The following is a 57,671-nucleotide window of genomic DNA, read 5'->3' on the forward strand; positions in this document are numbered from 1 at the left end:
TTCAAGAACTAATTTCACTGCAGCAATTTTAAACTGTTTATCATAACTTCTTCTCATAAGTAGACCACCTTTCACTATTTTATCTTAACTTTGTGTCTACTTTATCATACCATGCCCAAACGCTACTACGCTATAAAGTCTAACTTATTGGGGTCACATCACTTCATTAATATGAGGGTTGCCATTTTTTTCAATACACGATGTTATTTAAGGTTGCATTTTGATGGTTTGCGTTGGGAACGCCATCTCTACATGAAGTTGGCTTGCTAAATCCATAATTTTTAAGTTAATAACTTCTTTAAGAGCTGTATAATCTTTTAAACCAGTTTGGAAAGTATAGTACATAATTTCAATGTTTAATGAATAATCGCCGAAATCTTTAAAGTAAACGAGATAAGTATTTTTTTCGATTTCCTCCATTTGCTCTAGAGTTTCTTTGATTTGAGTAATAAAGTTTTCAAGTTGTTCTTTGGAAGTATCATAGGTAACACCTAGTGTAAATTTTGCACGTCTTTTAGGCATAGTGGACCAGTTGAGAATGTTGTCATTAGATAAAGTCGCATTAGGTACGATGACAAGTCCTTGCTCAAAAGTACGAATACGTGTACTTCTAAAACTCACATCTTCTATAATCCCCTCAATAGAACCACATTCAATCCAATCACCGATTGTAAAAGGCCTATCAATCATAAGTACGACGCCACTCATAATATTGGTAAGAGTATCTTTGGCTACAAAAGTGAAGGCAACCCCTCCTAAACCTACACCGGTGAAAATACCCGCAATATTAATATCAAATTGGACAATGATTAAAGCACTGCCAATGATAATAATCATAAGCTTAATAATACGTGAGGTAAAACGAATCAGAAGGCTATGATCCAATAAGGTAAATTTGGAGCCAATATTAACAAGAATTTGTTCATAAATATCTACACAATTATAAGCACCCCATGTAAGAAGTAGGATAAAGCATACTGTATAGCCTAGATTTACAAAGGAGTAAGGAATAAGAGCAAGGTTGATCACGAGATTTTCATTAATAATGAGTTCACTTTGTTTAAAGTGTGGATAGTATACAAAAGGAGAAATTAAAAGTCCCACGTATAATCCTGTTAAAATCCACCAATAATCTAAAGGTTTAGAAAGTGCAGTGGTAAGTTCATCTAAAAAGTTAGGAATTTTATTACTAAAGTGTCCAAAAAACTTTAGTGTAGCCTTACGTAATGTTTTGCTGAGGATAATAAAAAAGATAAAAGTAAAAAGTGCAAGTCCCAGTTGGATATAGAAACGATAGCCGGCTGAAACTTTAAGTAAATCTGATAAGTTCATAAAATATGTCCTTTCTGGGATAATTATATTGATTTTGGATACAACTTATAGAAGTAAGCCTATAATGTGAGGACTAGGATGTAGTCAAAAGATAAGTGAGTATGCTATAATATTTTCTATAATATGCTAAAAAGTATACGTAAACCCATTAGCTACCTTTTAAAATTAAGGAGAATAGAAATGAAAACCTCTAAATATTTAAAAATAGATCAGAATTTACATCATAGCAAATGGCACTATGTACGTATTCGAAAAAATAGAGGTCCCAAAGATCTTTATGTACTTTGTACATGTCCTCATTCTCAAAATCTATTTGAAATTATAACGTGTGATCAGCTGACATGCAAGCATGAAGAAAGTTATGCATTAGGGTTGAGTAAGGATAAAACCTGGCTAATTGACTATGTTGTAGAACTTATTGACGGGATTTATAATACTAAAACCTTAACTTATGAAATGCTTGAAGCCAAATAAAGAGGTGTATAATGACTATATTATGGCTGATACTAAAGATAATATTAATACTGCTAGGCATTCTCATTGGAGTAGCTTTTTGCCTATTGTTAGTACTTCTTTTTGTACCTCTTGAATATAGACTAAGAGCCGAGAAGTATGAGATAATAGCTTACTCTATGCAGTTTAAAATATTTCATCTTATAAGTATTGTATATGATTGTAAAACAAATAATAGTATTAAGATTCGGTTTTGTAGAAGAACTATTAAAGAAATATCTTTTGAAGAAGCTAAAGAGCAGGTAGAAGAAAAATTAGAGAAGACACAAAAAGTTGTTACGAAGGAAACACAGGAAGAAGTAGAAGCTATTACTAAAAATAAAAGAGGACAGCAACAGCCTAAATCCACTCGGGCAACTCATACAGATGAAAGTAAAAAGATTCAAGTGAGTTCTTCTGTGGAAAAATTAGAGAGCAGAACTCAAGGTAAAAGTGAACAGGTTAGAAGGCATGAAGAAAAACACACAGCTTCTAAAAAGCAGAATAAAGCATCAAATCATTCACGTACTGAAATAAACTGGATAGAGACCATTAAATTTATCTGGGAAGATGAAAATCGTGGTCCTTTTATTCGTTTTTGCAAAGCCTTACTCAAAGACTTATGGCATGCTATACGTCCTAAAGGAATAAGTTTTAATCTTATTTTTGGGTTGGATGATCCTGCTGAAACAGGCATGTGGCTTGCAAAACTTATGGCATTATATCCTTTTTATGCACCGTATGGTAATGTTGTAGGAGATTTTGAAAAAGCTACATTTAAAGGTGATATAAAGTTATTTGGTAAAACGAACCTCTATAAATTTATTAAACCTCTTATTATATTTGTGACACATAAAGAAGTAAGAAATTATATTAAATTACTAATGAAAATAGGAAAGGATGAGTAATATGGAATCAAAACTCAACAATAATTTAGAAGTTCTATTAGGTCAGCTTGAAAATTTTATTAATACGAAAACAGTAGTAGGAGAGCCTATACATATAGGTGATACAATCTTAGTCCCTCTTGTAGATGTGAGTTTTGGAGTGGCTGCTGGATCTGCTGCGGCTTCTAAGTTGCAAGAACGTAATAAAGATAAAGAAAAGAATATAGATGGCAATTCAGATAAGGGAGCAGGTGGTTTAGGCGCTAGAATCACACCAAGTGCTATGCTTGTTATTCAAAATGGGACAACACAGCTTATTAGTACAAAAGGTCAAGATAGCTTAAATAAATTAATTGATATGGTACCAGGTCTTATCTCTAATTTACCAGATGTAATTGCTAAGTTTACTCATAAAGAAGAGACAGTAGGAGCAGAAGAAGATTATCATCAGATGAGAAATAAGAACTCATAAAGTTAATAAATGAATAAAAGCACCCTATTATTTAAGGGTGCTTTTATTTTGTGGAGTAAAGTTGTTATACGTTAAATCTGAATAAAATAATATCGCCGTCTTTGACAACGTATTCTTTACCTTCAAGGCGTACAAGACCTTTTTCACGTGCAGCATTGTATGAACCACATGCTACTAGATCATTAAAGTTAACGATTTCAGCACGAATAAATCCGCGTTCAAAGTCAGAGTGAATTTTACCAGCGGCACCAGGTGCTTTTGTGCCTTCTGTAATTGTCCAAGCACGTACTTCTTTAGGTCCTGCAGTTAAGTAACTGATTAAACCAAGAAGTTTGTAGCTTGCTGCGATAAGTAAGTCGAAACCTGTATTATGGATACCTAAGTCTTCTAAGAAAACTGCTTTTTCTTCTTCATCAAGATCAGCAAGTTCTTGCTCGATTTGAGCACAGATAACGAATGTTTCAGAACCTTCTTCGGCTGAGAAAGCTCTTACACGTTTTACGTAGTCATTGTCTTCACCAGATACAAGATCATCTTCAGATACGTTTGCTGCGTAGAGAACTGGTTTAGCACTAATAAGACCAAGTGTTTGGATTAAAGCATCTTGTTCTTCGCTTTCACCAAGAAGCATACGTGCTGGTTTACCAGACTCAAGTGTTTCGTAAATTTTTTCTAAAACAACAACTTCAGCTGCAAGTGCTTTATCATTTTTAGCTGTTTTTTTAGTTTTGGCAATACGACGCTCAAGAACTTCCATATCAGAAAAAATAAGCTCTAAGTTAATTGTTTCGATATCACGAAGTGGATCAACGGTTTTGTCAACGTGAATAATATTGTCATTTTCAAAGCATCTTACAACTTGAACGATAGCATCTACTTCACGAATATGAGATAAGAATTGATTACCAAGCCCTTCTCCTTTACTTGCACCTTTAATAAGACCTGCAATATCTACAAACTCAACAGCAGCAGGTAAGATTTTTTCTGATTGATACATTTCCTTTAAAACGTCTAATCTTTTATCAGGCACAGCAACAACCCCAACGTTTGGTTCAATTGTACAGAATGGGTAGTTTGCAGATTCAGCTCCAGCTTTGGTTAAGGCATTAAATAACGTACTTTTACCTACGTTTGGTAATCCTACAATCCCTAGTTTCATTTATTTCATCCTTTCTATTATGACACATATGTGCGTTACACTAATTTTAAATTATATAGGATATGTAGGATGGTTGCAATGGCGATTATAAGAAAAAAACTGCAAGAATCTGCAGTTTTTGGCGAAATTAATGATTTTTTCCTATTAAATAGCCTAAGCTTATGCTAATTATAAGAGAAAGAATATATACACATAGCCCTAAAAAGGTGAGTTGCTGGAAGCTTGATTGAGTAAGTACGCATTCTTCTTGTTCAAGTTCTTTATTACGTTCTGCAACACGATAATGGCGTTTAGATGTACTCATGTAGATCCCTCCTAATAAAATGAAAATACATTCTTTATATAGTATAGGGTAAAATACGAAAAATATGCAGCTCATCTGTTTACACCACCTGGATTAAGGAATATAATTTAAAATAAAACAAAGGAGGAATTTTATGCCAAACATTTATTTTCCACATTTGAATTTATCTTTCCATATAGAACCTATTGCTTTTGAAATTTTTGGTATTCCTATTTACTGGTATGGTATTATTCTAACTAGTGGTATTCTACTAGGTTTACTTATTGCTATGTATATTGGTAAAAAGGAAGGCATGTCTACAGATGATATCTTCGACTTTTTACTTTATGACATTGTTTTTGCTATCCTTGGTGCTAGAGCCTATTTTGTTGCTTTTAACTGGGATTATTATAGTGAAAATCTTTCACAAATTTTTAATCTAAGGCAAGGTGGTATTGCTATTTATGGTGCTATTATTGCATCGCTCATTGTAGCTATTTTCTATACACGTAGACGTAAAATTAATTTATGGCAGTTTGGAGATGTTGCAGCCTATGGACTTTTAGTAGGGCAAGCTATAGGACGTTATGGCAATTTTGTGAACAAAGAAGCCTTCGGAGATTATACAAATAATCTATTTGCTATGCAAATTGTAAGAGCAGAAGCTTCTACACCTGTTACACAAAATATGTTAGATCATAGTATTATGCGTAATGGTATTGAGTTCATACAGGTACATCCAACTTTCTTTTATGAATCTTGTTGGAACATTGTACTACTTGTCTTACTTCTTATTTATAGGAAGTATAAAAAATATTCAGGAGAGATTTTTTTCCTTTATATAGCTGGATATGGTATAGGGAGATTTTGGATAGAAGGACTTAGAACAGATCAACTTGTTGTACCAGGAATTAATATTGCAGCTTCACAGATTGTAGCAGTATTTTCAATTATTGCTGGAATTATTGGTTTTATATGGTGTCGAAAATCTAATCCAAAGGCTATTAAATTCAAAAAAATGTAAATTTGTGTTGATTTCTTCCAAATATTATACTATAATAAAAATATAGAGAGAAAAGTAGTATATATAGTGGAGGGATTGATATGAATACAACAACCAAGAGGCGTATTGTAGATTTACAAATACGTCTAAATAGTCTTGTAGAAAACAGCAACGACTACACGGATCATATGCGAGAATTATACACTATAAGCACAGAACTAGATGAATTAATTGTACAATATTATAAAGAATATAGCGCTTAAAACTAGTACAGCAATGTACTAGTTTTTTTTCTTTTACTCAATTTTTACTTGAAAAGTCTGCCATAAAGCAATAGAATAGAAGAAAGTGGTTAAAAGTGGTTTGAAGTGGGGTAAAAAGGGGGAGAAGTGGAGCATGTTCATTGGTGAATACCAGCATAGCCTAGATGAAAAAAGCCGGGTTATTGTACCAGCTAAGTATCGTGAGCAACTTGGAGCATGCTTTGTTCTGACAAAGGGTTTAGATGGCTGTTTGTTTATTTACCCACAAGATGAATGGATAAGCTTTGAACAAAAACTTAAAGAGCTACCTTTAACCAATATAAATGCCCGTAAATTTGTACGTTTTTTCTTAGCGGGGGCTGTAGAATGTACACCTGATAAGCAGGGAAGAATTCTTATTCCAAGTCATTTGAAAGTATATTCCAGTATAGAAAAAGACATAGTATTTATAGGGATGGGTAACAGAGTAGAAGTATGGAGCAGCAATAAGTGGGATGCCTATAATGAAGATGCTTTTGATGCAAATGCTTTAGCGGAACAAATGGAATCATTAGGAATATAGAGGTGAATGATTATGGAATTTAAACACGTATCAGTATTATTAGAAGAATGTATAGAAGGTTTAGCCATTAAGCCAGATGGAACTTATGCAGATGGCACATTAGGTGGAGCTGGACATGCAAAGGAAGTATGTAAAAGGCTTTCTAAAAAAGGACACTTTATAGGCATTGATCAAGATACAAATGCACTTAAAGTATCTAAAGAAAGGCTAGCAGAAGTTGCACCTGAAGTAACACTTGTGCATAATAACTTTTCTAATGTAGGAGAAATTTTAAAGGAATATGCAGCAGAAGGTGTAGATGGTATGCTCATTGACCTTGGGGTGTCTTCGCATCAGTTAGATGAACCTTCTAGAGGATTTTCTTATATGCATGATGCACCACTGGATATGCGTATGAATCAGGAAGCAACTTTTTCTGCTTATGATGTAGTCAATGAGTATAGCGAAGAAGAACTTTTTAGGGTAATTAAATCTTATGGGGAAGAAAAGTGGGCAAAACGTATTGCAACTTTTATTGTGGAATCTCGTGCTACAAAGCCTGTTGAAACAACATATGAACTTGTAGAAATTATTAAAAGCGCCATTCCTTATAAAGCAAGAAAAGAAGGTCCACATCCAGCTAAAAGAACTTTCCAGGCTATTCGCATAGAAGTAAATAAGGAACTTGATATTATTAGACCTACTATTTTAGATGCGGTGCCTTATCTTAAAAAAGGTGGAAGACTTTGCATTATTACATTCCATTCTATAGAGGACCGTATTGTTAAACACACATTTAGAGAGTTAGAAGATCCATGTACATGTCCAAAAAATATTCCAGTATGTGTATGTGGGAATAGTCCACAGGTAAAAGTAGTAACAAGAAAACCTATATTACCATCTAAAGAAGAACTAGAATTTAACCCTCGCGCAAGAAGTGCAAAATTAAGAATTATAGAAAAGATATAAAAATAACGTAAATGTTGTTCAGGAGGGAAAGAGATGGCCGACCATTCATACAAAAGATATGATTATCAATACGGCAGTGAAGCACCTAAATATCCATATATGCCATATGGTGTTCCAAATGAAAAGCCTGATTTTACACCACTTAAGAGACCTAAACCAAAGAAACGATCAAAAGAAGATATTATCTTTGGTTTAAAAATGACAACTTGTGGCTTACTTTTATTTGCGGGTGCTTTTTCATTTGTACATGTTACATCTAACTTAGCAATTAAACAAAGAGAATTAAAGCTTATTAATGCAGAAATTAGGGAAACACAAAGTACGATCAATAGCGTCAGGGCAACCATTGCAACCAACCTGAACTTAGAACATATTCAAACTGTCGCTGAAGAAAAACTTAATATGTCAGAACCATTGCCACATCAGGTTGTGTATATTACAACAGCGCAGGAGAGTTATACACGTTATAATGAATAAGAGGTATGGTTATGGCGACGAAAAAGAAGAAAAAAGTCAAATCAATAGAACCTATGAAACGTTTAAACAATCGTATTCAGGTAGTAAAGTTTTTAATGTTCATTTGTATTGTTACCTTAGTGGGACGTATAGGATATTTCAAATTCGTTAAAGGTGAAGAATTTGAAAAAGAAGTACGTACGCGTATGATGAGTACAGAGCGTGAAGTAGAAGCTTTAAGAGGGACGATTGTAGATCGTAATAACAAAACAGTTGCAGCAAGCACCCTTTCTTATCATATTATTCTAGATCCTAAAATTCTTTTAGAAGAGGTAAAGGAAGGGCCTAGACAAAAAACTTATCAGGTTTTAGCTGAGTATTCAGGTAAAACTGTAGAAGAAATTGCAGCTTTAGTAAATAATCATAAAGACTCTCATTATAAAATCTTCATGAAAGATATTAGTGCAGAGGATATGACTAAGCTAAAAGAGCAAAAGATCCAAGGGGTATACTTTGAGGAAAGCTTTATACGGAATTATCCCAAAGGAAGTTTGGCAGCTCAAGCTATTGGGTTTTATAATAAAACAGAGGGGCAGTATGGGGTAGAGCAGGCTTATAACAAGTATTTACTTGGTAAGACAGGCCGTATTTTCTCAAGAATGCAACAATCTAGTATTGTGACTACAGAAGTAGCAGCTGCTCAAAATGGTCATACAGTTGTATTGACGATAGATGAAGTCATTCAACAGTATGTAGAACAGACAATGAACAAATATGTCAAGGAACTAAGTCCACTTAATGCAGCTGCACTTGTTATGAATCCTAAAACTGGTGAAATTTATGCCATGTATTCTTATCCTTATTATGATCCGAATCACTATACAGATTTATCTGAACAAATGGGAAAAGAAAAATGGGATAGTTTAAAGAGTGAGGATCAGGCTCTAGCGCTTAATAGAGCATGGAAAAACTTTAACACACAGAATCCTTATGAACCTGGGTCTACCTTTAAACCGTTATTAGTAGCAGCAGGCCTTGAAGAAGGTTATATTAACCCAGATACACTCTATAATTGTACAGGTTCTAATAAAGTAGGACCAGAGACGATTAAGTGCTGGAAACGAGGTGGACATGGTATACAGACATTAGAACAGGCTTTAGCGAATTCTTGTAACTCTGCTATGATTGAGATCAGTAAAAATATTCCAGATGAAGTTTTCTATGATTACTTTATTAGATTTGGATTCAATGATATTACACAGATTGACTTACCTGGAGAAGCAACAGGTATGATTCATGAACTTAATAAGTTAGGGCCTGTCCAAAAGGCAACAAGTTCAATGGGACAGTCTTTTACTATTACACCTATTCAACTTATTACTGCTTTTTCTTCTTTAATTAATGGAGGAAATCTTATGCAGCCTTACATAGTATCCAGTGTAGTTAACTATCAGAATAACATTATCATGCAAAATACACCTCAGATTAAGAGACAGATCTTCTCAGAAGAAGTGGCTTCACAGGTTTCTGAATATATGGAAGCTGTAGTGAGTTATGGTACAGGTGCACCGGCAGCTGTAGCAGGTTATACAGTGGGAGGGAAAACAGGTACAGCTGAAAAACTTCCACGTGGGCAAGATAAACATATTCTTTCTTTTATGGGGTATGCGCCATTAGAAGACCCACAAGTTATAGCACTTATTCTCTTTGATGAGATTCCAGAAGATACGAAGGCGCAAAGTTTGGCTTTTAAAGAAATTATGGAAAATGTACTTCCTTATTTAGGAATTGAGCCAACAGGAGATAATGACGCCCCTGTTGTTAATATGGCAGTTGTACCAAGTGTTACTGGACTAGATGTAACAGATGGTATAACAAGACTAGAAACAGAACACCTTAACTATGAAGTAATTGGTGTAGGAAATAAAATTGTAAATCAATATCCTACAGCGGGTACTAAACTTCCTTATGAAAATACAGTTAAAATTTATTTAGAGGCAGAAAATCCTGAAAACATTGTACAAGTACCTAATCTTATAGGGTTATCCTTAGAAGATGCTAAAAAAGCCACATCAGGTTTATTTACTTTAGAAGGATATACAGATGAAAAAATTAATCATCAAATCCCTAAAGCAGGTACTAAAATAGAAAAAGGGCATAAAATATTTGTACAAACCGTACAATAATGTGAATAAAGCCTCCCTTTTAAAAATACATTTAGTTAAGACGTATTTTTAAAAGGGAGGTTTTTGTTGTGATAAAAAAACAAGTACCTACAGCAATCAAAAAGCGTATAGTCTTTGTAAGTGCTATGTTTGCAGTGATGACAATAGTCATGATTATACGATTAGGTTATGTTCAGATTGTTATGGGAAGTTTCTTGCAAGGGAAGGCACTTGAACAACATACTAGAGATAGGCTTATATCACCAACTAGAGGAACAATTTATGATCGAAATGGGGAGATTATTGCAAAGAGTGCTTCTGTATCTACTATAGGTGTTGTACATGCTCAGGTAACAGACCCTGCTATGATATCTAAAATCTTAGCAGAAAAGCTAGAAATGAGTTATGAAGATGTCTATAAGAAAGTAACTAAGCGCGTAGCATTTGAACGTATTAAAACTAAAGTAGATAAAGAAGTGGCAGATGAGATTCGTAATATGAACTTGCCAGGCGTAAAAGTAGATGAGGATTCTAAAAGGTATTATCCTTATAACGAGTTGGCAGCTCAGGTTATAGGTTTTGTAGGAAAAGATAATCAAGGTATTGTAGGTCTTGAAGTGCAGTATGATTCCTACTTAAAGGGGACACCAGGTAAGATTTTGATGGAGACTAATGGTAGAGGAGAAAGAAGAACAGAGGAAGCAGAAGTAAGAATAGATCCCCAAAATGGTAGCCATTTGGTGACTACTTTAGATGTGACTTTGCAGCAATATGCACAGCAGGCTATTGATAAGATTGTAGAAGAAAAACAGGCTAGTAGAGGAACGATTATTTTAATGAATCCTCAGAATGGTGAAATCTATGCTATGGCTAATGCACCTACTTTTAATCTAAATGAGCCATTTACTATTAATAATCCAGAACTTGAAGCAGCTTGGTATACTTTTACGAATAAGGAGCAGCAAGACTATTTGAACCAGATGTGGCGTAACTTTACTATTAATGATACTTATGAACCAGGATCTACTTTTAAAGTATTTACTTCTGCTATGGGACTTGAAAGTGGTGTGATTACACCTGAAAGTGAGTTTAATTGTGGAGGATCACGTGTTGTAGCAGGACGTACCATTAAGTGCTGGAGAAGTCCAAGAAGTCACGGACATCAAACTTTTGTGCAAGGCGTTCAAAACTCCTGTAACCCTGTTTTTATGGATGTAGCAGAACGATTAGGGGCTAAACAGTTTTATGATTATATGATTAAATTTAAATTTAACAGCAAAACTGGTATTGACCTTCCAGGTGAAGCAACAGGTATTTTGCATGCAGAAAAAAATATAGGGCCGGTAGAGCTAGCGACTATGTCTTTTGGACAGTCTTTCCAGATTACACCGATTCAACTTTTGACTTCTGCATCGGCTATGATTAATGGGGGGCATGTCATCACACCCCATCTTGGGAAAGAAATTGTAGATGACAACGGGGAAAGTCTACAAGTTTTTGAATACCCTCAAGGTGAACAGCTTATATCTACTAAGACAAGTGAGCAGCTCAAAACAATACTAGAGAGTGTTGTAAGTGAGGGAACAGGTAGTAAAACATACATACCGGGATATCGCATTGGAGGTAAAACTGCAACCTCACAAAAACTTCCTAGAGGTTCCGGAAAATATATTGCTTCTTTTATGGCCTTTGCACCGGCTGAAAATCCACAAGTTATAGGATTAGTACTTATTGATGAACCAAAGGGGACTTATTATGGGGGGGCTGTAGCAGGTCCTGTTATGAAAGAAATTATGTCTAATACACTTCCTTATCTAGGAATTGAGCCTGTTTACACAGAAAAAGAAAAAGAACTTGAAGAGGTACAGACAATTATTGTGCCAGACTTTAATACTTTATCTATTAAAGAGGCAAAAAACTTGGCCCATGAGAATGGTGTAACCGTTGAGATTAAGGGTGAAGGAAACAGTGTAGTCAGACAATTTCCAATAGCTAAAGAGATTATTAATAAAAATAGTAAAATTATCCTCTATACTGAGTAACTTCTCTTTTTTATCCTCTGAAGACGTGATATAATAACTACGATATTTGTTAAATAAGTACTTGGGAGGTTGTTATGAAACTCATAACGTTGCTAAAAGATATAAACTACGACTTGATTTGTGGTGAAATTAATCAAGAGGTAGATTCTATTATATATGACTCGCGTGTGAAAACAGTAAATGGTCTTTTTATTGCCATTAAAGGATTTACAGTAGATGGCCATAAATATATTAAAGCTGCCATAGAAAATGGTGCAAAAACAGTTGTTGTAGAAGACCCAGTTACAATAGAAGAAGAGGGGATTACAGTAATACGCGTAAATAATACACGTATTGTTATGGCGAATCTTGCAACAAACTTCTATAATCATCCTTCTTTAAAACTGGATTTAATAGGGATAACAGGAACAAATGGTAAAACAAGTATTACCTTTTTGTTAGGACAGATTTTAGAAGCGTATAAGCAAAAAATAGGAATTATTGGAACGATTGAAAATCGTATTGGCACAACTATTTTAAAATCTCAGCACACAACACCTGAATCAGCAGATTTACAAAAACTTCTTCATACTATGTGCGAAGAAGAGGTAAGCCATTGTCTTATGGAAGTTTCTTCACATGCATTTGAATTACACCGTGTAGATGGATGTGATTTTAAAATAGGTATTTTCACAAACTTAACACAAGATCATTTAGACTTCCACAAAACAATGGATAATTATGCAAAAGCAAAGGCTAAACTCTTTAAACTCTGCCAAATCGGTATTATCAATCATGATAGCCCTTATGCACATATTATGAAAGAAGATGCTACTTGCAAGGTCATGACTTATGGTATTGATACACCTTCAGATTATAGAGCTTCAGATATTCATATTACAGCTCAAGGTGTAACTTATATGCTTACAACACCAGAAGAAAAGTATCAAGTGGAAGTACCTATTCCGGGCAAGTTTACAGTATACAATACGTTAGCAGTTATTTGTGCAGCTAAACAATTAGGCTTGCCTATGGACCATATCCTTCATGCTTTGAAAAATGTGAAGGGTGTGCCTGGACGTGTACAGTCTTTTATTTCAACAAAAGGTTATAGCGTTTTAGTAGATTATGCACATACACCAGATGGACTTGAAAATGTACTTGAAACAATCAAGCAGTTTGCTAAAGGACGTATTATCACAGTATTTGGTTGTGGTGGTGACAGGGATAATACTAAACGACCAATTATGGGTGAAGTAGCAGCAATGTATTCAGATGAAGTTATTATTACATCAGATAATCCTAGAAGTGAAGATCCTCTTGTTATCTTAGATCAAGTAGAAGTAGGAGTTAAAAGACATGTGGTGGATTATGTGAAGATGGAAGATCGTAAAGAGGCTATTATGCATGCACTTTCCCGTGCAAATAAAGATGATGTAGTACTTATTGCAGGAAAAGGTCATGAGAATTATCAAATTCTTAAAGATCGTATTATCCATTTCGATGATTCGGAGATTGTAAGAGATTTTATACAGGGGGAACAGTAATGAAACTTGTATTACAAGATATTATTGCAGCTATAGGGGGACGATGTTTAAATCCCCCTTCTAGTGGGCATAACTTAATTACATCTATTGAGATAGATTCTAGAAAAGTAGGGCCTAACACTTTATTTGTCCCTCTTATAGGAGAACGTTTTAACGCACATGATTTTATTCCGGATGTAGCAGCAAAAGGGGCACTTGCTACTTTGACAGAAGAAACAACCATTAGAGATGAAAATATTATTCATATTTTTGTAGCAAGTACACAAAAAGCTTTGTTAGATTTAGCAGCTTACTACCGTAGTCTTTTTCAGATTCCAGTTGTTGCAGTAACAGGCAGTGTAGGAAAAACTTCTACAAAAGATATGATTGCAGCAGTTTTAAGTGTTAAGTTTAATGTATTAAAGACACAAGGAAATTTTAATAATGAAATAGGCTTACCACTTACTTTGTTTGGCCTTGATGAAGGGCATGAAGTAACAGTTATTGAAATGGGTATGAATCATTTCAATGAAATTCATAGATTAAGTGTTACAGCAGCTCCGAACATGGGTGTTATTACGAATGTAGGAACATCTCATATTGAGAACTTAGGTAGCCAAGAAGGAATCTTAAAAGCTAAGTTAGAGATTTTAGATGGTCTGCAAAAAGGTGCACCTTTATTTGTTAATGGAGATGATAAGCTGTTAAAAACAGTGACATCTAGCGAACACCCAATCATTACTTATGGTGAATTAGAAACAAATGATTATTATTGTACAAATGTCTATTCTGAAGGGCATATGACATATGCTACAATTATAACACCAAAAGATACTTACCCTATTGCAATTCCTGCATTAGGAATACACATGGTTTATAACAGTCTAGTTGCTATTGCCATTGCAGATCAACTAGGCTTATCAAAACAAGATATTTTAGATGGACTTATGGCATATATACCAAGTAAGATGCGTATGAATATAACACAAACAAAACAAGGACTAACCGTTATGGATGATACCTATAATGCAAGCCCTGACTCTATGAAGGCTGCATTAAAGGTCTTAGCAGACTATAAAGCACCAGGTAGAAAGGTAGCTATACTTGGAGATATGTTTGAAATGGGTGATTTTGCTCCAAGTCTACACGAAGAAGTAGGTAGATACGCAGCTATGCAAAAAATAGATGTATTGTATGCTGTAGGAGATCTTGCAGAGCATATCGCTAAAGGCGCAAAACAATGTGAAGATAAAAATTTAGAGGTAAGTTACTATACAGATAAACAAACTTTTATCACTGATCTTGCACAGATTCTTCATGAAAATGATACAGTTTTGCTCAAAGCATCAAGGGGTATGCAATTTGAAGAAATTGTTAAGGCAATAGGAAAGGTGAATGATAATGAAAAATGAGGCATTTTATGCAGTACTTATTGCATTTTGTTTAAATATTGTAATGAGTCCAATCGTTATTCCATTTTTAAGACGACTTAAATTTGGTCAAAATGTAAGAGATGATGGACCAAGTTCACATCTTAAAAAATCAGGAACCCCTACAATGGGTGGTATTATTATTTTAGCAAGTATGACATTAACAAGCTTAATTTTTATGCCAGGAAATAAGTCTTTGCAGACTATTTTATTTGTTACCTTGGGATTTGGTTTAATTGGATTTTTAGATGATTATATTAAAGTTGTTAAAAAACGTTCATTAGGACTTACACCGATGCAAAAGATTATCGGGCAACTTATTGTGACTTTAATCTTTGCTTACTTACTTTATGCTTATGTGGGTGTAGATACAAGTATTATTCTACCATTTACAGAGGGAAAAGTATTTGATATTGGTTTATTCTATTGGCCATTATTAATCATTGGAGTTATTGCTACAGTAAATGCAGTAAATTTAACAGATGGATTAGATGGGCTAGCATCTAGTGTTACGGTACTTGTTGCAACTTTTTTTGCAGCAGTAGCTTTTATGGGAATGAGTGAAGTTGTACCTATTGCAGCAGCAGCGGTAGGTAGTTTGCTAGGATTTTTACTCTTTAATACGTATCCAGCTAAAGTTTTTATGGGTGATACAGGTTCTTTAGCACTAGGTGGTTTTGTAGTTGCTACAGCATTTGTCATGAAGATGCCACTTTTTATTCCTATTGTGGGTCTGATTTATGTTATTGAAAACTTATCTGTTATTATTCAGGTTGCTTATTTTAAAAGAACGAAAAAACGTATCTTTAAAATGGCACCTATTCATCATCACTTTGAATTAAGTGGCTGGCCAGAAACAAAAGTTGTGACAGTGTTCTCAATTGTTACAGCTATGCTTTGTCTCATTGGTTTAATAGCATTATAGGGGGATATAAAAATGAAGCATAATGAAAACACAGCTATTATTATAGGATGTGCACGAAGTGGTTTAGCAGCAGCTAGACTTGCTACAAAAGATGGCTATCGTGTAAGTGTTTATGATAAAAAAACATATAATCAATTTCACAAGGATGACCAAGAACGTATTGATATTTTACAAGGGGAGGGGGTTCAGTTTATTTTTGAACCTTCTATAAGCCTTGATTCATACGATCTTATTATTGTAAGTCCTGGTGTACCACTTGATTTACCCTTTATAGAAGAAGCTATAAAGAAGGGTAAAAAAGTAATAGGTGAACTTGAGTATGCAGCAACTTTCTGTAAGGCACCTATTGTAGCCATTACAGGAACTAATGGTAAAACAACAACCACATCTTTAGTAGGACAAATTATAAAAGCTTATAATCCTAACACATATGTAGTAGGGAATATTGGAAGAGCTTTTAGTGAAGATGTATTACATATTCCTGAAAGTGGTGTTGTTGTAGCTGAAGTAAGTAGTTTTCAACTAGAAACCATTGAAACTTTCCATCCTAAAGTATCTGCCATTTTAAATATTACGCCAGATCACCTTAATAGACATAAAACAATGGAAAATTACTGTAAAGCTAAATATCAAGTTTTTATAAATCAGTCTGATGCAGATTATGTGATTCTAAACGAACAAGATGAGTATTTTGAAGAAGCGAAAAAGCTTGCATCAGGTCAAGTCATAACTTTCAATAACCAAAAAGCTACCTTACGAGGCGCTTTCTCAGATGGTACGAGCCTTTATGAAAATATAGGGGATAGGCAAGAGCTTGTCTGTGCTATTAAAGATTTAAAAATAGTAGGTGCACATAATATCGAAAATGCATTAGCTGCTATTGCCATCTGCAAGGCATTTGGTGTTCCAGAAGAGGTTATTAAAGAAGAAATCCAAAAGTTTGCTGGTGTTGAGCATCGCTTAGAATTTGTATGCACTAAAAAAGGTGTGGACTATTTCAATGACTCTAAAGCAACCAATGTTGGAGCTGCTATTCCAGGACTTATTTCTATGAATAAACCTATTCACTTAATTGGTGGTGGAATGGACAAAAAGATTTCCTTTACAGAATGGGTGAAATTATTTACTGGAAGAGTTAAGAAGCTTTATGTTATTGGTGAATGTAAGGATCAAATTCTAGAAGAATGTAAAATGCAGCATTTTGATGCTGTAGAAGCTTTTGAGACTTTTGAAGCAGCTATAAAAGCAGCTTATCAAAATGCACAGTCTAATGAATGTGTATTATTATCACCAGCTTGCGCAAGTTGGGATATGTTTGAAAGTTATGAACAAAGAGGTCAGATTTTTAAAGAAATTGTGAATCATTTGGAAGGGTGATGTAAATGGCAACATCAAAAACACTTACTAAAAAGAAAAAAGTTACGTTAAAACACGCCCCAGATTTTTTACTCATCACAATGATTATTTTAATTGTTGGATTTGGAGTTGTAATGGTTTATAGTGCTAGTCACTATCATGGTATGACTAACTTTGGAGACCCTTTTAGATTTGCAAAACGTCAATTATTAGTTGGTATTGCAGGTATTGGCGTGATGTTTTGTGTAACATACTTTTTTAATTACCGTATTTTGGCTAATATTAAGATAGCAGGACTTTTGTACGGTATATCGATTTTACTTGCACTAAGTTTATTTGTATTTGGTAAAAATGTTAATGGAGCTACAAGATGGATTGAAATTGGACCTATTCAATTTCAACCTTCAGAAGTAGTTAAAATAGGTGTTATTATCATGCTTTCTTCGTATATTTTAAAGTATAGGAAGAAGCTTGATAAAATACGCTATTTACTTATCGGTGGACTCATTGTATTAGTACCTACTGTTATTATTGCTGTAGAGAACCTTAGTTCTGCTATTGTTGTAGCTTTTGTAGGTTTACTTATTTTATTTGTGTCTACACCGAAGATATGGTACTACATATTAGGGATAGTTGTAGGGGGAGCAGCTATCATGTGGATTTATTATATTGCAGTAAATAACATAGAACTTGGAGGCTTTTTAGGAGAAATCTTTAAGCCTTATAGATTAGACCGTATTCGTATTTGGCAAGATCCCTGGATTGATCCTGTAGGTGGAGGTTATCAACCTATTCAGTCGCTCTATGCTATAGGTTCAGGAGGACTATTTGGTACAGGTTTAGGATTAGGTGTACAGAAACTAGGATTTTTACCAGAACCTCACAATGATATTATTTTTGCTGTTATTTGTGAAGAATTAGGACTTGTAGGAGCAGCCTTATTACTATTAGCATATGCCGTACTTGTTTTAAGAGGATTCTCCGTTGCAGCGCACGCAGATGATTTCTTTGGAGCTTTAGTAGCTACGGGTATATCGGGAATGATTGCTGTACAGGTGCTTATTAATGTAGCTGTTAATACCAATAGTATTCCAACTACAGGGATGCAGCTTCCTATGGTAAGTTATGGGGGAACGGCTCTGCTAATCTTATTAGGTTCTTTAGGAATATTAGTTAATATATCGCGAACAGCAGCTATAGGAAAACCAAAGGAGTAATACAGATAGGACATTTATAAGAAAGCTTATAAATGTCCTATTTAGTATGTGGCGTTAATGAAAGGAGTAAGATACATGAGAGGAAATGAGAAAATAGTACTCAAAAAGGGATTATATGTCTTAGCAATTATAGGTCTTATATTTGTGATAATTTTATTTTTACCTATTTGGCGTATTGAGCAGATTGATGTAACAAGTACTCATTACTATACAGAAGAGGAAATTTTAAAAGAGGGGGGCATAGTACTGAATATGCACCCTCTAAGTCTCAATAAAAAAATAGCTACTAAACATATTACAGAACTTCCATTTGTAGAAGAAGTACAAATAAATTATGAATTTCCCAATCGTTTGACTGTAAAGGTAGTAGAAAATCAGCTATTAGGATACATACAGTTTCATGATAGCTTTCTATGCATTGATCAAAAGGGGAAAGTGCTTGAACAAAGTAAAAGTAAAAGGTTTGAATTACCTTTATTAGAAGGTATGCAATTTGAATATTTCTCAATTGGCGAAAAAATAGGGATAGGAAATGAGGAAAAAGTAGATACAGTAAAAGAAATGGTTACTATCTTGTCAAAATATGATTTTTTAAAGGAAATAGATGTTATAGACGTCTCAAATCTAGAAGAAATCCACTTGTATGTTGGTAAGTTAAATGTTATAATTGGTAATATCAGAAATTTTGACGAAAAAATAAAATGGTTAATACAGGTAAATAATAATTATTCCATGGGAATATTAGATTTATCGTACATTCAAGACGGACAAGCTGTTTTGACGCCGCTAGATTAGTAATAGATTGTTTGATTAAGAGTGTTTTATATTATACCTTAAATATAGTCATATGCGAATGAATAAAGGGGGAGTAGTCTTGCTCGAATTTTGTATGGAACATGAATGCCAAGGAGCTCAAATTAAAGTAATAGGTGTTGGTGGCGGTGGTAACAACGCCGTAGATAGAATGATTGAAAAAGGCTTAGCAAGTGTCGATTTTATTACAATTAATACAGATCATCAAGCATTATCTCGTTCTCAAGCACCAACAAAAATACAAATTGGTGAAAAAATGACAAGAGGACTTGGTGCAGGTGCAAATCCTGAAATTGGAACAAAATCTGCTGAAGAAAGCCGTGAAGAAATTGTACAAGCTATTAAAGGTACAGATATGTTATTTATCACAGCTGGAATGGGCGGTGGTACTGGGACAGGTGCTGCACCAGTTATTGCAAGTATTGCAAAAGAACAAGGCATTTTAACAGTAGGCGTTGTAACAAAACCTTTTGGTTTTGAAGGAAGAAAACGTATGTTAAATGCTGAAAAAGGTATTGAAGAACTTAAGAAATCAGTAGATACACTTGTTATTATTCCAAATGATAAGATTTTACAAGTTATTGATAAGAAAACAACAATGCTTGAAGCTTTTAGTAAAGCAGATGATGTACTTCAACAAGGTGTACAAGGTATTGCAGACCTTATTTCTAATCCAGGGGTTATTAACCTAGACTTTGCGGATGTACGTACTATTATGAACAACAAAGGTGTTGCACATATGGGTATTGGACGTGCATCAGGTGAAAATCGTGCAGAAGAAGCAATCAAACAAGCAATCAGTAGCCCACTTCTTGATACAACCATTGATGGTGCAAGATGTGTTCTAATTAACATGGCTGGTGGTGAGTCATTAGGGCTTATGGAAGCTAATATGGGTGCTAATCTTATTTGTGAATGTGTTGACCCAGATGCAGAAATTATTTTTGGTACTTCTATTAATGAAGAACTTGGAGATGAAATTGTTATTACAGTTATTGCAACGGATTTCCATAATAAAGAGATTATTCCTCAACGTTTTGAACAGCCTAAACAAGTGGTAGCAGAAACGGCTCCTCAAGCAATGAAACATGAAGAAGTTTCAATAAAAAAAGAAGAAGTACATAAAGCGCCTGAGGTACAAGTAGAAATTCCACATTTTTTAAGACGTTCTAGATAACATAAAAAAAGATACGATAATTGTCGTATCTTTTTTTTTATATTTTCTTCAGTTTTACAAAATTTGTATAGAAGATGCTATAAAATATTTTTGTAGCCAAGAGGGGGGGAGGTATGGTGCAAGTCCTATATATAGATGTTTTATTTATACTCAATTTGATTATGGATTTTTATATTTTTGTCATTGCTGCTATTATATTTAATCATTCTATAAAAAAAAGCAATCTTATCATAGGTAGTATCTTAGCTGCAGGACTGTATTGCCTAGGGTTTATTGTGCCAGTATTACGTAATCTACCTCTTTATTTATATTATTTTTTCATACCTATTATGCCTATCCTTATGATTTTTAAACCGAACACCTTAAAAATGTTTATAAAAGTATTTCTGATCAGCCATTTTGCAGCATTTTTAATAGGAGGAGCTGTATTTAACAGTTACTATATATGTTTAGCGCTAGGGATAGTTCATTCACTTTCTATGATAATCCCTATTTTAATAGGAGGGATGATCTGTTTAATTATTTATTTAAGTTCTAATTTTATAAGAAAGCGTTTTATCATGCCTCATTTTGAATATGATCTGAGTTTATGTAAGGATGGAGAACATATCCAGCTTAAAGGTTTTTTAGATTCGGGCAATTGTCTTTACACGCTTTCTTCTCATAAACCAGTAAGTGTCGTACCTTATGAGGACGTGAAACCCTTATTGTCAGAAGGTGAAAAAGGCGTTATGAGTGAGTGTTTTAAATATGGCATACAAGAGTCATTAAATAAAGTACATCAGGAAATGGCCAAGATTTATCTTATTCCTTATGAAAGTATAGGATGTAAGGAAGGTATTCTACTTGGTATAGTCGTAGATCATATGACCATAAGCAAGGGGGCCTACTGCCAAGTTTTTGATGAATGTGTAATAGGTGTTGTACAAAATCAAGTTTTTAATAGACAAAATTATAGTGCACTTATTCATCCAGATTATTTGTTAAGACCATAAGGAGGATGTGAAATGAAGTTAAGAGGTTATGTAGCATATTGTATTGCGTGGATTAAGAAGATGGCAGGGCGTTATTTATTAAGATATAAACAACCTGTTCACTATATTGGTGGAAGTGAAGTATTACCACCACCACTTACAAAACAAGAAGAAGAGTCTTTGGTAACTTGTATCAGTAAATATAAAGATGATAGACAAACTTTAGAACGTGTCAAAAATGTTCTTATAGAACGTAATTTAAGACTTGTAGTATATATTGCACGTAAGTTTGAAAATACAGGGATAGGTATGGAAGATTTGATTTCTATTGGTACGATTGGATTAATTAAAGCTATCAATACTTTTAATCCCGAAAAAAAAATTAAGCTTGCAACTTATGCATCAAGATGTATTGAAAATGAAATTTTAATGTATTTAAGACGTACGAATAAGCTTAAAATTGAAATTTCTATAGATGAGCCACTCAATGTAGACTGGGATGGTAATGAACTACTTCTTTCAGATATTTTAGGAACAGAATCGGATATTATTTATCGGAATATTGAGGATGAAGTGGATAAGACTTTACTTAAGCAGGCACTTGAAAAGTTATCTGAAAGAGAACGTGAAATTGTAGAATTAAGATTTGGGTTTAATACACAAGGTAAAGAAAAAACACAAAAAGAAGTAGCAGATTTATTAGGGATTTCTCAATCTTATATTTCTAGATTAGAAAAGAAGATTATATTGAGACTAAAAAAGGAAATTACTAGAATGAGTTAAGGCTGTGCATAAAATAACTAAGGATGGAGATGCTTATTTATATGCTTATGTAATACTTAATGGTATGACTAGGAGGAATCTGCATGGCAATAAATAAAGTAGAAATTTGTGGGGTAAACACTGCAAAACTACCCATTCTTTCAAATGAAAAAAAAGAAATCTTATTTAAGCTAATAGAACAGGGAGATTTACATGCTAGGGAAGAATATATATATGGTAATTTAAGACTTGTTCTCAGTGTTATTCAAAGGTTTAATAATAGGGGGGAGCATGTAGATGACCTATTCCAAGTAGGTTGTATAGGACTTATTAAGGCTATTGATAATTTTGATGTCACCCAAAATGTCAAGTTTTCCACTTATGCAGTCCCTATGATTATTGGAGAAATTAGACGTTACTTAAGAGACAATAATTCTATACGTGTAAGTAGATCGTTAAGGGATACTGCGTATAAAGCCTTACAAGCCAAGGAAAAGCTTACAAGACAAAATGCAAAGGAGCCTAATATACAGGAGATTGCAGCAGAGCTGGGCTTGCCTAAAGAAGATGTTGTTTTTGCATTAGATGCTATTCAAGATCCTATCTCTTTATTTGAACCTGTTTATCATGATGAAAGTGATGCGCTTTATATTATGGATCAAGTAAGTGATGAGAAGAGTCAAGATGATATATGGTTAGAAAATATTTCACTTAAAGAAGCAATGAAGAGACTAAATAGTAGAGAAAAACATATTTTAACATTACGATTTTTTGCAGGCAAAACACAAATGGAAGTAGCTGATGAGATTGGAATTTCTCAAGCTCAAGTTTCCAGATTAGAAAAGACTGCACTTAAGCATATGAAAAAATATATTTAATTTTTATATAAAATAAGGGGGATTAGCGAATGCGTATAGGTGATATGAAACACAAAGAAATTATTAATACGCTAGATGGAGCAAGACTTGGTTACATCTGTGATGTAGAAATTGATTGGACAACAGGACAAGTTAAAAAATTAGTTGTACCTGGTCCTGGAAAGGTAATGGGGCTCTTTGGTAGAGAAACAGAGTATCTTATTCCTTGGGAGAACATAAAAAAAATAGGAGAAGATATTATTTTAGTAGAATTAAAAGATGGTATGTCTATGAAGATAGATGAATATTGACTTCCGGTATATACATATGTTATGTTAAAGTATAATACATGTGTAGGAGGATAACAAATGAAGTGTCCTTTTTGTGGATATGCCATGTCTAAAGTACTGAACTCTAGGCCAACAGAGGACAATAAGTCCATTAGAAGACGTAGACAATGTGAAAGATGTGAACGTAGGTTTACAACTTATGAAAAGATAGAGTGTATGCCTATTATGGTAATTAAAACTAATCAAACACGCGAACCTTTTGACAGAGATAAGCTCTTAAAAGGTATTTTACGTTCATGTAATAAACGTCCTATTCATTTAGAACAGTTAGAGGCTATTGTAGGAGAAATTGAAAATCAAATTTATGCCTATGAACGTAAAGAAATTACATCTGCTGAAATTGGTGAGATTGCTATGGCTTACTTAAAACAACTTGACGAAGTGGCTTATATCCGTTTTGCGTCTGTGTATAAGAAATTTAATGATATTGATGAATTTATTGTAGAATTAGAGAATATTAAAAAACGTAAAAAATAGTCCTTATTAAAAGGACTATTTTTTACGCCCAAAATTTACGGTCAAGTAAACGATAGCTTAGAGCTTCACTCATACATTCTTCATCGATTATATCCTTATCATCTAAGTCTGCAATAGTACGTGCAAGTTTTAGAATGCTTGTATAACTTCTAGCACTCGAACCTATTGTATTAAACCAATGATCAAGTAAATCTTCTGCTTCATGGGTAAGTATACAATAAGTCTTTAGGAATTTAGTAGGTATTTCACTATTAGTATTTAGGCCTATGGAATGGAAACGAGAAGCTTGAATTTGTCTAGCTGTTTGGACTTTATCTTTCATTTCCTGTGTGGATAGACAAGTACCTTTATGAAGATGATGGAAGGATACAGGCTGCATTTCTAATTGTAAATCTAATCGATCAAGAAGAGGACCAGAAAGTTTATTTAAATAACGTCTTATACTAGGGAGGTCACAGTGACATTTATGAGTATCAGGATAATAGCCACAGGGGCAAGGATTAGTAGCTGCAATGAACAGAAATTGTGCTGGAAAGGTAACCTGATTATTAATCCTAGAAATAGTAATTTGCCCTTCTTCTAATGGTTGTCTCATAGTTTCTAAAACCTGACGATTAAATTCTAGTAGTTCATCTAAAAAGAGCACACCTTGATGTGCCAAGCTGATTTCACCAGGCTTAGGATGTATGCCTCCGCCAGTTAGTCCTTGTATAGTAGTTGTATGATGAGGCGCTCTAAAAGGTCTGTATTTAATAGGGAGTGATACAGAGATTTGTTTGGCTAGACTATAAATTTTGGTAAGTTCAACTTGTGCCTGGGGGGGGAGGGAAGGTAAAATACCAGGAAGACGTTTGGCAACCATAGTTTTACCACACCCTGGAGGACCAATAAGTAAGGTATGATGATGCCCAGCAGCGGCAATCATAAGTCCGCGTTTAATATGTTCTTGTCCTTTTACATCTTCAAAATCAGGATAGTTTATAGCAGAAGGTATTTCTTGAATTTCGGGTTGGAGAGGAAGCTCATTATTAATAAGGTAATGTATAACTTCAGTTAGCGTATGAAAGTACAAAAGAGCCTGGTGAGGTGCTTTAGATAGTTCTAGAGCATTAGTGTCTGGAAGAATATATGAAACACTTGAGGTAGGTGGACTATAGACAATAGGCAGTATACCATTGACATGTCGCAATGTGCCATCTAGAGCTAGTTCACCTAGAAAAATTTTATCCTGGAAAGCATCTGAGGGAATAATCCCCATACAGCCTAGCAAACCTAAAGCGATAGGAAGGTCATAAAGACTTCCTTCCTTTTTAATATCTGCAGGGGCCAGATTAACAGTGATACGTTTTACTGGAAAAGTAAATCCACTATTTTTTATAGCACTTTTAACACGTTCTTTAGATTCACGTACACTATTATCAGGTAAACCTACTATTTCAAAGGAAGGAAGGCCATCACATACATCTACTTCTACATGAACTTCAATTGATTTAAAACCATTTAGACATGAACTGATTAATTTACAAAACATACGGGTATCCTTTCAAAAAAATCATTAGTTAAAGCTTAACCAAGAATTAATTTTTTAAACATAATAACTAATTTGATTATTTAGAGAGGAAGGGCTTTGATATGCACAAATTTTATTGTCTTTGGTTCCATGTACTGAATTTACCTGAGGTTTTTAAATATACTCTATGGAAACAAGTTTTGAGTTGTCAAAAAATTTATGAAGCAGATGACGATTTTTATAAAAGCATAGGAATAGATCCTGAAAAAACGCAAAAAATACAAGCATCGAAGAAAGATTTAGAGGATTTACAAAATTACTATGAATCTTTAGAACATCAAGGTATTACTATGGTAACAATAGAAGATGAGGATTATCCAGACAGATTAAAGGTAATAGATGATCCGCCCATTGTCTTTTTTCTAAAGGGAGATAAAACACTTGTTAACTGGCCATCTATTGCCATTGTAGGTGCAAGAAAATGCACAGAATATGGATATAGTGTTGCTAATGAGCTTGGCAATGAATTAGGGAAAGCGGGCTTTAGTGTTGTAAGTGGGATGGCATTAGGAATAGATGAAGCAGCACATAAAGGAGCTTTAAGTAAAGGAAATCGTACATTAGCAGTACTTGGGTGTGGTGTAGATATATGTTATCCTAAGCAGAATAGGACTTTATATCAGGCACTTTTAGAAAGAGGGGGCCTGTTGTCAGAGTTTTTACCTGGTACAGAGCCTAGAGCTTATCAATTTCCTATGCGTAATCGTATTATTAGTGGTTTATCTTTAGGAACTGTAGTAGTAGAAGCAGCACAAAGAAGTGGTTCACTTATTACAGCTCACTTGGCTTTAGCGCAGAATAGAGAAGTTTTTGCAGTGCCAGGCAATATGAATAATCCACTTAGTAAAGGAACAAATAAGCTTATTCAAGCAGGGGCTAAAATGGTAACTTGTGTAGAAGATATTATAGAAGAACTCGTGTATCAATTGCCTATTCAGTGTGACAATTTTGAAAATAATTACACCAACAATCCTATACTACTACTTGATAAAGTTGAAATAATGGTATATGATAACTTAAGTTGGCAACCGACACCATTATTAGATGTTGCACAAAAAAGCAATATGTCAGAACATCAGATTGAAAAAATACTATTAAAATTAGAGATAAAAGGATTCATCACACGGTTACCGGGTAGGCGGTACGTCCGTTTGAATTAGAGTGATTAGGAGGTTATTATGGCAAGTAACTTGGTCATTGTGGAGTCAGCAGCCAAAGTAAATACAATTAGCAAATTTCTAGGGAAAAATTATAAGGTGGAAGCTTCTATAGGACATGTACGTGATCTGCCTAAGAGTCAGTTAGGAATTGATGTAGAACATGATTATGACCCTAAATATATTACAATTCGTGGCAAGGGGGAACTTTTGCAGAAATTACGTAAAGAAGCTAAGAGTGCTAAATGTATTTATCTTGCAACTGACCCCGATAGAGAAGGGGAAGCTATTTCATGGCATTTATATCATGCCTTAAAGTTAGAAGATAAAAAGGTATATCGTATTACCTTTAATGAAATTACAGAACAAGCTGTTAAAGAAGCCATTAAACATCCTAGAGAAGTTAATATGGATTTAGTGGATGCACAGCAAGCAAGAAGGGTACTTGATCGTTTAGTAGGATATAAAATTAGTCCAATTTTATGGAAGAAAATCCGAAAAGGACTTAGTGCAGGACGCGTTCAATCTGTTACTTTAAGACTTATTAGCGATAGAGAAAAAGAAATTCAAGAATTTATTGAACAAGAATACTGGTCTATAGAGGCCTTATTTAAACAAGGTAAAACAAAAGGTTTTGAAGCAAAATTAGATAAGATAGATCAGCAAAAGGTTGATATTAGAAGTGAAAAAGAGGCGCAAGCTATTGTTACGGCGTGTGAAAATAGACCTTTTGAAGTGGTTTCTACTAAGGTATCCGAACGTGTCAAAAATCCCGTTCTTCCTTTTACAACAAGTACTATGCAACAAGAGGCTGCAAAGCACTTAGGATTCTCTACTCAAAAGACGATGAACATTGCTCAGCAGCTTTATGAAGGGGTTAAAATTGGGAAAAAAGAAGTGGGTATTGTAACTTATATCCGTACAGATTCCGTAAGAATTTCAGATACAGCTAAAGAACAAGCTGTAGAATATATTACAAATAAATTTGGCCCAGAATATATAAAATCTGATACAAAAGCTAAACAATCAAAGGCAGCTAAAATTCAAGATGCCCATGAGGCAATTAGACCAACCTATATTAATTATGAGCCAAGTGAAATTAAGGAATATTTAAGCCGTGACCAATATAGATTATATCAAATGATTTGGAGTAGATTTGTAGGAAGTCAAATGATGCCAGCTAAATATGAAGCACATGCAATTTCTATTCAAAATGGTCCATATACTTTTAAAGCAACTTATTCTGTGCAGTTATTTGATGGTTATTTAAAAGCTTATGCTTTAGATAATGCACAAATAGAAAAGCAGCCTGCCATTCGTGTAAGTGCAGGAGATGTATTAGAATGTATTACACTTACACCAAATCAGCATTTTACACAACCACCAGCGCGTTATTCAGAGGCAACGCTTGTTAAGACATTAGAAGAGAATGGTGTAGGTAGACCAAGTACATATGCACCTACTATTACAACATTACTTAGTAGAGGCTATGTGACAAAAGAGAATAAAGTACTTTATCCAACAGAACTTGGTGAAGTTGTAAACAATATTATGCTTTCTCATTTTGATGAAATTGTTGATGTAGAGTTTACTGCGCAGCTTGAGAAAGTACTTGATGAAATTGCATCAGGACATGTGTTTTGGAAAGAAATTATTAAAGCTTTTTATCCAAACTTTAATAAAACTGTTATCAAAGCAGAAGAAGAAGTGGAAAATGTTAATCTTGTAGAAGTAACAGATATCCCTTGTGATAAATGTGGAGCACATATGATTGTACGTTATGGTAAGTATGGTAAGTTTTTAGGTTGTCCAAACTTCCCAGAATGTAATTTTACTAAACCATGGTATGAAGAGATTGGTGTAAAATGTCCACTGTGTCAAGGTGAGGTTATTCTTAAGAAGACTAAAAAGGGCCGTACTTACTATGGTTGTGACAATAACGGAGAGGGATGTGACTTTATGTCATGGCAGCGTCCTACGGGTGAGAAGTGCCCTGTATGTGGAGATGTGCTTATCGAAAAGGGAACAAGTAAGAACAGGAAAACTGTATGTCGAAATTCTACATGTAACTATGGAAAAAAAGGATAAATTTCGACAGAAAGTGATAAAAATCAATAAAAAAAGTAAAAAATAGGGATTTCTTAGTAAATAAGGGTTGAGTTTTCTTTTTATTTATGATATTATGATTTATGTGTAAATGATAATTTTTTGGGGGGACAAAGTTGAGTACTCAACTTTGTCTTTTTAGTGGAGATAAATGTATAGAGTGTATAGTGTTTAAATTTTTCGAACATACTAATTGTATAAACTATTAAGGAGGAACAGATATGTCAATGGAACTATTACAAAGAATGCGAAAAGTGAACAGATTATTACAAAGAGTAGGATCTGATCGTGTTATTTTTTCAAATATTTGCGAAGTAATTAGTGATGTAGTACAATCAAATGTTTTAGTAATCAGTAATAAAAGTAAGGTGTTAGGTATTCATAACCTATTTGCAAATGACATTGTAAATGATGAGCAATACATTGGTTATGCAATCAATGATCAACTTATTTCTATGATGGACGTTAGAGATAATGTATCAATGGAAACTATTTTTGCAGATAGTGCAAATAGCGGAAATTACATTGGATGTATCGTACCTATCGTAGCAGGTGGTCAAAGACTTGGTACATTTGTACTTTATAAACAAAAAAATCAAGGAAGTTATACAACAGAAGATATGATTTTAGCAGAATATGGTGCAACAATTGTAGCTGTAGAAATGCTTACATCTCTTAAAGATGAGACAGATGAAGAAGCACGTAAAATTGCTATTGTTAAATCTGCAATTGGCACATTATCCTATTCAGAACTTGAAGCAATTTTCCATATCTTTGAGAAACTTGATGGTACAGAAGGTTTACTTATTGCAAGTAAAATTGCTGATAAAGTAGGTATTACACGTTCAGTAATCGTTAATGCATTACGTAAATTTGAAAGTGCAGGTGTTATTGAATCACGTTCTCTTGGTATGAAAGGAACATATATTAAAGTTTTAAATGATGCCCTTATTGATGAACTTAACAAACTTAGAAAATAATTTTTTCATTAAATATAAATAATATATATATATATATAAATATAAGAAAGTACTCCCAAAGGAGTACTTTTTTATTTATGCAATTTTAAGTAAGGATACTTATAAGATTCAGAATAATTAGTAACATAAGATTTTAGGAATAACTTAATTTCTATATTAATACTATAAATTTTAGAAAGTTTATTTAATGTAGTATGTAATTAATACAAAAATTGAAATTTAGTAGACAAAAAAAATCATTTTGGTTATAATTAATTATAAATAATAGTTTAATTTTATGCTATAATAAATGAAATTATAGAAAAAGGGGCGTTACTTATGTACAATGAACTTATTTTATTCTTAGCCTATCTTAGAGATGCTAAGCACTCTTCTAAGAATACAATACAGTCTTATGAGCGTGACTTAAAGTATTTCTTTAAATTTTTAAACGATAATAATATTAATCAAATTGGGGCGATTAATAGTGAATGGATAGAGAAATACATAGAACATATGAAAGAAATTAGTAAATCTTCTTCTACTATTTCAAGAACGCTTGCTTCTATTAGAGCATTTTTCTTCTATTTAATTAAACAGGAAAAAGTTTACGAAAATCCTGCACTTATGATTGCTATGCCAAAAATACCTAAGAAAGTGCCTAAGATTTTATCAGAAAGTGAAATTGTACTCCTTCTAGAGCAGCCTCATACTACGGATATTAAGGGGATTCGTGATAAGGCTATGCTAGAACTTTTGTATGCAACGGGGATTAGGGTCTCTGAACTAATTACTTTAAAAGTAACAGATGTAAATGTGAATCAGGGATACATTCTTTGTCGTGATGAAAATAAAGAGCGTAGTATTCCAATAGGTAAACCTGCTATTACAGCACTTAAAAATTACTTAGGAGAAGTACGATATGCTATGATTCGCGATCAACAAGAGGCAGCACTTTTTGTGAATTGTAATGGGTTACCTTTAACAAGACAAGGTTTTTGGAAAATCTTAAAGAGCTATGCTAAAAGTGCTAATATCAGTACAGAAATTACGCCACATATGCTAAGACATTCTTTTGCAGCACATCTTATTCAACATGGTGCAAATTTAAAATCTGTACAGCAGATGCTAGGACATTCAGATATTTCTACAACACAAGTTTATACTCAAATTGCAAAATAAATAACATGAAAAGAATAACAGGACGAAAACCCTGTTATTTTTTTTTGTTTTGGTATACAATACAATTATAACCAAATACTTGAAAATGAATATAGAGGATGGTGAGCTTTTGAAAAGAGTAATTTGGATCGTATTAGATAGCGTTGGGATGGGTGAAATGCCTGATTCAGCAGCATATGGAGATAAAGGTGTTAATACAATAGCACATGTTTATAAACATAATAATGGGCTTCAATTGCCAAACCTTACACAATTAGGTTTAGGTAATATAGAAGGTATGGAAGCTCTTGAAAAATGTGAAAGTCCAATAGGAACTTATGCAAGACTTGCAGAGTTATCTAGAGGTAAAGATACAACGACAGGACATTGGGAAATGATTGGTATTCATACAGAAGTGCCTTTCCCAACTTATCCAAATGGCTTCCCTAAAGAAATTATGGATGCCTTTGAAGAGAGAATTGGAACAAAAACTCTTGGAAACTGTACAGCATCTGGGACAGCTATTTTAGATGATCTAGGTGAAGAGCATATGAAAACAGGTTACCCAATTGTCTATACTTCAGCAGACAGTGTATTTCAAATTGCTGCTCATGAAGAGATTATTCCACTAGAAAGACTTTATGAAATGTGTGAGATTGCACGTGAACTCTTAAAAGGTGAACATGAAGTATCTCGAGTTATTGCAAGACCATTTGTAGGTCAGCCTGGTGCTTTTACGCGTACACCAAATAGACATGACTATGCGGTTATGCCTCCAAAAGAAAACCTATTAGTTTATGCAAAAGAAAAAGGATTAGATGTTATTGGAGTAGGTAAAATCTCTGATATTTTTGCAGGTGAAGGCATAACTTATGCAACTCATACAAAATCTAATGAAGATGGCATCAAAAAAACGATAGAACTTATTAAACAACCTAATCATGGTTTAATCTTTACAAACCTAGTAGATTTTGATATGAAATGGGGACATCGTAATGACCCTGTAAGCTATGGCAAAGGTTTAGAAGAATTTGATAGCTATCTACCACAAATTATAGAAGCTATGAACGAAGATGATCTACTTATTATTACAGCAGATCATGGCTGTGATCCAACAACACCTGGTACAGACCATACAAGAGAATATGTACCACTTATTGCTTATAGTAAAATGTTTAATGGGGCTATAGATCTTGGCACTAGAAAGAGCTTTGCAGATATTGGACAAACAATCTGCGAGATTTTCGACTTACCAGCACTTAAAATAGGTGAAAGCTTTTACAAGCAAATGACTAAATAGTGGGGTGATGTAAGGTGAGAGTTTATGATATTATTGAAAAGAAAAAATTAGGTGAGGTTTTAACAGATAAGGAGATTGCTTTTGTGGTAGAAGGTTATACAGATGGTAGTATTCCTGATTATCAAATGTCAGCACTTCTTATGGCAATTTACTTCCAAGGAATGAATGATAAAGAAACAGCACTCCTTACAGAATGTATGGCTAAAAGTGGTGAAATGTTGGATTTATCTGCTATTGAAGGTATTAAAGTAGATAAACATAGTACAGGTGGAGTAGGCGATACAACAACCATTGTACTTGCGCCACTTGTAGCAGCAGCAGATGTACCAGTAGCTAAGATGTCAGGTAGAGGTCTTGGACATACAGGAGGGACCATTGATAAGCTAGAATCTTTCCCGGGTTTTAAGGTTGAATTACCAATTGAAGGCTTTATTGAAAATGTCAATAAACATGGTGTAGCTGTTGTGGGCCAAACAGGTAATCTTGCTCCGGCAGATAAAAAGATTTATGCTTTACGTGATGTAACAGCCACTGTAGATAATGTATCTCTTATTGCAGCATCGATTATGTCTAAAAAAATTGCAGCAGGTTCAAATGCTATCGTACTAGATGTTAAATGTGGTAGTGGAGCTTTTATGAAGACTTTAGAAGATGCTAAAAAATTAGGTGATGCTATGGTGCGCATTGGTAAAGAAGTAGGCCGTAACACTATTGCTGTAGTAACAGATATGAACCAGCCTTTAGGAAATGCTATTGGAAATAGTCTTGAAATTATGGAAGCCATTGATACATTAAAGGGCAATGGACCAAGAGATCTAACAGAGCTTACACATACCTTAGCAGCTAATATGTTTGTGCTTGCAGGACGCGTGGCAACAGTTGAAGAAGGGTTAAGCCTTGCAGCTGAACTCATTGAATCTGGAAAAGCTATGGACAAACTACGTGAATGGGTAGCTTCACAAGGTGGAGATGCATGCTCAGTAGATGACTATTCACTTCTACCAGCGGCAGCAAAACAAATGGATGTTGTACTTGAAGAAACAGGCTATGTAGCAGCCATTGATACAGAGATGATAGGGAAAGCGGCACTTGTGCTTGGAGCAGGTCGAGAAAACAAAGAAAGTATCATTGACTTAGGTGTAGGTCTTATAATGCATAAGAAAATAGGTGACAAAGTAACAAAGGGTGATGTTGTTGCAACACTTTACTATAGCGATAACTCTCATACAGAAGCAGCAATACGCTATATTAAAGACGCCTATACTTTTAGTACTGAATCTATTGAAAAACCACAACTTATCTATACAATCATTAGATAATATAAAAATAAGAGCCTTTATAAAAAGGCTCTTATTTTTATACTCTTATAAAGTTCTTATTTAATAAGTATATTTTGCTCAAAATAACAAATAATAGAAATAAATTTATAGGAGGTAGAACTATGTTGCGAAAAAAAATGATAGCAGTTATGCTCTTAATGATTGTATTAATAACCAATGTTACAGTCTTCGCGGCTGAAGCTATGGCATCAGGTACAGGTATGGCAGAAACAGCTAGAAGCTATGTTCTTATGGAAGCGTCTAGCGGTAAAATTCTGCTTGAAAAAAATATGGATGAGGAAATTCCACCTGCAAGTATTACAAAGGTTATGACCCTTTTACTCATTCATGAAGCTATAGATGCAGGTAAAATCAACTGGGATGACAAAGTGACTGTAAGTAGTTATGCAGCCAGTATGGGAGGCTCTCAAATCTTTATGGAAGAGGGGGAAGAACAAACTGTTCGTGACCTTGTAAAGGCCATTGCTATTGCTTCTGCCAATGATGCAGCTGTTGCTATGGCTGAGTACATTGGTGGTAGTGAGAGTCAATTTGTAGATATGATGAATAAACGTGCTAGTGAGTTAGGCATGGAACATACTACATTTAAAAATGCATGTGGTCTTCATATAGATGGACATCTTTCCAGTGCACATGATGTGGCCCTTATGTCTAGAGCTCTTATTACAAAGTTCCCAGATATCTCAAAAACTCTTACCACATGGATGGATACCATTACACACCGTACACGTAAAGGAGAAACAGAGTTTGGCCTCACCAATACAAATAAAATGATTAAATGGTACAATGGTATTACAGGGCTTAAAACAGGTTATACACCACAGGCTAAGCACTGTGTAAGTGCTACAGCTACAAGGGATAATATGAACCTTATTGCAGTTGTTATGGGTTCTCAAGATGGTAAAATTCGTTTTAGAGAAGCGGCACAGCTTCTAGATTATGGTTTCGCTAATTATATGGTTAAAAAAGGGCCTGAAGTAGGCGAAATACTTGGAAATATGAAAATAAAAAAAGGTGATAAAGAGCTTGTAGAACTTACAATTGAAGAATCTATGGCTTTTGTTGTACCAAAAAGTAAGGATGAACAACAATTAACCTATGAAATAAAATATGACGAAGGTGTAAAAGCACCTGTTTATAAAAATCAAAAACTAGGTACTATTACCTACTATATGAATGGTGAACCTGTAGGCGAAGCCAATCTTGTAGCTGCTTATGATGTAGGTAAAGCTAAATTTAAAAATATGATTCCTTATATGTTTAGCAGATACTTTGATCTAGGAAAAGAATAAAGGATAGAAATAGGTTATAAGTTAAGGGTTTAACTTGTAACCTATTTTGTCTTTTTATGTTGCATTCTGGTAAGATAGTCGCTAAACTGTTAATAGACTTTAATAAATAAGGAGATTTAGCATGAGTGTAACATTTAAATTAGAAGATTTTGAAGGACCACTAGACTTACTACTCTATTTACTTGAAAAAAATAAGATGAGTATTTATGACATAGAGATTTCTTCTATTACAGATCAATACTTAGCCTATATAGAGACTTCAAATACGTTAGAACTTGAACAGATGAGTGAGTTTATTGTTATGGCAGCCACTTTGCTTTATATTAAGTCTAAAATGTTATTACCGAAGCCTCCTAAAAATGAAGAGTTAGTAGAAGACGATCCACGTGAAGAGCTGATTCGAAAATTATTAGAGTATAAGAAAATTAAGTACGTTTCTCATGAACTTAATGAAAGACAAAACCTATCTACGGATTATTGCTTTAGGAATGCAGAAAGTGCTGATGAGGTAGAATTACCACAGCCTTCTACAGAAGATGTGCTTATGGATGTTACACTTGAACAGCTTTATGAAACATTTCAGGCACTTCTTAAACAGAAACAGTTACTGGTACATCAAAAATCTAAAAAAATTGATTCATCTATCTTAAAGAAAGATTCTTTTACTATTGAGCAAAAGAGTTTATATATTTTAAATTTATTAGAGCTGAATGCACACATTTCATTCTTTAGTCTATGTACACCAGATATGCCTAAAGTGGAATGTATTGTAACCTTTATGTCTATTTTAGAGCTTATTCATAAGAAGCAAATACGTGTTGTGCAGGAGAAGCCTTTAGCAGATATTATGATTATGGGAGTGAAGGCGTATGCAAAAGACTGAACTTGAAAGCAAATTAGAATCTCTACTTTTTTTTGTAGGAGATAGTATTCCGAGTAGTAAACTATGTGAAGTATGTGAAACTGAAGAAATTACCATACATATGGCTATTTATAGATTAAATGAAATTTACAAAAAGTCTAATAGTGGTATAGAAATTATAGAAGTAAACAATGGTTATCAAATGTGTACGGTACCTAAGAATATTGCTTATATTCAAAAGTATAAACAAAAACCAATTAAGAGGCTCTTAACGCAGGCGCTTCTTGAAACATTGGCTATTGTCGCTTATTCACAGCCAATTACAAAAGCTCAAATTGAGGATATAAGAGGAGTAAGGTCTGAACATGCTGTCAGTAAACTTCTTGAATATGACCTTATTGAGGAAGTAGGTAGGCTTAATGTTATAGGACGACCTATTTTATTTGGAACGACTACAAGCTTTTTAAGACATTTTGGCTTCAAGACTATTGAAGAGCTTCCAAAGGTGAAAGAAGAGCTTATTGAACGTTTCAAAAAAGAGATTGAAGAAGAGATGAATTACATCTCAGAAGAGTAAAAGGACGCATTCACTTCTATGCATAAAATGATAAAGGATGAGGTATGCTGAATCATAGTATAGATGAAAGAATAAGGAGTGAATGCAATGAAGAAGAAATTTGGGATTAGCTTACTTATTACACTTTTGTTAAGTAGCTCACTCTATGCAAGTGAAGTGCCTGGAACTATTTATTCTAAAGGGTCTGTTCTTATAGAAAAAGAGAGTAAGCGTGTGCTGTATGAAAAGAACGCTCATGAAAAAATGGCTATGGCCAGTACAACAAAAATTATGACATGTATCGTAGCTATTGAATCTGGTAAATTAGATGAGATTGTAACGGTATCAGGAAGGGCTGCACGGGCGCCGAAAGTTAAGTTAAACTTAAAAACAGGTGAAAAACAGAAATTAGGTGATTTACTTTATTCCCTCATGCTTGAATCTCATAATGACACGGCTGTGGCCATAGCAGAGCATGTAGGTGGAAGTGTAGAAGAGTTCTGTGCTATGATGACTGAAAAAGCTAAAGCCATTGGGGCGGAAAATACCTGTTTTGAAACTCCTAATGGATTAGATGGACAGTCTCATTATTCCACGCCTTATGATATGGCACTTATTGCTGCCTATGCTTTAGATAACCCAGAGTTTGTAAAAATCATTAATACACCTCAAATTGAAATTCCAACTACCCAGGTAGAAGGAAGCAAAAAACATGCATTGATTAATAAAAATCGTTTTCTCTCACAGTATGAAGGTGCAGAAGGTGTGAAAACAGGCTATACCAGCAAGGCAGGACATTGCTTTGTAGGTGCTGTTAAAAAAGAGGATATGGAACTTATTGGTGTAGCATTAGGAGCTGGATGGGACTCAAAAGGTAAATCACGTAAATATACAGATGTGATTAAACTTATGAACTATGGCTATAATAACTATAAAAAGTATAAGGTGCTCGATAAGGGCGAAGAAAAAGGTAGTGTTAAAGTGACAAATGGTAAAGTGGAGGATGTTACACTTTATGTGGACGAAACCGTTATATTGCCACTTACCGAGCATGAAAAAGAAACAATTGAGCTTAAGAAGACTGTTACAGATGAGCTTCAGGCACCAATAGATGAGAATCAGGCTGTGGGAAAAGTAGAAGTTATCTGTGATGGAAAAGTGCTTAAGAAAGTGGATCTTCTTGCAAGTCAAAAAGTAGACAAAGCAAACTTACTAGACAAATTAAAAAGATTTTTTCAAAAGTGAAATAAAGAAAGGGTAGATTTATGCGATTACAAAAATATTTAGCTGGATGCGGTGTGGGATCAAGAAGAAAATGTGAGGCTTATATAGAAGAAGGGCGTGTCAAAGTCAATGGTATGGTCGTAACAGAGCAGGGCATACAAGTAGCAGAAGGTGATCAAGTAGAATTTGATGATAAACCTGTTACAATGGAAGAAAAACTGGTTTACTATATTCTTAATAAACCAGTAGGCTATATTACATCTGTGTCTGATGAAAAGGATCGTGCAACTGTTCTTGATCTATTAAAGGATGTACCTTATCGTGTGTTTCCAGTAGGGAGATTAGACTATAATACAACAGGGCTCCTTCTTCTTACAAATGATGGAGAACTTACTTATAGTCTAACACATCCAAAACACCACGTAGATAAAACTTATGTTGTGAAAGTAAAAGGTGTTGTAAGGCCAGCAGCTATTCAAAAACTACAGCAAGGTGTGGTTATTGATGGGTATTTAACAGCACCGGCAAAAGCAAAGATTATAAGACAAACAGGTGCAACAACAACAATCAGTTTAACCATTCATGAAGGACGTAATAGACAAGTTAGAAAAATGTGTAGTGCTATAGGGTATGAAGTTTTAAGGCTGAATCGTGAATCTATAGGAAAGCTTACATTAGGTAATCTTGAAGTAGGTGCATACCGTGCATTAACAAAACAAGAAATTGAGTACTTAAAGGGGTTAGGACAATAAGATGCTTAGTAGAAATATGACAAAGAACGTACACTTTTTTATTGAAAGTCATTTAAGTCAGTGGGGAAAAGAAAACTTAATAGCAATGGATGGAACTCTAGGGAATGGCTATGACCTAGAGTTTTTAAATAATCAAAAAGCAATTAGTACTATCTATGGATTTGATATACAGGCTCAGGCCTTGGAGAATAGTAAGACTAGAATTGGTGAAACTGAGAAGTGCATTTACTATATCCAAGATTCACATCATCATTTAGAGTGTTATATTGAAGGAGAAATAGACTTAGCACTCTTTAATTTAGGCTACTTGCCAGGAGCAGATAAGTCTATTGTCACAAGAGTAGATACGACCTTAGAAGCTATAGAAAAAACCATTGGGAAACTCTCAAATGGAGGTATGATGGTAGTGATGACCTATCCTGGACATGAAGAAGGAAGTAAAGAACACGAAGCAGTCAAAGATTATTTGTCTGGTTTGCATAAGAAAAATCTTTCTATTCTGCAACTTAATGTAAATAACGTTATAAAGCCTTGTCCTAATTGTTTCTTAATTATCAACCAATTATATAAAATATAATAAAATTATGATGTTTTGTGTAAAAATATATTGTTTCTAACAATTTAATTTAGTATACTATAAATGGCAATTTTTACACTTTGTTTTAATCTATTTTTCTAATTGGAGGGTATCAGATGAGCACATTACAAAAATTATCTGAACTGGAAGCTCACAAAGTAGCTATTCTAAATGGCTATGATGAAGAAGCGAAAAAGGCAGCTTTAGATAAAGGTAAACTAACTGCCAGAGACAGGGTTACACATTTACTCGACGAGAATAGTTTCGTTGAAATTGGTACTTTCGTTACAAGTAAAACTTTTACTTGCAAAGATCAGAAGGTTAACACGCCTGCTGACGGCGTAGTGTGTGGTTATGGAACCGTTGAGGGAAATCTTGTCTATGTTTATAGCCAAGATCCTACAGTGCTAGGCGGTGCTATTGGGGAAATGCATGCTAAGAAAATTGCAAAAACTTATGATGATGCAATTAAAATGGGAGCACCTGTTATTGGTTTTATTGATACAGTGGGTTTACGTTTGGAAGAAAGTATTGAAGCACTTAATGGCTATGGGATGATTTTTAACAAAATGAGTAAAGCATCAGGGGTAATTCCTCAAATTGCAGTTATATGTGGTGATTGTGCTGGAGGGGTATCCTTTGTTGCTGGGTTATCTGATTTTACATTCATGAGTACTAAAAATGGGAAAATGTATTTAAATAGTCCAAATACATTAGAAGATAAAAACGCATCTTTTGACCATGTAGCAACTGCAAATGTACACTTAAGAGAAAGTGGTCTAGCAGTATGGGGTGAAGAAAGTGAGCAAGTGCTGATAGGAAAGATAAGAGAACTTCTAACTTACTTACCACTTAATAGTGAACAAGAAACACCATGTTTAAATTGTATGGATGACCTTAATAGAGTAGATTCTAGTCTTAATGATTTTGATTTCGATGTAAGACAGATAAGCGAAATTATAGCTTCGATTGTAGATAATGGGATGTATTTTGAAGTAGGAGAGCATTATGGGGCAAAAGTGTTCACTGGTTTTGCAAGAATGAATGGTGCTACAGTAGGTTTTGTTGCTAATAAAGAAGAAGCTATGGATTTAGCAGCACTTCAGAAAACGACACAATTTGTAAGCTTCTGTGATGGTTTTAACATTCCAATTGTAACACTTACTAATATTAAATATATTGAGTCAACTGTAGCAACAGAAAGATTAGGTATTATCAAAGCTGCAAGTAAGCTTGCCTTTGCTTTTGCAAATGCCACAGTACCAAAAGTAAATGTTATTCTTAAAGAAGCTTATGGAACAGCTTATACGCTTATGAATAGTAAGCATATTGGTGCAGACTATGTCTATGCATGGCCAACAGCGCAGGTTTCTACTATGAATAGTGAAAGTGCTGTAAAAATCATGTATGAAGAGGCACTACAAAATGCTGAAAATCCAGCTGAGCTTATGCAAGAAAAAGTTAAAGCGTATGAAGAAGAACATAGTAGTGTATACGCTGTAGCAGGACACGGTTATATTGATGATATTATTGAGCCGGCAGCAACAAGAAAACGTGTTATCGCTGCACTTGAAGTACTCTATACCAAACAAGTTGCAAATCATTTAAAAAAGCACCCAACAGTATAAGGTAGGTGAATTTAATGAAAGTTAGTCTAAATTTTGGCGCGTTTGTAGATGGACTCAGTGTCTTTTTAATAGGAGTGGCCATGGTATTTGTGGTACTTTTTTTGCTGATCCTTTTAATCAAAGTTGTTGGATGGGCTGTAAGTACTATAGAAAATAAACAACATCCTGAAAAAGAAGTTAAAATCCCTATTAAGCAAGAAGAGATTAAACAAGAAGTGACTCCTATAATAGGAGATGATTTAGAGCTCGTAGCAGTTATTACAGCTACTATTGCAGTAAGCTTGGGGACAACATCAGATAGATTACAAGTACGTTCTTTAAGACAAGTAAATAGAAATAGAGCATAAATAAATTAAGGGAGGCAGTATGATGAGAAAATTTCAAGTAACAGTTAACGGTAATACATATGAGGTAGAGGTAGAAGAGTTAGGTGCAGGCGCAAGTGTAGCAGCAGCACCTTATGTGGCACCAGTACAAGTAGCACAAGCTACGCCAAAGGCAGTAGCGCCGGTGGTACCAGCACCAGTCGCTTCTACGGGGGCACATAAGGTAGTAGCACCTATGCCAGGTAAAATTGTAGATGTAAAAGTAAGTGTAGGGCAGACTATTAAAGAAGGAGATTTAGTAGCCATTTTAGAAGCTATGAAAATGGAAAATGAAATTTTCGCTTCTGCATCAGGTACAGTAGCATCTGTTAATACATCTGCAGGTAACATGGTAGAAGCAAATGACGTGATTATTTCTATCAACTAATCTTTTGGCCTAACTCTATAAAGGGGGAAACAAAAATGAATATAGGCAGTGTATTTTTAGATTCTGTCAAGGAGTTCTTTATGACTTCAGGACTTGCTCAACTCGATATTAAGTATGTTGCAATGATTCTGATTGCCTGTGGCTTACTTTACTTAGCTATTGCCAAAGGCTTTGAGCCACTTTTACTTATTCCTATTGCATTTGGGATGCTTCTTGTAAACTTACCAGGTGTAGGTATTACGAATCCGGGTATTATGAATGATGTTACAGGTAAAATTGAGCCAGGTGGACTTTTATACTATATAGGAATGGGAAAAGAATTAGGGATTTTCCCACCACTCATCTTTATTGGTGTAGGGGCAATGACAGATTTTGCACCTCTTATTGCTAATCCTAAAAGCTTACTTTTAGGAGCAGCAGCACAACTTGGTATTTTCGTAGCCTTCTTAGGAGCACTTCTTATTGGATTTAATGGTCCAGAAGCTGCATCTATCGGGATTATAGGAGGCGCAGATGGTCCAACATCTATCTTCCTTGCAACAAAATTGGCACCACATTTATTAGGAGCTATTGCAGTATCTGCTTACTCTTATATGGCACTTGTTCCGGTTATTCAGCCACCTATCATGAAGCTGCTTACAACAAAAGAACAACGTATGGTTAAAATGGAACAGTTAAGACCTGTATCCAAAACAGAAAAAATCATCTTTCCTATTATTGTAACCATTGCAGTATCACTTATTTTACCATCAGCAGGCACACTTGTAGGAATGCTGATGTTTGGTAATCTTTTAAAAGAAGTTGCTTCTACAAATCGTCTTGCAGATGTAGCAAGTAATGCCATGATGTCCATTATTACTATTTTGCTTGGTATTTCAGTAGGAGCTTCAACAAGTGCAGAAAAATTCCTTAACTTTAAAACACTTGGTATTTTAGCACTTGGACTCTTCGCTTTTATAGTAGGAACAGCTGGTGGTGTACTCTTTGGTAAAGTGATGTACTATTTAAGTGGTAAGAAAATCAATCCACTTATTGGTGCAGCAGGTGTATCTGCTGTACCAATGGCAGCACGTGTTGTACAAAAAGTTGGTCAAGAGGAATGTCCAACAAACTTCTTACTCATGCATGCAATGGGACCAAATGTGGCAGGGGTTATTGGTTCAGCTATTGCAGCCGGTGTATTACTATCAATTTACGGTTAATAAGGGAGGCCTGTTTTTATGTCAGATCAAATTGTAAGACCTGTTAAAATAATGGATACAACACTTCGAGATGCACATCAGTCATTGATTGCAACAAGAATGACAACAGAAGAGATGCTACCTATTGCAGCTAAAATGGACCAAGCAGGTTTCTATGCAATGGAAGTATGGGGTGGTGCAACTTTTGATGCTTGCTTACGCTTTTTAAAAGAAGATCCATGGGAAAGACTTCGTAAAATTCGTAAAGAAGTTAAAAATACAAAACTACAAATGCTCTTTAGGGGACAAAACATTTTAGGGTATCGTCACTATGCTGATGACGTAGTAGAATACTTCGTTCAAAAAAGTATTGCAAATGGTATTGATATTATTCGTATTTTTGATGCGCTTAATGATATGCGTAACTTAGAGACAGCAGTACGTGCTTCACGTAAAGAAGGCGGGCATGCACAAGTAGCTATTTCTTATACACTTAGTGAAGTGCATACATTAGAGTATTACATAGAGCTTGCAAAACGTATTGAAGACATGGGTGCTCATTCTATTTGTATTAAAGATATGGCTGGACTTCTTGTACCTTATGAGGCAGAAAGACTTGTTAAAGCATTAAAATCCTATACTAATCTTCCAATTCAGCTTCATACACATTATACAAGTGGTGTTGCTTCTATGACTTATCTTAAAGCTGTTGAAGCAGGATGTGATATTATTGATACAGCTATGAGCCCATTAGCTATGGGGACTTCTCAACCAGCAACGGAAGTACTTGTTGAAACATTCAAGGGTACGCCGTATGATACAGGTATTAACCAAGAGATTTTGAGCGAAATTACAGAGTATTTTAGACCAATGCGTGAAGAAGCTTTAGCAAGTGGGTTAATGAATACTAAAGTGCTTTCTGTAGATATTAATACACTTCGTTATCAAGTACCTGGTGGTATGCTTTCAAATCTTGTATCACAACTTAAAGGGCAAAATGCGGAAGACAAATACTATGATGTATTAAAAGAAATTCCTAGAGTAAGGGCTGACTTTGGTTATGTACCACTTGTTACACCAAGTAGTCAGATTGTAGGAACTCAAGCAGTACTTAATGTACTTGCAGGGGAAAGATACAAAATGGTATCTAAAGAATCAAAAGATATGGTAAGGGGGAAATATGGTAGTACGCCAGTACCAATCAAAGAAGAAATTGTTAAGAAAATTATAGGGGACGAAAAACCTATTACCTGCAGACCAGCAGATTTACTGCAGCCAGAGCTTAAAACACTTGAAAAAGAAATGGCTATGTATAAACAACAAGATGAAGATATTCTTTCTTATGCACTATTCCCACAAGTAGCTATGGACTTCTTTAAATATAGAGAGGCCAAGGAGAAAAAAGTGGATTTGGCAGTAGCAGACAAAAAAAATAAAGCTTACCCCGTATAATTTGTAAGTTATAGGTAGACTACAGAACGACATAAGCTGTTCTGTAGTCTTTTTATGTGATAAATAGTAAAATATCGTTGTCAAAATACAAATATATTATATAATGATACTAGATGTAATGATAAAGTTACGTGATTGAAAGGAAATGAGTAATGAATAACGATCTGATTCAGCGTATTAAAAAGAGTATGCCCAAGCTAAGTAAAGGGCAAAAATTAATCGCCAATTATATTTTAGAACATTATGAAAAGGCAGTATTCCTGACAGCAGCTAAACTTGGAACAATAGTGGGGGTAAGTGAATCAACCGTTGTAAGATTTGCAAATGAATTAGGTTACGATGGTTATCCTAAATTCCAAGAAGCTTTAGAAGAGCTTGTTAAGAGTAAACTAACAGCTATGCAACGTCTTGAAGTAACGACAGACCGTATTGATACAGAACATGTATTAAAGAGTGTGCTTCAAACAGACCAGGAAAAAATTGCTTATACAATTGAGCAAGTAGATGAACAAGTATTTGAACAAGCTATTGATAAAATCATTAATGCAGATACTATTTATATACTAGGGGTACGTAGTTGTGCGGGACTTGCAAGCTTTTTAGGATTTTACTTTAATATTATCTTCCCTAGAGTAAGAGTGATTAATACAAACAGTATTAGTGAAATTTTTGAGATTATTCATCATATTGGTAGCAATGATGTTATTATTGGGATCAGTTTTCCGCGCTATTCTAAGCGTATTTTAAAAGCCTTAGAATATGCACGTTCTAAAAAGGCCGGTGTTATTGCTATTACAGATAGCTATATTTCTCCTATTGCGCAGTATGCAGAGCAAACTTTAATAGGCCGTAGTGAGATGATTTCATTTGTAGACTCGCTAGTTGCACCTTTAAGTATTATTAATGCGATTATTGTAGCAGTAAGTTTACGTAAAAAAGATGAGATTTCCACAAATCTTGATAACCTAGAGACTGTTTGGATGGAATATGAAGTTTATGATGATACAAGAGAGATGAATAATTATAATCCTAATATGATGAACGGGATTAAGGAAAAATGTGATTAAAGAGAGGGATAAAATGAATATTGTTGCCATTCGTGGGGCTATTACAACAGAGAATACAAAAGAAGCTATGTTAGAAGCTTCTCAAGAGCTTTTAGAAGCTATTTTAACAGCTAATCAAATAGATAAAAAAGATATTATACAAATTACCTTTACTTGTACAAAAGACTTGGATGCAGTTTATCCAGCAGTAGCAGCAAGAAATTTGGGGGTTACAGAAGCTGCTTTAATGTGCATGCAGGAAATGTATGTGAAAGGTTCACTTGAAAAATGTATCCGTATAGCTGTATTATGTCAGAGTGAGGCTTTAGTGCAACAGACAGTTTGTCATCAATATTTAAAAGGTGCTAAGAAGTTAAGACCAGACTTAGGTCGTTTTACGCTTGCAATTGATGGACCGGCAGGTGCAGGGAAGAGTACTATTGCTAAGTGTTTAGCACAGAACCTACGTTGTACTTATATTGACACAGGAGCTATGTACCGCACGGTAGGGCTTTTCTGTATACAAAACAATATAGACTATACGAATGAAGATGCAGTAAATAGTGTACTTAGTCAAATAGGCATTGACATTATTTATGAAGACAATGCACAGAAGATTTACTTAAATGGAGTAGATGTAAGCACAGCTATTCGTACACAAGAAGTAGCAGCTGCAGCTTCTAAGGTAGCTACTTATAAAGAGGTAAGAGAAGCTTTAGTAGATATGCAAAGAAAACTCGCAGCAACGAAATCTGTTGTCATGGATGGGAGAGATATTGGAACAGTTGTACTGCCTCAGGCAACACTTAAAATCTTCTTGACTGCTTCTGCCGAAGAGCGTGCAAACAGACGACTTTTGGAATATGAGGCAAAAGGTATGGAAGTAGCTTATGATGTGCTTCTTAAAGAAATTCAAGAAAGAGATGATCAAGATGCTAATCGTGAGGTTTCACCACTTAAAAAAGCTGATGATGGTATCGAGATTGACACGACTTCACTTTCTATAGAGGAGATTATTGAGCGTATTGCACACCTTTTGCAAGAAAGACTATAGGAGTGTAACAAATGGAAATTATTTTAGCAAAAAGTGCAGGTTTTTGCTTTGGTGTACATCGCGCTGTAGATATGGCCTTTAAAACTGAAGAAGATAAGAAAACCTATACACTTGGACATATTATTCATAATGAAACGGTAACAAGAAAACTTAAACAAAAAGGTATAGAATCAGTAGAAGCCTTGGACAATATTCCAATGGAAAAAGTCATTATCAGGGCCCATGGTGTACCAGAAGCTGTTTATAAGGAAGCAGAATCAAAAAATATTGAAGTACTAGATGCAACTTGTCCTTATGTAACTAAAATTCATAGGCTGGTAAGTAGATATGAAAAAGAAGGTTATCGTATTATTGTAATCGGAGATGCTAAGCATCCTGAGATTATTGGGATTAATGGATGGACCAAAGAAGGTTGTATCATTTATAAAAATAAAGAAGATGTAGATTTTACAGAGCTTGACTTAAATAAGAAGTACTTAATTGTATCTCAGACAACTTATAAAAAAGAAGTTGTAGATGGAATTGTTAAGTTATTAGAAGAAGCAGGGTATGATGTGAAGTTCATTAATACAATCTGTAATGCTACTTCTGAAAGGCAAGAAGAGGCAAAAGAGATTTCTAAAGAAGTAGATGCTATGATTGTAATTGGAAGTAGTTTTAGTTCTAATACACAAAAGCTTTTTGAAATATGTAAGTCTTATTGCCAAGATACTTATTGTATAGAAGAGGCTAAGGATCTTAATGCAGAATGGTTTAAATCCAAGAATAAAGTAGGTGTGACAGCAGGTGCATCTACACCTAAAGATGTGATTGAAGAAGTGCTAGAAGTACTTAAAGGCATGGATGCCCAATAACCTATCTAGAAATTAAAATTAGCCCAAAGACTTTAAAGTCTTTGGGCTAATTTTTTTATACCTAATTTTAGAATTTCATCAAGAAAGGGAGAGAGTGCTTCTTGGTTATAGAGTGTATAAATTTGTTTTTGTTCATCTGCCCAATAAAGAGATTGATTAGACAGTTTAAGAGGTAAATAAAGCCCTTCTTGTTCAAGATAACAGGTAGATTTGGTAGCTTTAGTACGCATAGAAGCAGGTAGAAGTTTAGCTAGAGATTTATGCATCAAGTTACCTTCTACAATATAGTAGTCACTAGGAGGAAGATAGGTTTTAAGTTTTAATGCTAAAGCATTAATAGATAAAGAGAAATGGTTAAGTGAAGCATCATACAGGCATTCATAATGACCTAGCTGATATTTGAAGGAATAAGGATAGATATAAGAAGGAGATAAATAGAAAGTTAAAGCTACTTCTTCAAAGGTATAATCTATAAGCTTGGCATGATTTAGTCTATCTAAAAATTTATAGAAGTGATAAATGGCTATCAGGCTTAAAAGTTCTTCCTTGTTATGTTCTGAAATCAGCGTACTATAGTTAATATGAGATGAAGTTAAGGTAAGTTTACAGAGTTTAGCAAGCTCTCGGCCTGAAGTTGTGAGGCTTCTGTTAAAACCTATGTCATTTTCTATAAGAGTTCTGGCACGTTTTGAAGATTTTAAATCTACTAGATGAAGAGTGGTAAGGTCTGAAGTATCTAGCCCATAGATCTCTGCTTTTTGTAGAATAAAAGGCCATTCGAAGTGCTTGCCACCATAAGTGTAAATTTTTTCAAAGCGGATTACTTCCTTTAAAAAGGTTTCAATAAGAAGTGACTCCTCTTCTAGAGTTTCTGTAATCCAGTGACAAGACTGATAAGTATCTTCTTTTTTAAAGGCAATGCCTATACAAACAATGGTATCATGAATTTTAGAAAGACCAGTTGTTTCCAAATCTAAATAGCAATGTGCAGGAGATTCTATACTGAAGTCTAAAGAGTGTGAATGAGTTATGTAAATCATAAGAAAACATCCTTTCTGTGTAATATTATTTTAACAAATGTATTTCTAAAGGTTCAAGCCCTAAAAGCTATTTTTGTTTTTTTGATTACATGTTAACATAAAAATAAAAAATAAAATTAGAAAATAATATAAAATGAATTTTATTTATATGTATAATTCATAAATAACTTTCGGTGCATTATATAATCTAAATAAAACTCTATTTTTTAATAAAAATTGTATTGAAATTGCAATTTAAAATTAGTATAATGTCAAATATAAATTAAAAACAAGGCGGAGTGATACTATGAAAACAAGAAAATTATTAGCAATAGCATTAGTAGCTATGATGGGCACTTTATCTTTTGTAGGATGCCAAAAAGCAGATGCTTCTTCAGATACAATTAAAATAGGAGGAAGCTTTGACCTAACAGGTGAAGCTGCACAATATGGAATTGCAACAAGTAATGGGGTAAAGCTTGCTATAGATGAATACAATGCAAATGGTGGAGTACTTGGTAAACAAATTGAATTTATATTAGAAGACAATAAAGCAAGTCAAGTAGATGCTACAAATGCTTTCAAAAAGTTAGTAGATAATAATAAAGTTATTGGTTTTATTGGTTCTGATATTAGTAGTACAACTGAAACGATTGCTAACTTAGCAGCAGAAAAAAATATACCAATGATTACACCAACAGGAACAAAACTTGGCATTACAACAATTGGTCCAAATATTTTTAGAGCATGCTATGTAGACCCTGCTCAAGGAGAACTTTTAGCTAAATTTGCAACAGAAGATTTAAAGGCTCAAACAGCGGCAATTATGATTAACTCAGAACAGGATTATTCAACAGGTATTGCTGAAGCTTTTGAAGCAGCTTTCACGGCAGAGGGTGGAACTGTAGTAGAAAAAGTAAACTATGGAAAAAATGACGTAGATTTTAAACCAATCTTAGCAAATATTAAAAATGCTAATGCAGATGTTGTTGTTATTCCAGATTATTATGAAACTATTGCAACTCTTATAACTCAAGCAAGAGAAATCGGTATTACATCTACCTGTATTGGTGGAGATGGTTGGGATGGTGTGACTGAGAAAACAGTTAATAATCCAGAGGTTGTAGAAGGCAGCTATTTTGTTAACCATTATACAGTAGAAGATGATGCAGTAATTGTACAAGATTTCATTAGTAATTATAAAGCTACATATGATGCAGAACCAAATGCTTTTGCAGCACTTGGATATGATGCAGCAAAAATCTTAATTGAAGCGATTAAAACTTGTGAAAGTACAGAAGCCGATGCTATTACTGCTGCAATGCAAAATACTTCTTTAGATTGTGTAACAGGTCATATTACTTTTGATGAGAATAGAAATCCAGTTAAATCTGTATCTGTTATTGAAATTAAAGAAGGCCAAAATACACTTTATAAAAAACTTGATGCAGTAAAATAATAAATAGATCAGAAAATATTTATTCTCGGGGGTCTTGCCTCCGAGTAATTTTAAGGCTTTTATAGGATTTATGTAAAATCAGAAATAAAGGGGGATGAAGTATGGATTATGGAATATTATTGATGCAGCAGATACTTAATGGTTTACATATTGGGAGTATTTATGCACTTATTGCTTTAGGGTATACAATGGTATACGGCATCGTTAAACTCATTAACTTTGCTCATGGAGATATTATGATGGTAGGCGCTTATATTGCGTTTATGATGATTACTGCTTTTAATTTACCACTGCCAATCGCTATTATTATTTCAATGGCTAGCTGTGCACTTATTGGTATGGGTATTGAAAAAGTGGCTTATAAACCACTTAGAAATGCACCACGTATGTGGGCACTTATTACAGCTATAGGGGTAAGCTTTTTCTTAGAAACATTATTTACTATTTTGTTTGGGGCGAGTTCAAAACCATTCCCTACACTTTCACTTGCACCTATCCAAATTGGGGCACTTCAAATCAGTCAGATTATGATGATTTCAATAGGTCTTTCTGTATTTCTTATGATTGCACTAGAGCTATTTATTAAAGAGACAAAGCTTGGGAAAGCTATGCGTGCCGCTTCAGAAGATGCTAAAGCAGCAGCTTTAATGGGTATTTCTGTTAATAAAACCATTTCTATTGCTTTTGCTATTGGTTCAGCACTTGGGGCAATAGGAGGGATCCTTTTTGCTATGGCCTATCCCCAAATCAAACCCTTAATGGGAGTTATGCCAGGACTTAAAGCCTTTATTGCAGCAGTGCTTGGAGGAATTGGGATTTTACCAGGTGCTATGCTAGGAGGATTTTTACTTGGTATTATTGAAAGTATTACAAAAGGCTTTCTATCAGCTTTCTGGCCAGATGCTTCTTTATGGGCAGATGCTATTTTATTTTTAATCTTAATTTTAGTACTCTTACTAAAGCCAGCAGGTATTCTAGGTAAGAATGTACGAGAGAAAGTGTAGGTGATCAAGATGAAAAATAAAAACAAATCTTTAATTATTTTAGGAAGCCTTCTCCTTACTTATCTCTTTCTTATGATAGGTTTATCATTAGGTATGATTAACTCTTATTTTAGTGGTGTTATTGTAGCGATTTTAATCAATGTGATTATGGCCTCTTCTCTAACTCTCGTAACAGGCTACTTAGGTGAGCTTGTTCTAGGGCATGCAGGTTTTATGGCAGTAGGAGCCTATACATCGGCACTTATTACTATGAATTTGGACCTTTCTGCAGCCTTAGAATTTCCTATTGCACTTTTATGTGGAGGAGCATTTGCTGCTTTTATAGGCATTTTAATTGGAATTCCTGCACTTCGTTTAAGAGGGGATTATTTAGGCATTATTACATTAGGCTTTGGAGAAATCATTCGTATTGTGCTCAATAACCTTAAAGTCACTAATGGAGCCAAAGGTTTATCAGGTATACCTAGCTATAGTAATTTCACTGTAACTTTTTTCGTTACCATTGTGATTGTCACTGCATTTTATTTACTCATTAAATCTAGACATGGACGTGCTATTATTGCTATTCGTGAAAATGAGATTGCTACAGATTGTGTAGGAATTTGTACTTTCTACTATAAGACCTTTGCCTTTGCTATTGCAGCTTTCTTTGCAGGTATTGGTGGTGGACTTTATGCCCACTACTTACAAGTATTAAGCCCAAGTAGTTTTGGTTTCCTTAATTCTATTGAATACTTAATCATTGTTGTATTAGGGGGCATGGGGAGCTTAAGTGGAACGATTATTGCAGCTATTGTATTAGGCGTATTAAATGAGGTTTTGCGTGCCTTTTCAGAATATCGTATGCTTATTTATTCTTTAGTACTTATTAGTATGATGGTATGTAAGGCAAAAGGGATTACAGTAGGACTTATTTTAGATAAATTGGGATTGAAAAATAAATTAAAGTTTAGAGGAAAACAAAATATAAGTATAGGGAAGGAGGGGTAATATGGCTTTATTAGAAGTACATAAAATGAGTGTTAACTTTGGTGGAATTAAACCAGTTAGTGAACTAGATTTGCAAATAGAAGAAGGGGAACTTATAGGGCTTATAGGACCTAATGGAGCAGGAAAAACAACTGTATTTAACTTACTTACAGGTGTTTATACGCCCACAGAAGGTTCTATTACATTTAATGGTGAACGTATTGACCGTTTAAAGACACATCAAATTGTAAAAAAAGGAATTACGCGTACTTTTCAGAATATTAGGCTGTTTAAACAAATGACTGTTATTGATAATGTAAAAGTGGCTTTTAATAATAGGCTAAAGTATTCTCCTCTAGAAGGTATTTTACATTTACCACGGTACAAGAAGGAGGAAGCATGGCTTGAAGAAGAAGCTATGAAACTCCTTAAAATTTTTGAACTAGATAAATATGCCTATGAGCTCAGTATGAATTTACCTTATGGGAAACAACGTAAGCTTGAGATCGCACGTGCCTTAGCAGGCAGCCCAAAACTTCTTTTATTAGATGAGCCTGCAGCAGGGATGAATCCTAATGAAACCAATGAATTGATGCAGACTATTAAACTTATTCGAGATCAGTTTAATATGACCATTTTGCTTATTGAACATGATATGAATCTAGTGATGTCTATTTGTGAAAGATTGGTTGTAATTGACTATGGTATGGTTATTGCAAGGGGTACACCAAGTGAAATTCAAAATAATGAGAAAGTAATAGGGGCTTATTTAGGCCAGGCTTAAGGAGGAAGCATATGTTAAAAGTAGAAAAACTTAATGTCTATTATGGCAATATACATGCCCTTAAAGAGATTTCCTTTGAAGTTCAAAAAGGAGAAATTGTTACTTTAATTGGTGCGAATGGGGCAGGTAAAACATCTACACTCCAAGCGATTAGTGGGATGATTAAGGCAAGTTCAGGTGCTATTACCTTAAAAGGAAAGCCTATTACTTATGAAGAAGCTCATAAACTTGTACCTCTTGGTATGGCACATGTACCAGAGGGAAGACGCGTTTTTGCTCAAATGAGCGTAGAAGAGAATCTTGAACTTGGAGCCTATACGATTAAAGATAAAAAGCAAATTGCTTCAGATATTGAAAAAATGTACAAGAGGTTCCCAAGACTTAAAGAAAGACGTAAGCAGTTAGCGGGAACTATGAGTGGTGGAGAGCAGCAGATGTTAGCTATGGCACGGGCGCTTATGTCCAGACCTGAAATGATCTTAATGGACGAACCTTCTATGGGGCTTGCACCTATTCTAGTACAGGAGATTTTTGAGATTATTAAAGAAATTAATGCAGATGGTACAACTGTACTACTTGTTGAGCAAAATGCTAATAGGGCACTTCAAATTGCTCATCGTGCTTATGTACTTGAAACAGGAGAGATTGTATTAAGTGGAGAAGGGAAAGATCTACTTAGTAATGAACAAGTGAAAAAAGCTTATTTAGGAGCTTAAAAAGGGTAAAAGAGAAAAAATAAAGCGTAAGATTTATCTTACGCTTTATTTTTAGTGAGAAACTCTATCTTTAAGCATACGTGGAAGAGATAAATCAAGATGCATTCCTTCACTTAAGGCTTTATAAGTTTCTAATGCTGAAGGATTAGGGGTGCCTTGACGAATGGCTTTAATAAGAATGTTCTTAGGTGTATGCTGCATATCGATAAATTCCATAACATTTACTTTATAGCCCACACTTTCTAAGTAGAGGGAGCGCATACCATCTGTAATAAAGGAAGCTATTTTCTCTTTGAGAATACCATGTTTTAGAATAGGATCAAGAAGTGGGTTATGAATTTGGGTGTAACATTCGTGATGGCAACAAGGTACCGCGAGAATAACCTTTGCATCCCAGCCTACAGCTTTAGCAAGTGCTGCATCTGTAGCTGTATTACAGGCATGAAGGGATACGACCATATCAATCGTTTTATCTGTTGTATACTGGCCAATATCACCTACTTGGAACTTCAGATTTGTGTAACCAAGACTGTGGGCTAAATCATTACAAAAAGCAATAACATCTTCTTTAAGGTCAAGCCCGACAATTTCTACTTGTTTGCCACGAATATGGGTTAAATAATGATACATAGCAAAAGTTAAGTAGGATTTACCACAACCGAAGTCAATAATACGAATAAAGTCTTGATTAAGCGTTGCCATAACAGATTCTATGGTTTCGAGATATTTATTAATCTGTTTATATTTATCGTATTTAGAAGGTTTAATCTGACCATCATTAGACATGAGCCCAAGGTGAATTAAAAACTCTTTAGAGCTTGCTTCATCTAAAATATACTGTTTTTGTCGGTTATGGCTAAGAGAAGTATCTTGTTTCTTGGTTGCAGCTTTACGTTTAATGTTAGCTTCACCTTTTTTATTAATAAGTGCTTGATAGTCATAAGTTGTTGTGTAGAGCTGAAGTTGTTTGAAGTTCTGAGCGTTGTTTCTTAAAAAAGCTGCTACTTCACTAAGCTTACAGTTTTCATGATAAGCTTTATTATTTTTATAGAGTGTAAATTGGAGTAAAACTTCCGATTTAAGGAGAATACGTTTGCAGGTGATCTTTTCATATTGGTCTAATTTGATACGTGGATTGCTCCAAACAGCATCTATAAAAGTATTTTGCTCAAGGGATTCTTCCCATAAGCGTATTAATTTTTCCATAGTCTAACCTCGCTTATTTCTTAAGTATTTTTATCATACTATGAAAACAAGCTATGTGCAACGCCTGGCCTATGCTATAATGCCTTTTAGGAGGTGGCGAGATGTTCGAAAGAGACTGGGAGACCCTTAATGAAGACCAAAGGCTGGTTGTTAAAAATATAAAAGATTCACTACTTGTATTAGCACCAGCAGGTACAGGTAAAACGAAAGTCATTGCGATGCGTACGGCATATTTATTAAACCAGAAGGTCCCCCCTACATCTATTTTATGTCTGACTTTCACCAATAAGGCAGCAAGAGAGATGGAGGAGCGTATTGGCCTGTATGACAAGCACAATGTAAGACATTTAACCATCAGAACCTTTCATTCTTTCTGCTACTATCTTATCAATCAGGAGAAGCAAAATACACGTCTTGCTTTCCCATGTACCATTATTGATGAAAGTGATACACAAGATATATTAAAACGTATTATCTTTGCGCTGACCAAACAGGAAGAAAAGTATATGGGTAACATGACAAGTTTTATAGAAAATGTGAAGAAGTATCGCCTTAATTTTAGCTTTGATACAGAGCTTAAAGAGGAGAGATTGGTTAAGGCTTATCTTAAAGAGTATCCAAGTAAAGATCCTATTATTTTGCAATATGGTGCTAGGATATTAAGACTTTATGAGAAGTATTTAAAAGAAAATAATTGTGTAGACTTTATAGATCTTATTATAGAAGCCACTTATTTATTAGAAGACCCTGAAATTAGAGCAAAATGGCAGAAACGGTATCACTATATTCAAGTGGATGAAATGCAAGATACAAGTACAAGGGAGTATCATATTATTAAAGTGTTGGCTAAGGAGAACCATATCGCTTTATATGGAGACTTTAATCAGACGATATATGAGTGGCGTGGTTCTGCCCCTCAAACAATGATAGGAGACTATAAAGAAATCTTTAATCCTGTAGAGATTACCCTTAAAACCAATTATAGAAGCACACAGCTACTTCTTAAGGCGGCTAATAGCTTTATCCGTAACAGTAACCTATATCCGAGTTTATCTATACCTTATGCGAAGGAAATTGGCGAGCCTATAGAAGTTTTTTGTGGGGGAAGTCAAGAAGCAGAAATTCTCATGATTGCTAAATCTATTAGTGAGCATTATACAGCTGAACATAAGCAAATTGCTATTTTAACGCGTACCAATAGTTTAGCTAAGTCTATCTATAAAATGCTTGAGAAAAAAGGTATTCCTTGTATACGCGTAGAAGATATTAGGTTAATGCGTACAACAGAGGTAAAAGACCTTCTAGCTGTGATGAGTTATGCGATTAATTTACGCAATAGTTATGCACTAGAGAAAATCATTAAGCATCCTGTTATTCATATGGAGCAGTGGCTTATACAAGAACTTAAGAAAACTAAGTCTGGGTATATGTATTTACATGATTGGTTTCTAGCAGAAAATAATGATCCTTATCAGCCTCTTATAGAGGGATACATGCAAAATAAAATTGTTGTACTCGATGTAGAGAGTACAGGACTCGATACAACAAGTGATGACATTATTCAAATTGCGGCTATCTGTTATGGGAAAGATGGCGTAAAAGATCAGCTTGATGTACTCGTTAAGCCTACTAAGTCTGTAGGAGATTCTTATTATGTACATGGTTTTACAGATGACCAGCTAGAAAGAGAAGGTTTAGAAATTCCTCATGCATTAGATTTATTAGGTGATTTTATTAAAGATAAAATTGTAGTAGGTCATAATATTAAGTATGATTTATCCATTATAGAAAGTATGCTCTATCGTCATCATAAACAGTCTTTTGCTTACCCAGGAGTTTATGATACTTTAGACTTGGCTCATAAAATTTATCCATACTTACCTAATCATAAGCTAGGTACTTTGTCAGAACTGATCAAAACTCAAGCTAAGCCTAATCATAATGCACTACAGGATATACTAGCCACAAGTGAAGTACTTACTCATTTTATTAAAAAGCTTAATGAGAAAAAAGATGAACGCTATAGTTATTTAGAAGCCTATTATCCTTATGTACAAGGGGTAAAAGAGCAGGTGCAAAGTATGACCAAGGAAATACTTAAAAAACCTACTTATGAAGCTATTAGTTATTTAATGAATAGTTGTAACTATAAAAGTGCTTACAGTAAAGAAGCACTACAAAATTTAAGAGACTTTTATAAAATGGCGCAGCAACTTTATGAAGAGCATCTTTCTTATGAGGATAACATTATGAAGTTACTGACCTTTTCTGCTCTTCATGCCAGTGAAGTGGAGCAAAGCGCTTTATTTAAAGGAAAAATTCCAGTTATGACTTTGCATCAAGCAAAAGGATTAGAATTTGATTATGTGTATATGGCAGGATGTAATGAAGATATCTTTCCATCTAGAAGAAGTGTAAAAGAAGGGTATTTAGAAGAGGAAAAAAGGCTATTCTATGTAGGGATGACAAGAGCTAAGAAAAAGCTGTATTTAAGTTATCATACAGGGAAAAAAATGAGTTTTCTTGTAGAAGAAATAGGAGAAGGTTTTAAAAATTATAGGCAAGTGGCTTTAGACAAGGTATAATACAAGTAATACACTTAAGAGGAGGCCTTTATGGAACAAAATAACACACAAAATGATTTTACTATTGTACGTATGGACAAACAAAAACGTATAGCATTAGTTGCCCATGATAGTCGTAAGCAAGATATTATCAATTGGGTTACAGTTAATAAAGAAAAGTTAACAAAGCATTTTTTATGTGGTACAGGTACGACAGCTAAACTACTAGCAGCTGCAACAGAATTACCTATTACTGCCTTTAATAGTGGTCCTTTAGGTGGTGATCAGCAAATCGGTTCACGCATCGTAGAGGGTAATATTGACTTTATGATTTTCTTCTGGGATCCACTTGCATCTCAGCCACATGACCCAGATGTTAAAGCTTTGCTTAGAATTGCTGCACTTTATGATATACCTGTAGCTACTAACCAATCTACAGCAGATTTCTTACTGACATCACCACTGATGGACCAAGAATACAACCGTAAAATTATTGATTACACAAAACGTATTCATAATCGTACAAAAGCTTTTGACAATAACGAACCGATGGCATAGAAAAAAATATTTAAAAAAAATTTTTAGCTGAAATAACCGTTGTAAAATGAGTTATTTCAGCTTTTTTTGTGGAGGATTCTGGTAAGAAAAGGTTAGACAAAAAGGATCAAAGATGATATATTTTTAAAGCGACTACAGATACAATAATTAGTATCTAAAAGTAATAGCTGTGCTAGATATAGTACATAGAAGTAAAGCTATTATGGGAGATATTGGAGGGGTAAAACATGGAAGTTATTAAACGTGACGGACAAGAAGTAACTTTTGATGAGATAAAGATTTATACTGCTATTATGAAAGCTATGAAATATGGTAGTGGTATTGTAGATGAACATATAGCAAGAAAAATAGCTGATGAAATTAAAGAGGATTTCTCCAAAGTAGAAACAAAAGCAACGATATTTCAGATTGAAACAAGCGTTTATCTCAAGCTTATTGAAAATGGACATGAGTTAACTGCGAAATCTTATGAAGGGTATCGAGCTATTCAATCTTTCAAGAGAGAAACGAACACAACAGACCATAGCATTTTAGGGCTAATTGAATTGACAAATGAAGAAGTAATGAATGAAAATTCTAACAAAAATGCCATGATGGCTTCTACACAAAGGGACCTCATAGCAGGAGAAGTTTCAAAAGATATTTCTAGAAGAAAAAAACT

At 34.4% G+C, this 57,671-nt stretch carries 56 protein-coding genes (1 of these 56 running past the window's edge); 50 read left to right on the plus strand and 6 right to left on the minus strand.

Translation table 11 applies throughout. From position 1 onward, the window contains the following. Positions 1 to 207: 207 nt before the first annotated feature. Complete coding sequence (locus tag H8718_RS12230) at positions 208 to 1,332, minus strand: mechanosensitive ion channel family protein (RefSeq protein ID WP_177669815.1); 1,125 nt, start codon at positions 1,330 to 1,332, stop codon at positions 208 to 210. Between the two features lie 180 nt (positions 1,333 to 1,512). Between H8718_RS12230 and H8718_RS12235 the strand changes: the two genes are divergently transcribed. Genes H8718_RS12235 through H8718_RS12245 form a run of 3 tightly spaced genes read left to right on the plus strand, consistent with a single transcriptional unit; the run spans position 1,513 to position 3,183 of the window. After that, the gene (locus tag H8718_RS12235) at positions 1,513 to 1,806 is read left to right on the plus strand and encodes a hypothetical protein (RefSeq protein ID WP_249333139.1); all 294 of its coding nucleotides are present in this window, start codon (positions 1,513 to 1,515) and stop codon (positions 1,804 to 1,806) included. Positions 1,807 to 1,817: 11 nt separating this feature from the next. After that, entirely contained in the window at positions 1,818 to 2,732 is a 915-nt protein-coding gene (locus H8718_RS12240; RefSeq protein WP_249333140.1) for a hypothetical protein, read from the plus strand. A 1-nt stretch (position 2,733) separates the two neighbouring features. Beyond that, a complete protein-coding gene (locus H8718_RS12245) occupies positions 2,734 to 3,183 on the plus strand; it encodes a GerW family sporulation protein (protein WP_249333141.1) in 450 nt (149 codons plus the stop codon). Between the two features lie 64 nt (positions 3,184 to 3,247). Here the strand turns inward: H8718_RS12245 and ychF are convergent, their stop codons facing one another. Together ychF and H8718_RS12255 are read right to left on the minus strand one after the other, a co-directional pair. Beyond that, positions 3,248 to 4,342: a redox-regulated ATPase YchF gene (gene ychF / locus H8718_RS12250; protein ID WP_177669823.1), complete on the minus strand. Its 1,095-nt coding sequence runs from the start codon at positions 4,340 to 4,342 to the stop codon at positions 3,248 to 3,250. A 127-nt stretch (positions 4,343 to 4,469) separates the two neighbouring features. Further along, complete coding sequence (locus H8718_RS12255; protein ID WP_249333142.1) at positions 4,470 to 4,646, minus strand: hypothetical protein; 177 nt, start codon at positions 4,644 to 4,646, stop codon at positions 4,470 to 4,472. A 133-nt stretch (positions 4,647 to 4,779) separates the two neighbouring features. Between H8718_RS12255 and lgt the strand changes: the two genes are divergently transcribed. The 19 genes from lgt (at position 4,780) to nrdR (ending at position 23,907) form a co-directional block, all read left to right on the plus strand. Next, positions 4,780 to 5,649 carry a prolipoprotein diacylglyceryl transferase gene (lgt, locus tag H8718_RS12260; protein ID WP_177669827.1) on the plus strand — a complete coding sequence of 290 codons (870 nt, stop codon included), beginning with the start codon at positions 4,780 to 4,782 and terminating at the stop codon, positions 5,647 to 5,649. Positions 5,650 to 5,729: 80 nt separating this feature from the next. Beyond that, on the plus strand, positions 5,730 to 5,891 hold the full coding sequence (locus H8718_RS12265; protein ID WP_177669829.1) for an aspartyl-phosphate phosphatase Spo0E family protein: 162 nt from the start codon (positions 5,730 to 5,732) through the stop codon (positions 5,889 to 5,891). Positions 5,892 to 6,024: 133 nt separating this feature from the next. Beyond that, positions 6,025 to 6,453: a division/cell wall cluster transcriptional repressor MraZ gene (mraZ, locus tag H8718_RS12270; RefSeq protein WP_177669831.1), complete on the plus strand. Its 429-nt coding sequence runs from the start codon at positions 6,025 to 6,027 to the stop codon at positions 6,451 to 6,453. Positions 6,454 to 6,465: 12 nt separating this feature from the next. Continuing rightward, a complete protein-coding gene (rsmH, locus tag H8718_RS12275; RefSeq protein WP_249333143.1) occupies positions 6,466 to 7,401 on the plus strand; it encodes a 16S rRNA (cytosine(1402)-N(4))-methyltransferase RsmH in 936 nt (311 codons plus the stop codon). Between the two features lie 33 nt (positions 7,402 to 7,434). Further along, positions 7,435 to 7,878 carry an FtsB/FtsL family cell division protein gene (locus H8718_RS12280; RefSeq protein ID WP_177669835.1) on the plus strand — a complete coding sequence of 148 codons (444 nt, stop codon included), beginning with the start codon at positions 7,435 to 7,437 and terminating at the stop codon, positions 7,876 to 7,878. Between the two features lie 11 nt (positions 7,879 to 7,889). Next, the gene (locus H8718_RS12285; RefSeq protein ID WP_249333144.1) at positions 7,890 to 10,043 is read left to right on the plus strand and encodes a penicillin-binding transpeptidase domain-containing protein; all 2,154 of its coding nucleotides are present in this window, start codon (positions 7,890 to 7,892) and stop codon (positions 10,041 to 10,043) included. Positions 10,044 to 10,168: 125 nt separating this feature from the next. Then, positions 10,169 to 12,064, plus strand: a complete 1,896-nt coding sequence (locus tag H8718_RS12290) for a penicillin-binding transpeptidase domain-containing protein (RefSeq protein ID WP_249333182.1) — start codon at positions 10,169 to 10,171, stop codon at positions 12,062 to 12,064. Between the two features lie 74 nt (positions 12,065 to 12,138). Further along, positions 12,139 to 13,590, plus strand: a complete 1,452-nt coding sequence (locus tag H8718_RS12295; protein ID WP_249333145.1) for a UDP-N-acetylmuramoyl-L-alanyl-D-glutamate--2,6-diaminopimelate ligase — start codon at positions 12,139 to 12,141, stop codon at positions 13,588 to 13,590. Continuing rightward, the gene (locus H8718_RS12300; protein WP_249333146.1) at positions 13,590 to 14,981 is read left to right on the plus strand and encodes a UDP-N-acetylmuramoyl-tripeptide--D-alanyl-D-alanine ligase; all 1,392 of its coding nucleotides are present in this window, start codon (positions 13,590 to 13,592) and stop codon (positions 14,979 to 14,981) included. The genes H8718_RS12295 and H8718_RS12300 overlap by 1 nt, the downstream gene beginning before the upstream one ends. Continuing rightward, positions 14,971 to 15,924, plus strand: a complete 954-nt coding sequence (gene mraY, locus H8718_RS12305; RefSeq protein WP_249333147.1) for a phospho-N-acetylmuramoyl-pentapeptide-transferase — start codon at positions 14,971 to 14,973, stop codon at positions 15,922 to 15,924. The genes H8718_RS12300 and mraY overlap by 11 nt, the downstream gene beginning before the upstream one ends. A gap of 12 nt (positions 15,925 to 15,936) precedes the next feature. Beyond that, positions 15,937 to 17,301, plus strand: coding sequence for a UDP-N-acetylmuramoyl-L-alanine--D-glutamate ligase (murD, locus tag H8718_RS12310; protein WP_249333148.1), 1,365 nt, complete (start codon positions 15,937 to 15,939; stop codon positions 17,299 to 17,301). 5 nt (positions 17,302 to 17,306) lie between these two features. Continuing rightward, positions 17,307 to 18,497, plus strand: a complete 1,191-nt coding sequence (locus tag H8718_RS12315) for an FtsW/RodA/SpoVE family cell cycle protein (protein WP_177669846.1) — start codon at positions 17,307 to 17,309, stop codon at positions 18,495 to 18,497. 75 nt (positions 18,498 to 18,572) lie between these two features. Next, positions 18,573 to 19,292: a cell division protein FtsQ/DivIB gene (locus H8718_RS12320; RefSeq protein ID WP_249333149.1), complete on the plus strand. Its 720-nt coding sequence runs from the start codon at positions 18,573 to 18,575 to the stop codon at positions 19,290 to 19,292. 79 nt (positions 19,293 to 19,371) lie between these two features. Further along, on the plus strand, positions 19,372 to 20,487 hold the full coding sequence (ftsZ, locus tag H8718_RS12325; RefSeq protein ID WP_177669850.1) for a cell division protein FtsZ: 1,116 nt from the start codon (positions 19,372 to 19,374) through the stop codon (positions 20,485 to 20,487). Positions 20,488 to 20,600: 113 nt separating this feature from the next. Then, entirely contained in the window at positions 20,601 to 21,482 is an 882-nt protein-coding gene (locus tag H8718_RS12330; protein WP_177669851.1) for a sigma-E processing peptidase SpoIIGA, read from the plus strand. Positions 21,483 to 21,494: 12 nt separating this feature from the next. Further along, complete coding sequence (gene sigE, locus H8718_RS12335; protein WP_177669853.1) at positions 21,495 to 22,244, plus strand: RNA polymerase sporulation sigma factor SigE; 750 nt, start codon at positions 21,495 to 21,497, stop codon at positions 22,242 to 22,244. An 83-nt stretch (positions 22,245 to 22,327) separates the two neighbouring features. After that, a complete protein-coding gene (sigG, locus tag H8718_RS12340; RefSeq protein WP_177669855.1) occupies positions 22,328 to 23,101 on the plus strand; it encodes an RNA polymerase sporulation sigma factor SigG in 774 nt (257 codons plus the stop codon). Positions 23,102 to 23,130: 29 nt separating this feature from the next. Then, on the plus strand, positions 23,131 to 23,391 hold the full coding sequence (locus H8718_RS12345) for a YlmC/YmxH family sporulation protein (RefSeq protein ID WP_177669857.1): 261 nt from the start codon (positions 23,131 to 23,133) through the stop codon (positions 23,389 to 23,391). Positions 23,392 to 23,448: 57 nt separating this feature from the next. After that, positions 23,449 to 23,907, plus strand: coding sequence for a transcriptional regulator NrdR (gene nrdR, locus H8718_RS12350; protein ID WP_249333150.1), 459 nt, complete (start codon positions 23,449 to 23,451; stop codon positions 23,905 to 23,907). Between the two features lie 22 nt (positions 23,908 to 23,929). Here nrdR and H8718_RS12355 read toward each other — a convergent pair whose 3' ends face one another. Next, positions 23,930 to 25,438 (minus strand): YifB family Mg chelatase-like AAA ATPase, encoded by a 1,509-nt coding sequence (locus H8718_RS12355; protein ID WP_249333151.1) that lies wholly within the window; start codon positions 25,436 to 25,438, stop codon positions 23,930 to 23,932. A gap of 179 nt (positions 25,439 to 25,617) precedes the next feature. Between H8718_RS12355 and dprA the strand changes: the two genes are divergently transcribed. The 20 genes from dprA to ispH all read left to right on the plus strand — a co-directional run bounded on the left by dprA (position 25,618) and on the right by ispH (position 46,731). Continuing rightward, a complete protein-coding gene (gene dprA / locus H8718_RS12360; protein ID WP_249333152.1) occupies positions 25,618 to 26,637 on the plus strand; it encodes a DNA-processing protein DprA in 1,020 nt (339 codons plus the stop codon). Positions 26,638 to 26,655: 18 nt separating this feature from the next. Next, positions 26,656 to 28,722 carry a type I DNA topoisomerase gene (gene topA, locus H8718_RS12365; protein ID WP_177669864.1) on the plus strand — a complete coding sequence of 689 codons (2,067 nt, stop codon included), beginning with the start codon at positions 26,656 to 26,658 and terminating at the stop codon, positions 28,720 to 28,722. Positions 28,723 to 28,961: 239 nt separating this feature from the next. Next, positions 28,962 to 29,720, plus strand: a complete 759-nt coding sequence (gene codY, locus H8718_RS12370; RefSeq protein WP_283246216.1) for a GTP-sensing pleiotropic transcriptional regulator CodY — start codon at positions 28,962 to 28,964, stop codon at positions 29,718 to 29,720. A gap of 318 nt (positions 29,721 to 30,038) precedes the next feature. Next, on the plus strand, positions 30,039 to 30,881 hold the full coding sequence (gene xerD, locus H8718_RS12375; protein ID WP_177669866.1) for a site-specific tyrosine recombinase XerD: 843 nt from the start codon (positions 30,039 to 30,041) through the stop codon (positions 30,879 to 30,881). A 109-nt stretch (positions 30,882 to 30,990) separates the two neighbouring features. Then, positions 30,991 to 32,160, plus strand: coding sequence for a phosphopentomutase (locus H8718_RS12380; RefSeq protein WP_330597692.1), 1,170 nt, complete (start codon positions 30,991 to 30,993; stop codon positions 32,158 to 32,160). A 14-nt stretch (positions 32,161 to 32,174) separates the two neighbouring features. Continuing rightward, positions 32,175 to 33,479 carry a pyrimidine-nucleoside phosphorylase gene (locus tag H8718_RS12385; RefSeq protein WP_249333154.1) on the plus strand — a complete coding sequence of 435 codons (1,305 nt, stop codon included), beginning with the start codon at positions 32,175 to 32,177 and terminating at the stop codon, positions 33,477 to 33,479. Between the two features lie 122 nt (positions 33,480 to 33,601). Beyond that, the gene (locus H8718_RS12390; RefSeq protein WP_249333155.1) at positions 33,602 to 34,792 is read left to right on the plus strand and encodes a D-alanyl-D-alanine carboxypeptidase family protein; all 1,191 of its coding nucleotides are present in this window, start codon (positions 33,602 to 33,604) and stop codon (positions 34,790 to 34,792) included. Positions 34,793 to 34,913: 121 nt separating this feature from the next. Further along, on the plus strand, positions 34,914 to 35,675 hold the full coding sequence (locus H8718_RS12395) for a segregation and condensation protein A (RefSeq protein WP_177669872.1): 762 nt from the start codon (positions 34,914 to 34,916) through the stop codon (positions 35,673 to 35,675). Beyond that, a complete protein-coding gene (scpB, locus tag H8718_RS12400) occupies positions 35,662 to 36,231 on the plus strand; it encodes an SMC-Scp complex subunit ScpB (RefSeq protein WP_249333156.1) in 570 nt (189 codons plus the stop codon). The genes H8718_RS12395 and scpB overlap by 14 nt, the downstream gene beginning before the upstream one ends. An 87-nt stretch (positions 36,232 to 36,318) precedes the next feature. Further along, positions 36,319 to 37,455 carry a D-alanyl-D-alanine carboxypeptidase family protein gene (locus H8718_RS12405; RefSeq protein ID WP_249333157.1) on the plus strand — a complete coding sequence of 379 codons (1,137 nt, stop codon included), beginning with the start codon at positions 36,319 to 36,321 and terminating at the stop codon, positions 37,453 to 37,455. Positions 37,456 to 37,475: 20 nt separating this feature from the next. Beyond that, positions 37,476 to 38,186, plus strand: coding sequence for a pseudouridine synthase (locus H8718_RS12410; RefSeq protein WP_249333158.1), 711 nt, complete (start codon positions 37,476 to 37,478; stop codon positions 38,184 to 38,186). Between the two features lies 1 nt (position 38,187). Next, a complete protein-coding gene (locus H8718_RS12415) occupies positions 38,188 to 38,763 on the plus strand; it encodes a tRNA (mnm(5)s(2)U34)-methyltransferase (protein WP_249333159.1) in 576 nt (191 codons plus the stop codon). A gap of 116 nt (positions 38,764 to 38,879) precedes the next feature. Continuing rightward, positions 38,880 to 40,391 (plus strand): acyl-CoA carboxylase subunit beta, encoded by a 1,512-nt coding sequence (locus H8718_RS12420; protein ID WP_249333160.1) that lies wholly within the window; start codon positions 38,880 to 38,882, stop codon positions 40,389 to 40,391. A 14-nt stretch (positions 40,392 to 40,405) separates the two neighbouring features. Then, entirely contained in the window at positions 40,406 to 40,738 is a 333-nt protein-coding gene (locus tag H8718_RS12425; RefSeq protein WP_249333161.1) for an OadG family protein, read from the plus strand. A gap of 22 nt (positions 40,739 to 40,760) precedes the next feature. After that, positions 40,761 to 41,144: a biotin/lipoyl-containing protein gene (locus H8718_RS12430; protein ID WP_249333162.1), complete on the plus strand. Its 384-nt coding sequence runs from the start codon at positions 40,761 to 40,763 to the stop codon at positions 41,142 to 41,144. Between the two features lie 80 nt (positions 41,145 to 41,224). Beyond that, positions 41,225 to 42,346, plus strand: coding sequence for a sodium ion-translocating decarboxylase subunit beta (locus H8718_RS12435; RefSeq protein WP_249333185.1), 1,122 nt, complete (start codon positions 41,225 to 41,227; stop codon positions 42,344 to 42,346). 18 nt (positions 42,347 to 42,364) lie between these two features. Then, positions 42,365 to 43,777, plus strand: coding sequence for an oxaloacetate decarboxylase subunit alpha (locus H8718_RS12440; RefSeq protein WP_249333163.1), 1,413 nt, complete (start codon positions 42,365 to 42,367; stop codon positions 43,775 to 43,777). A 152-nt stretch (positions 43,778 to 43,929) separates the two neighbouring features. After that, positions 43,930 to 44,844: a MurR/RpiR family transcriptional regulator gene (locus H8718_RS12445; RefSeq protein WP_177669888.1), complete on the plus strand. Its 915-nt coding sequence runs from the start codon at positions 43,930 to 43,932 to the stop codon at positions 44,842 to 44,844. Positions 44,845 to 44,857: 13 nt separating this feature from the next. Further along, the gene (gene cmk, locus H8718_RS12450; protein ID WP_249333164.1) at positions 44,858 to 45,877 is read left to right on the plus strand and encodes a (d)CMP kinase; all 1,020 of its coding nucleotides are present in this window, start codon (positions 44,858 to 44,860) and stop codon (positions 45,875 to 45,877) included. Between the two features lie 11 nt (positions 45,878 to 45,888). Beyond that, positions 45,889 to 46,731: a 4-hydroxy-3-methylbut-2-enyl diphosphate reductase gene (gene ispH, locus H8718_RS12455; RefSeq protein WP_249333165.1), complete on the plus strand. Its 843-nt coding sequence runs from the start codon at positions 45,889 to 45,891 to the stop codon at positions 46,729 to 46,731. Positions 46,732 to 46,763: 32 nt separating this feature from the next. Here ispH and H8718_RS12460 read toward each other — a convergent pair whose 3' ends face one another. Then, positions 46,764 to 47,771 (minus strand): ribonuclease H-like domain-containing protein, encoded by a 1,008-nt coding sequence (locus H8718_RS12460; RefSeq protein ID WP_249333166.1) that lies wholly within the window; start codon positions 47,769 to 47,771, stop codon positions 46,764 to 46,766. Between the two features lie 286 nt (positions 47,772 to 48,057). Here H8718_RS12460 and H8718_RS12465 point away from each other — a divergent pair, with 286 nt between their 5' ends. The 5 genes from H8718_RS12465 (at position 48,058) to H8718_RS12485 (ending at position 52,682) form a co-directional block, all read left to right on the plus strand. Continuing rightward, entirely contained in the window at positions 48,058 to 49,209 is a 1,152-nt protein-coding gene (locus H8718_RS12465; RefSeq protein WP_177669894.1) for an ABC transporter substrate-binding protein, read from the plus strand. Between the two features lie 101 nt (positions 49,210 to 49,310). Next, positions 49,311 to 50,213, plus strand: a complete 903-nt coding sequence (locus tag H8718_RS12470) for a branched-chain amino acid ABC transporter permease (RefSeq protein ID WP_249333167.1) — start codon at positions 49,311 to 49,313, stop codon at positions 50,211 to 50,213. Between the two features lie 9 nt (positions 50,214 to 50,222). Further along, positions 50,223 to 51,203: a branched-chain amino acid ABC transporter permease gene (locus H8718_RS12475; protein ID WP_249333168.1), complete on the plus strand. Its 981-nt coding sequence runs from the start codon at positions 50,223 to 50,225 to the stop codon at positions 51,201 to 51,203. 1 nt (position 51,204) lies between these two features. Next, positions 51,205 to 51,966 carry an ABC transporter ATP-binding protein gene (locus H8718_RS12480; RefSeq protein ID WP_249333169.1) on the plus strand — a complete coding sequence of 254 codons (762 nt, stop codon included), beginning with the start codon at positions 51,205 to 51,207 and terminating at the stop codon, positions 51,964 to 51,966. A gap of 11 nt (positions 51,967 to 51,977) precedes the next feature. Next, positions 51,978 to 52,682, plus strand: a complete 705-nt coding sequence (locus H8718_RS12485) for an ABC transporter ATP-binding protein (RefSeq protein WP_249333170.1) — start codon at positions 51,978 to 51,980, stop codon at positions 52,680 to 52,682. Between the two features lie 51 nt (positions 52,683 to 52,733). Here H8718_RS12485 and H8718_RS12490 read toward each other — a convergent pair whose 3' ends face one another. Next, entirely contained in the window at positions 52,734 to 53,888 is a 1,155-nt protein-coding gene (locus H8718_RS12490; protein WP_249333171.1) for a class I SAM-dependent methyltransferase, read from the minus strand. Between the two features lie 101 nt (positions 53,889 to 53,989). Between H8718_RS12490 and H8718_RS12495 the strand changes: the two genes are divergently transcribed. The 3 genes from H8718_RS12495 to nrdD form a co-directional block, all read left to right on the plus strand. Next, positions 53,990 to 56,473 carry an ATP-dependent helicase gene (locus H8718_RS12495; protein ID WP_177669905.1) on the plus strand — a complete coding sequence of 828 codons (2,484 nt, stop codon included), beginning with the start codon at positions 53,990 to 53,992 and terminating at the stop codon, positions 56,471 to 56,473. 30 nt (positions 56,474 to 56,503) lie between these two features. Further along, positions 56,504 to 57,010 carry a methylglyoxal synthase gene (locus H8718_RS12500; RefSeq protein ID WP_177669906.1) on the plus strand — a complete coding sequence of 169 codons (507 nt, stop codon included), beginning with the start codon at positions 56,504 to 56,506 and terminating at the stop codon, positions 57,008 to 57,010. A gap of 227 nt (positions 57,011 to 57,237) precedes the next feature. Continuing rightward, positions 57,238 to 57,671, plus strand: the beginning of a protein-coding gene (gene nrdD, locus H8718_RS12505; protein ID WP_249333172.1) for an anaerobic ribonucleoside-triphosphate reductase. Its footprint extends 1,687 nt past the window's final position; the window shows 434 of its 2,121 coding nt (coding positions 1-434); it begins with the start codon at positions 57,238 to 57,240; the stop codon falls past the right edge of the window.

It is taken from the genome of Zhenhengia yiwuensis (genome assembly GCF_014384995.1).
Classification (GTDB): Bacteria; Bacillota; Clostridia; order Lachnospirales; family Cellulosilyticaceae; genus Zhenhengia; species Zhenhengia yiwuensis.

What these genes read in the sequence shown, in the direction of transcription:
- codY (WP_283246216.1), top strand. Translation starts at nt 28,962, where the DNA reads ATGTCAATGGAACTATTACAAAGAATGCGAAAAGTGAACAGATTATTA.
- mraZ (WP_177669831.1), top strand. Translation starts at nt 6,025, where the DNA reads ATGTTCATTGGTGAATACCAGCATAGCCTAGATGAAAAAAGCCGGGTT.
- H8718_RS12315 (WP_177669846.1), top strand. Translation starts at nt 17,307, where the DNA reads ATGGCAACATCAAAAACACTTACTAAAAAGAAAAAAGTTACGTTAAAA.
- ychF (WP_177669823.1), bottom strand. Translation starts at nt 4,342, where the DNA reads ATGAAACTAGGGATTGTAGGATTACCAAACGTAGGTAAAAGTACGTTA.
- H8718_RS12265 (WP_177669829.1), top strand. Translation starts at nt 5,730, where the DNA reads ATGAATACAACAACCAAGAGGCGTATTGTAGATTTACAAATACGTCTA.
- H8718_RS12460 (WP_249333166.1), bottom strand. Translation starts at nt 47,771, where the DNA reads ATGATTTACATAACTCATTCACACTCTTTAGACTTCAGTATAGAATCT.
- H8718_RS12355 (WP_249333151.1), bottom strand. Translation starts at nt 25,438, where the DNA reads ATGTTTTGTAAATTAATCAGTTCATGTCTAAATGGTTTTAAATCAATT.
- xerD (WP_177669866.1), top strand. Translation starts at nt 30,039, where the DNA reads ATGTACAATGAACTTATTTTATTCTTAGCCTATCTTAGAGATGCTAAG.
- H8718_RS12390 (WP_249333155.1), top strand. Translation starts at nt 33,602, where the DNA reads ATGTTGCGAAAAAAAATGATAGCAGTTATGCTCTTAATGATTGTATTA.
- H8718_RS12425 (WP_249333161.1), top strand. Translation starts at nt 40,406, where the DNA reads ATGAAAGTTAGTCTAAATTTTGGCGCGTTTGTAGATGGACTCAGTGTC.
- H8718_RS12245 (WP_249333141.1), top strand. Translation starts at nt 2,734, where the DNA reads ATGGAATCAAAACTCAACAATAATTTAGAAGTTCTATTAGGTCAGCTT.
- H8718_RS12280 (WP_177669835.1), top strand. Translation starts at nt 7,435, where the DNA reads ATGGCCGACCATTCATACAAAAGATATGATTATCAATACGGCAGTGAA.
- H8718_RS12480 (WP_249333169.1), top strand. Translation starts at nt 51,205, where the DNA reads ATGGCTTTATTAGAAGTACATAAAATGAGTGTTAACTTTGGTGGAATT.
- H8718_RS12410 (WP_249333158.1), top strand. Translation starts at nt 37,476, where the DNA reads ATGCGATTACAAAAATATTTAGCTGGATGCGGTGTGGGATCAAGAAGA.
- H8718_RS12490 (WP_249333171.1), bottom strand. Translation starts at nt 53,888, where the DNA reads ATGGAAAAATTAATACGCTTATGGGAAGAATCCCTTGAGCAAAATACT.
- H8718_RS12240 (WP_249333140.1), top strand. Translation starts at nt 1,818, where the DNA reads ATGACTATATTATGGCTGATACTAAAGATAATATTAATACTGCTAGGC.
- cmk (WP_249333164.1), top strand. Translation starts at nt 44,858, where the DNA reads ATGAATATTGTTGCCATTCGTGGGGCTATTACAACAGAGAATACAAAA.
- topA (WP_177669864.1), top strand. Translation starts at nt 26,656, where the DNA reads ATGGCAAGTAACTTGGTCATTGTGGAGTCAGCAGCCAAAGTAAATACA.
- H8718_RS12435 (WP_249333185.1), top strand. Translation starts at nt 41,225, where the DNA reads ATGACTTCAGGACTTGCTCAACTCGATATTAAGTATGTTGCAATGATT.
- H8718_RS12415 (WP_249333159.1), top strand. Translation starts at nt 38,188, where the DNA reads ATGCTTAGTAGAAATATGACAAAGAACGTACACTTTTTTATTGAAAGT.
- H8718_RS12300 (WP_249333146.1), top strand. Translation starts at nt 13,590, where the DNA reads ATGAAACTTGTATTACAAGATATTATTGCAGCTATAGGGGGACGATGT.
- H8718_RS12330 (WP_177669851.1), top strand. Translation starts at nt 20,601, where the DNA reads ATGGTGCAAGTCCTATATATAGATGTTTTATTTATACTCAATTTGATT.
- rsmH (WP_249333143.1), top strand. Translation starts at nt 6,466, where the DNA reads ATGGAATTTAAACACGTATCAGTATTATTAGAAGAATGTATAGAAGGT.
- H8718_RS12345 (WP_177669857.1), top strand. Translation starts at nt 23,131, where the DNA reads ATGCGTATAGGTGATATGAAACACAAAGAAATTATTAATACGCTAGAT.
- H8718_RS12440 (WP_249333163.1), top strand. Translation starts at nt 42,365, where the DNA reads ATGTCAGATCAAATTGTAAGACCTGTTAAAATAATGGATACAACACTT.
- scpB (WP_249333156.1), top strand. Translation starts at nt 35,662, where the DNA reads ATGCAAAAGACTGAACTTGAAAGCAAATTAGAATCTCTACTTTTTTTT.
- murD (WP_249333148.1), top strand. Translation starts at nt 15,937, where the DNA reads ATGAAGCATAATGAAAACACAGCTATTATTATAGGATGTGCACGAAGT.
- H8718_RS12235 (WP_249333139.1), top strand. Translation starts at nt 1,513, where the DNA reads ATGAAAACCTCTAAATATTTAAAAATAGATCAGAATTTACATCATAGC.
- H8718_RS12405 (WP_249333157.1), top strand. Translation starts at nt 36,319, where the DNA reads ATGAAGAAGAAATTTGGGATTAGCTTACTTATTACACTTTTGTTAAGT.
- ispH (WP_249333165.1), top strand. Translation starts at nt 45,889, where the DNA reads ATGGAAATTATTTTAGCAAAAAGTGCAGGTTTTTGCTTTGGTGTACAT.
- H8718_RS12445 (WP_177669888.1), top strand. Translation starts at nt 43,930, where the DNA reads ATGAATAACGATCTGATTCAGCGTATTAAAAAGAGTATGCCCAAGCTA.
- H8718_RS12320 (WP_249333149.1), top strand. Translation starts at nt 18,573, where the DNA reads ATGAGAGGAAATGAGAAAATAGTACTCAAAAAGGGATTATATGTCTTA.
- mraY (WP_249333147.1), top strand. Translation starts at nt 14,971, where the DNA reads ATGAAAAATGAGGCATTTTATGCAGTACTTATTGCATTTTGTTTAAAT.
- nrdR (WP_249333150.1), top strand. Translation starts at nt 23,449, where the DNA reads ATGAAGTGTCCTTTTTGTGGATATGCCATGTCTAAAGTACTGAACTCT.
- lgt (WP_177669827.1), top strand. Translation starts at nt 4,780, where the DNA reads ATGCCAAACATTTATTTTCCACATTTGAATTTATCTTTCCATATAGAA.
- sigG (WP_177669855.1), top strand. Translation starts at nt 22,328, where the DNA reads ATGGCAATAAATAAAGTAGAAATTTGTGGGGTAAACACTGCAAAACTA.
- H8718_RS12285 (WP_249333144.1), top strand. Translation starts at nt 7,890, where the DNA reads ATGGCGACGAAAAAGAAGAAAAAAGTCAAATCAATAGAACCTATGAAA.
- H8718_RS12290 (WP_249333182.1), top strand. Translation starts at nt 10,169, where the DNA reads ATGTTTGCAGTGATGACAATAGTCATGATTATACGATTAGGTTATGTT.
- H8718_RS12395 (WP_177669872.1), top strand. Translation starts at nt 34,914, where the DNA reads ATGAGTGTAACATTTAAATTAGAAGATTTTGAAGGACCACTAGACTTA.
- H8718_RS12420 (WP_249333160.1), top strand. Translation starts at nt 38,880, where the DNA reads ATGAGCACATTACAAAAATTATCTGAACTGGAAGCTCACAAAGTAGCT.
- H8718_RS12430 (WP_249333162.1), top strand. Translation starts at nt 40,761, where the DNA reads ATGAGAAAATTTCAAGTAACAGTTAACGGTAATACATATGAGGTAGAG.
- H8718_RS12500 (WP_177669906.1), top strand. Translation starts at nt 56,504, where the DNA reads ATGGAACAAAATAACACACAAAATGATTTTACTATTGTACGTATGGAC.
- H8718_RS12230 (WP_177669815.1), bottom strand. Translation starts at nt 1,332, where the DNA reads ATGAACTTATCAGATTTACTTAAAGTTTCAGCCGGCTATCGTTTCTAT.
- H8718_RS12295 (WP_249333145.1), top strand. Translation starts at nt 12,139, where the DNA reads ATGAAACTCATAACGTTGCTAAAAGATATAAACTACGACTTGATTTGT.
- H8718_RS12470 (WP_249333167.1), top strand. Translation starts at nt 49,311, where the DNA reads ATGGATTATGGAATATTATTGATGCAGCAGATACTTAATGGTTTACAT.
- H8718_RS12465 (WP_177669894.1), top strand. Translation starts at nt 48,058, where the DNA reads ATGAAAACAAGAAAATTATTAGCAATAGCATTAGTAGCTATGATGGGC.
- H8718_RS12485 (WP_249333170.1), top strand. Translation starts at nt 51,978, where the DNA reads ATGTTAAAAGTAGAAAAACTTAATGTCTATTATGGCAATATACATGCC.
- H8718_RS12255 (WP_249333142.1), bottom strand. Translation starts at nt 4,646, where the DNA reads ATGAGTACATCTAAACGCCATTATCGTGTTGCAGAACGTAATAAAGAA.
- sigE (WP_177669853.1), top strand. Translation starts at nt 21,495, where the DNA reads ATGAAGTTAAGAGGTTATGTAGCATATTGTATTGCGTGGATTAAGAAG.
- H8718_RS12495 (WP_177669905.1), top strand. Translation starts at nt 53,990, where the DNA reads ATGTTCGAAAGAGACTGGGAGACCCTTAATGAAGACCAAAGGCTGGTT.
- H8718_RS12475 (WP_249333168.1), top strand. Translation starts at nt 50,223, where the DNA reads ATGAAAAATAAAAACAAATCTTTAATTATTTTAGGAAGCCTTCTCCTT.